Source organism: Streptomyces sp. IBSBF 3136 (assembly GCF_036815105.1).
Classification (GTDB): domain Bacteria; phylum Actinomycetota; class Actinomycetes; order Streptomycetales; family Streptomycetaceae; genus Streptomyces.
In genome coordinates, this window is sequence record NZ_JAJSZC010000013.1 from 1 (window position 1) to 55,580 (window position 55,580).

Sequence of the window (55,580 nt, forward strand, 5' to 3'; positions counted from 1 at the left end):
GGCCGGAGGCGTCGGCTGCGCCGAGGGGAGCAGCGGGGCCGGGGGAGGCGGTGTGGTCCCCGCGGACCATGCCCCGGGTGCCGTGCGCGCTGTCGGCGCGGCGGGCGTCGCCCACGCCACCGGTGCGGTCCGGGCGCGGGGTGTGCGCGGTCGTCATGCCAGGGCCTCCCGTACCTCGGCCACCGTCAGCCAGCGCTGCGGGGCCAGGATCTTGGTGACCTGCGGGGCGAACGACGGTGAGGAGACCACGATCTCCGCCGTCGGGCCGTCCGCGATCACCTCGCCGTCGGCGAGCAGCACCACCCGGTGCGCGATCTCGGCCGCAAGCTCCACGTCGTGCGTGGCCAGCACGATCGCGTGGCCCTCGGCGGCCAGCGCGCGCAACACCGCGACCAGGCGGGCCTTGGCCGCGTAGTCCAGACCGCGCGTCGGCTCGTCGAGCAGCAGCAGGGGCGGCCGGGCGGTCAGCACGACCGCCAGCGCGAGCGCCAGGCGCTGCCCCTCCGACAGGTCGCGCGGATGGGTGTCGTCGGTGATGTCCGGCAGCAGCCCGGACACCAGGGCCCGGCAGGTGCCGGGCTCGGCCCCCGCGTCCCGGTCGGCGGCCGCGCACTCGGCGGCCACCGTGTCCGCGTACAGCAGGTCGCGCGGCTCCTGCGGCACGAGACCGACCCGGCGCACCAGGTCGGGCGGCGCGGTGCGGTGCGGTACGGCACCGCCGACGTGGACCGTGCCCGCGCTCGGCTCCACCAGCCCGACCAGCGAGCCGAGCAGGGTGGACTTCCCCGCGCCGTTACGGCCCATCAGCGCGACCGTCTCGCCGGGCGCCACCGTCAGGTCGACCTCCCGCAGGGCGGTGATCCGGCTCCGCCGCACCGACAGCGAGCGGACCTCGGCGACCCGCGGGGAGGCGCCGGGACCCGCGGCCGGCCGCCGGAACAGCCGGCGGCGGGGCGCCGGCACGGACGCGCGGGGCCCGGCCGGTGCGGAGGCGGCCGGGACGGCGCTCCCGGGGGCAGGGGCGGCCGGCGGGGTGCTCCCGGTCAGCCGCTCGCGCAGGCCGGCGGCCCGGCGGCGGGCATCCCGTACCGTCAGCGGCAGCGGGGCCCAGCCGGCCAGCCGGCCCAGGTCCACCACCGGCGGGTACACCGGCGAGACGGCCATCAGCTCGGCCGGGTCGCCGTGCAGCGGGGCCGCGCCCGGTGCGGGCAGCAGCACGACCCGGTCGGCGTACTGGATCACCCGCTCCAGCCGGTGCTCGGCCATCAGCACCGTCGTACCGAGGTCGTGGACCAGCCGCTGCAGGACGGCCAGCACCTCCTCCGCCGCCGCGGGGTCGAGCGCCGAGGTCGGCTCGTCCAGCACCAGCACCCGCGGGTGCGGCGTGAGGACCGAGCCGATCGCCACCCGCTGGCGCTGCCCGCCGGAGAGCGTGGCGATCGGGCGGTCCCGCAGACCGGCCAGGCCCAGCAGGTCCAGGGTCTCCTCGACCCGGCGCCGCATCACCGCCGGGGCGATCCCCAACGACTCCATGCCGTAGGCGAGTTCCTCCTCCACCGTGTCCGTCACGAAGTGTGCGAGCGGGTCCTGGCCCACCGTGCCCACCACGTCGGCGAGTTCGCGCGGCCGGTGGGTACGGGTGTCCCGGCCGGCCACCGTGACCCGGCCGCGCAGGGTGCCGCCGGTGAAGTGCGGGACCAGCCCGCTGACCGCGCCCAGTACGGTCGACTTGCCGACCCCGGACGGGCCGACCAGCAGCGCCAGTTCGCCCTCGGGCACCTCGAAGTCCACGTCCCGCACGGCCGGTCGGGCCGCTCCCTCGTACGAGACGGCGACCTCCTCGAAGCGGATCACGACGGCTCCTCGGGGTCCGGGGTTTCCTTGGGTACGACGAAGGCCGGCAGCAGGGCCGGCAGGACGGCGGCGGCCGGCCACAGCGGCAGGGTGGGGGCGGCCAGCGGGACGACGCCGGGGTTCAGCGCGCCCGGATCGCGCACGGAGGCGAGCGTGAGCAGCGCCGCGACGGCGGCGCCGGAGCCCGCGACCAGCCAGGCGTGCGCACCCCACGGCTCCGGCCGGTACCGGGTGCGCGGGGCGCGGCGGCCGCCCAGGCGCAGGCCCGCGAGCGCGGCGGCGACCCCGGCGAGCAGCACCGGCAGCCCGTAGCTGCCGCCCTCCGCGGTGAGCAGGCCGTACGTGCCGGCGCACACGCCGAGCAGTCCGCCGAGGGTGAGCGCGGTCGTGGTGCGGCGCACGGGGGCGGGGACGTCGGCGGTGCGGCCGTAGCCGCGGGCGTCCATCGCGGCGGCCAGGGCGACCGAGCGTTCCAGCGCGCCCTCCAGGACCGGCAGTCCGACCTGGAGCAGCCCCCGTACGCCGCGGTCCGGGCGGCCGCGCAGCCGGCGGGCGGCGCGCAGCCGCTGGACGTCGGCGACGAGGTGCGGCGCGAAGGTGAGCGCGACGACCACGGCCACCCCCGTCTCGTACAGGGCCCCGGGCAGCGACTTGAGCAGCCGGGCCGGGGCGGCCAGGGCGTTGGCGGCACCGACGCAGACGAGGAGCGCGGCGAGCTTGAGACCGTTGTACCCGGCGAAGAGCAGGGCCTCCGCGCTGACCGCGCCGCCGAGCCTGATGCCCCGGGCCCAGTGCGGGAGGGGGATTTCGGGCAGGGTGAACAGGATGTGCGAGCCGGGGATCGGGGAGCCGAGCACGACCGTGAAGGCGAGACGGACGACGAGCACGGCGACCGCGAGCTTGGCGAACGCGGTGTAGGAGCGGGCCCAGGGGGCCGTCGAGCGGTGGGTGGCCACCACATAGCCGGCCGCGGCCATGAGGAGCGCGAGGAGCAGGGGGTTGGTGGTGCGGGTGGCCGCCGTGCCCAGAGCGAGCGACCAGAGCCACCAGGCACCGGGGTGCAGGGGCGCCGGGCGCCGCCCCCGGGCGGCGGCCGGGGCGGCAGCGGCGGCCGCCCCGGTGGAGCCGCGGACCGCGCGACCGGCCGTGGGCCGCGCGCGGTCACGGGCGCCGCTACGCATTCCCGCGCCGCCGCGCCTGCCAGACGGCCGCGCCGGCGAGCAGCGCGACCACCGCCGCGCCGATCGGCAGGCCCAGCGAGGGACCGCCGTCGGAACCGGACTTGTGGTCCGCGTCCGAGCCGGACTTCCCGCCGGCGCCGGCGGCCGGCTCCTTCCCGGCCGACACCTGCTCCCCGCAGCCCTCGTGCGGGTAGCCGGCGATCGCGCAGAGCAGGGCGTTGGTGTCGTAGCGCAGCGGCTTGGCGACCGCCGCCAGGGCGTCCGCCGCCGTGGCGTCGGCGGCCACCCGGGCGCACGCCGTGCGGCGGGCCGGGGGCGTCTCACCGGACGGCGCGTCCGCCGGGGTGCCGAAGTCGAGGACCAGCGCGACGCGTTTGTGGCCCGGCCGGGCCGGGGTGCCCGCGCAGATGGTGCCGAAGTCCGCCGCGCCGCGCGGCCGGCTCGCGTCCGCGGAGTCCTCGCTCACCGCGAACCGGAAGCCCTGCACGCTGCCGTCGTCGGGGCGCGCGGTCGCCGGGCCCTGGGTGGCGTACGTCCACCGGGCCCCGTCCCGCTCCCAGAACGACCAGTAGCGGTACCCGGCGGCATGCGCCTGGGCCGCGCCCGCCGGCACGAGGAGCACGGCGGCCAGCAGGGCGGCGGCACGGCGGACGGCGGTCACGACCGCGCCTTCTTCTTCCGGCCGCTGAGCAGGAACCCGATGCCGATGCCCGCGACCAGGCCGACGCCGACGATCCACCAGACGCCCTTGTTCGAGTCGTCCTCGGCCGACTTCGCCTCGGAGTGCTCCGCGTTCGCGGCCTTCGGCGCCGGGCCCGTCGCGTTGAGCGCCCGCACCAGGTCCGTACCGCCGAAGTCGCGCGGGTCGCCGCCCATCGCGTGGGCGGCGAAGACCAGTTCGGCGTAGGCGGCCGGGCCGCTCTGCTCCGCCCACTTCGCCGCGTTCTTCTCCAGCCAGGCGTACGGCTTCTTCGCCGAACGGGTCCAGCCGTCCGCGGCGAGCGCGACGACCGCGTCCGCCGTGTTGCCGTAGTCGGGCTGGTCCTCGGCGCCGGGCAGCGCCGACTTCAGGTGGCCGTCGTCGTGCAGGGCGTCCGCCAGGTAGGCGGAGGCGTTGTTCGCCACCTTCGCGGGGGTGAGCGGCTTGTCGGAGTCGGCGCAGACGTACCCGTGCGCGGGTGCCTTGCCGGCCCCGGCCGCGAGGCTCTTGCCGAGGGCGCCGAGCACGGCGGCCGCCGTCGCGTCCGCGTTGGCGGTCAGCTTGCCCTTCTTGTCCGGCTGGTAGGGGAGCGCTCCGGCCGCGTCGCCGTCGCACGGCAGCGACCACTTGGCCAGCAGGTCGTAGGGGATCTTGCCGCCGAGGTGCAGCTTCGCGGGGTCCTGACCGGCCCCGGCGAAGGCACCGGCGACGACGCCGGTGGAGTTGGCGTCGCTCGGGGAGCCGGGGGTGTAGCCCCAGCCGCCGTCCTTGTTCTGCTTGGCCGAGAGCCAGACCAGGGCCTTGCGTATCTCGGTGTCGTGACCGCCGAGCGCCTGCAGCGCCTGGACGGCGGCGGCCGTGCTGTTGGTGTCGGGCTGGGCGCCGCCCTTGCCGCCGCAGGGCTTGGTGGTGTCGGCCCGGAACGCGGCGAAGCCGCCCTCCGCGCACTGCTGCCCGGTCAGCCAGTCGACGGCCGAGGCGGCCGGGCGGTAGCCGACGGTCCGCTGCGCGAGCAGCGCCAGCGACTGGCGCCAGACGCCGTCGTACGTCGGGTCCGCCTTGCCGTACAACCCGGCCGGCACGGTCACCTTCGGGGTGGCGGACGGGGACGAATCGGCGGCCGTGGCGGGCGCGGCTGCGGCCAGCACACCCAGGGCGGCGAGAGCCGCGGCGCTGCGGCGGACGTTCATGGTCGGCGACTGCCTCTCTGCGGGAACCGGCAGCGCGCGGGACCACCCCGGGCGGCTCGGCTCCGTGAACCTCGACGGTGCCGTGCGCGACGGGCCGTCGCGCACGCGAGCCGGTCAACGTCCCGCCCGGGGCAGTCCGGCTCACCGCCCGGGGGACGGTTCACGGTTGCGGGTCAGCGCCGGAATTGCACCGGCTTCCCCCCGTACGGGTGTGATGACGACTCCGCCACTTTACCGGCCGCCGAACCCGGCCCGAGAGGTGGCTGTGGGCACACGGCGACCGTGACCGGGGTCACCCGGTGAGGACGGGCGGTGGCCGGCGGTGTGCGGGTGCGTCAGGCCGCAGCGTGCGGGCGGCTCGTCGGGGTGACGGTCGCGCTCAGGTAGTGGGCCATCTCGCGCAGCGCGTGTTCGCACTGCGCCGGCTCGTCGCCCTGTGCCACCCAGTGCGCGAGGCGGTCGGCCGGGCCCGCGTGCGCGGCCGCCGTGACCGCGTCCCCCGGCCGTCGGGTGAGCACCATCCGCTCGGCACACGGCTCGTACCGGGCGGCCGGGTCCAGGTGGAGGTGGGTCAGCAGGCCGGTCGTCGCCGGGTAGGCGAACTGGATCGCGGCCGCCCGCTGCCGGGTCGGCGTCACGTCCGGCGGTCGCCCCGTGGCCAGGGCCGCGGCGGCCCGCGCGAGATCGACGCCGGTGGCCCGTTCCACCAGCAGCGGGATCAGGTCACCGGGCAGGTGCGGGACGACGTCCGTGACGCGGGGCCCGCGCTCGGTGAGCCGCAGACCGACGTGGACCACGGTGTGGGCGAGGCCGAGCGCGCGCACGGTCCGCTCCACCGTCTGCCGCAGGAACGGGTTGTGCAGCAGGGCGTCGTGGGCGTGCACGGAGTGCCGCAGCGGCTGCCGGGCGGGCGGCGGACCCGGGGTCGTACGGGTGAGCGCGGCGATGCGGACCTCGTCGTCCAGGACCACGGCCTCGGCGGAGACCAGCAGCCCCTCCGTGTCCTCCGGGCCGGCCGGCGGCACCTTGTGACGGGCGAGCAGCGCCGCCAGGGCGGCACGGTCGGCACAGGCCACGGCCGTCTCGTACGGGACGCCCGGCAGCGCCAGCCGGGCGGCGATGCGGGCGGCGCCGGGCAGGTGCTCCGCCGACCAGGTCAGCACCCCGCGGAACCGGTGCCGGGCCGCGTACCGCGCCACCGCCGCGGCTGCGGCCTCCTGGCGGGGGTCGGCCGCCAGATGACCCGCCAGGTACCGGCGGGCCCAGCCGGGCGGGTCGGTGCCCACCAGCACCACGGGGTGGGCGGCCGCGATCCGTGCCAGCGGGTACGCGTCGTACGCGGCCCGGCGGCCGGTCCCGAGCAGGAGGACGGACTGCGGCATCGGAGCCTCACCTTCGTGGGGAGAAGGCGGACAGAGGAACGCCCCGGATGCTGCTCCCCCATAGGCAGCACCCGGGGCGGGTCGATCTTGCTCTCCGTGTCCCGATCCTCACCCAACGCACCCTCAACTGTCAACGATTGCTGCCTGTTTCGGCAGTCGGCCCTGCCACGTCTGGTCGCCACCCGGGTGACCGGGTAGCCTCGCGTCAGCTCAGCCACGGAACGGACGACGCGCCCAGGGGGGACCTCGGTGAGTGACGCCTACGCCCCGCTGGCCGACGTGCTGGACCGGCTCGGGGAACTGACCGGTCGGCCAGGCCGGCTGCCGGAGGCGCTGGACGTGGCCGGCCTCTCGCACCGCACCGGCATCCCCGTCGGCGTCGTCGTCGAACTGCTCTCGGGCGGCCGGGCCCCGGAGGCGTGCCTGTCCCAACGGGTGCGTCAGCGACTGGACTTCATCCGGGAGACCCGGCGCAGGGCGGACGGCAAGCGGTACTCCCTGGACGAGCTGGCCCGGATCGCCGGCACCAGCAGGCAGTGGCTGAGCGAGTGGCGCAAGAGCGGCATGCCGGGCCTCGAACACACCGACCGGCTGCGCAGGTTCTTCGGTCTGCCGGCCGGCTTCTTCACCGCGGACGAACAGGAAGCGCTGTACGAGGCGTTGCAGCCGGTGCTGAAGGGGCTGGAGGCGGAGGCCGACCCGCTGCTGCGGCTGCGGGAAAGCGGACTGGTCCGGCTGGCCGCCCGCGCCCCGCAGATGAACGCCCGCCAGCTCGCCACACTCGCCGACCTGGCCGAAATGATCATCGCTTCGGAGCGGTCCGGGAAGCCGGGGGCGGCGCGGGAGCCCGCCGACCTGCGAGGCGCCGCGCGGGCGTGACGCCCGCCCGAGGACGCCGGACGGGTGCGACGCCTGCCCGAGAGCGCCGGTGCGTGCCCGGTCCGGCACTGGCCGTAAACGATCGTTCTCTCCCGGGGAACATGCCATTCCCGTCGTCCTGGTCCTATGGTTCGCCCGCACGCCCGCCGACCTCGACCGCAAGGACGACGACCGCAAGGACGACGCATGAGCCCCGACAGATCGCCGAGATCCCGCAGACCCACGCGGTCGCCGAAGCGGTTCCTCGACCGGCTCGTCCGCGACACCGCCCGGACCCTGACCCCGCCCACCCGGCCGGAAGCGTTCCTGCACGCGGTCTGCGCCACGCTCGGCCCGCAGCTCGACCGCCCGGTCCGCCTGAAGTTCGTCGGGTTCCCGCCGGGTCTCGACGTCTCCGGGATCACCCTCGCCCTGGACGAGGAGTACATCGTGGTGGTCGAGGAACGCGCCCCGGCGGAGCACAAGTTCGTCATCGCGGGGCACGAGATCGGCCACATCCACTACCAGACGCTGGACGTCCACCACCCGGCCGGGACGCCCGCGGCGGCGCGCCGGCTGCTGGCACGCGCCGACGAGGACGTCCCCTGGGACCAGGTGGTCGCCATGGCCACCCGGTCACCCGCGACGGCGGCGGCCCGGGCGGAGTGGGAGGCCGAGGAGTGCGGGCTGCGGCTCGCGGCCAAGTTCCGCCGGGTCGTCGGCCCGGGCGCGGCCGCCGGACGCACCACCCAGGACACCCTCACCGGCCGGCTGTCGTCCTCGCTGGGCAACATCGGCGGGCCGTGATGCGCTGGGACCCGTGCGGCTCGTTCACCGCCTACGCCGTCCCGGCCGCGCTGCTCGCGGTGGCCTTCCTGATCAAGCTGCCGCTGCTGCGGCGCGCCTGGCAGGACCCGATCCTGCGGACCACCGCCCTGCTGCTCGGGATCGGCGCGGTCGTCTTCGCCTCGCTGCCGCCGGCCAACCTGCACCGCATCAACCGGATCACCGGGGTCCCCAACTTCGCCGGTCTCTGGGTGTACTCACTGCTCACCGCCTACTGCGGGGCCTGTCTGTGGCTGATCATCACCTTGCGCGAGCCGCCGTCCGCGGTCCGCCGCCGGCGCACCCGTACGGTCTGGACGGTCTACTCCGCCATCATCCTCGGCCTGTGGACGAGCTTCCTGCTCGGTGACCACCACGTCGAGCGGCTGCGGGACCTCGACACCTTCTACGCCAACACGCCCTGGATGCGCGAGTTCGTGCTGCTGTACCTGGTCGCGCACCTGGTCTCCACGCTGGTCGCGGCGGGCATCCTGTGGGCGTGGTTCAAGGAGGTCGAGGACGCGTGGCTGCGCCGGGCCGTGGTCCTCCTCCAGGTCGCGTACGCGCTCGGGCTCATCTTCGACATCGCCAAACTCGCCGCGATCGGCGCCCGCTTCAGCGGCCGGGACCGGGACTGGCTGTCGACGTACGCCGCCCCGCCGTTCGCCATCGCCGAGGCGGGACTGGTCGCCGTCGGCTTCGTCGTCGGGCAGGCCGGCCCGGTCCTCCAGGAGCGCCGGCGCCTGGTCCGCACCCACCGGCGGCTCAAGCCCCTGTGGCAGGCCATGCTGACCGTCGCGGCCCCCGCCGCCCCGGCGACCGGCCGGGTCAGCGGTGCCGCCCTCCGCCTGGAGCTGCGCCGGGCCGCCATCAACGACGGTCTGCTCAGACTCAGCCCCCACCTCAATCCGTCCCGCCGCGATCGCACCCGGCGCGCGGCGGCGGCGGCCGGCTACCCCGACTCCACCGCACGCGGCATCGCGGGCGCGGTGGACATCCTGACGGCAGCGGCCACCCTACGCTCCCCGGTCCCCGAACGGGTCGCTGCCCCGGCGACCCCGGACGGGGAAGCCGAGCCCGCCCCGCCGCCCGGCCCCGCCTCACCTTCCACGTGCGCCGATCGCGTGGCGTCCGTGCGAGGCGGGCGGCTCGCCGACGCGTCCGACGGTGAGCTGGAGTGCATCGCGCACGCCCTGCGGTTCCACTCGTCGGCCGTCGCCGCGTTTCGCCGGGAGGCGGTCGTCGCGGAAGGTCTCACCTCCCGGGCCGCCGACTCGGAGAACCTGCTCGGCTGACCCCGCCTCACACCGCCACGTACGCCACCGGCTCGCTCCCCGGCACGGGTTCGGCCCGTCCCAGCTTGACCAGGCGGCGCAGATGGGCCTCGGCCTCGGAGACCGCGATGTTCCTCGAACCGTAGGGGATCTCGGACCAGGGCCGGTTCCACTCCATGCGCTCGGCCAGCCGCCAGGGGGTGAGCGGTTCGCGGAGCAGCGCGAGCAGGCCGGTGAGGCGTTCCTCGTGGTGGGCGAGCAACTCCCGTACCCGGCCGGACGCGTCGGCGAAGGCGTGCTGGTGGGCGGGGAGCACCTCGGCCGGGGTGAGCCGCCCCACCCGCTCCAGGGAGTCCAGATAGTCACCGAGCGGATCGGTGACGGTGGCGTCGTCCGGGTCCTCGTACAGGCCGATGTGCGGGGTGATCTGCGGCAACAGGTGGTCGCCGCTGAACAGCCGTCCCCGGCCGGGGAGACGAGCGGGGTGCTCCTCCTCCAGGTGCAGGCAGACATGGCCGGGCGTGTGGCCCGGGGTCCAGATCGCACGCAGCCTACGGCCCGGCAGGTCGAGGAGTTCGCCGGGGACGATCTCGCGGTCGGGCAGCGCGGGGGAGAGGCCGGGCAGCGCACGGCGGCCCCGGGCCGCGCGCAGCGGGGCGACGTGCTCCTCGGGCGCCCCGGCGGCCGTCAGCTTGGCCGCCATGTACGCGTACCAACGCTCCGGCCGGGTCTCCCTGGCCCTGCGCACGATCGCCGCATCCGCCGCGTGCATCGCCACCCACGCCCCGGAGACCTCGCGGACCTGCCCCGACAGGCCGTGGTGGTCCGGGTGATGATGGGTGACGACGACCCCGGCGACCTCGCCGACGGACGTCCCGCAGGCCGCCAGCCCGGCTGCGAGCGCCTCCCAGCCGGCCGGATCGTCCCAGCCGGTGTCCACCAGGACCGGCCCCCGGTCGGTGTCCACGACGTACACCAGCGTGTGCCCGAGCGGATTGTCGGGGATCGGCACCCGGACGGACCGCACACCCCCACCGTGATCGAACGCCTCCGCCATCCCCCGGACCTCCGCCCCACCGCCCGCAGTCCATGACCATTGCCCACTATAACTAGAACTGGTTTCAATAGGTGCTCAAGTCGACTGATGCGGGTCAGCTCGCCCCTCGATGCCTGTGGTCGGTCGTATTACTCGTTCGGATGCGTATCTCGTGCAGGTTCTAGCGCATATGTCCAGACTTGATCTCGCCATATGTCTCCTGGTGAAGGTGAAAGAACATGCCGACGTACGTCACCTTGCTGAGCTGGACCGATCAAGGGGTCCGAAACTACAAGGACACCGCGAAGCGCGCCGAGGCCTTCGGCTCAGCGGTACAGAACCTCGGGGCGAAGCTCCTGAGCATCTACTGGACCGTCGGTCCGTACGACCTCGTGGCCATCGTCGAGGCGCCCGACGACGAAACTGCCACTGCAGCACTCCTGCAGGTCGGTGGGGTGGGCAACGTCCGTTCCACGACTCTGCGGGCTTTCGATCGAGAGGAGATGGAGCGCATCATCGCCAAGGCGGCTGGCTGACGATCTCTGACCACGTCGCACAGTGGGCTCTGGGCGGCCATGGCGCGGTGACCTCTTCGTCCCGAAGCAACTTGTGTGAGTGTTCGGTCTTGCGCTGGTGTGCCGCCTACCTGCGCTGACGGTCCAATGGAGTTCGCGTCCGTCCGTCGCTGTCTGCTGGCGTTGTCACGCAGTCAGACACTCACCCGAGGCTGGCGCGCGCTCTGGCAGGGCCTGCCGTCAGGGACCGAGCACACGCAGCGCCCCAAGTACAAGGCACGTGGTACCGAAGAGGAAGAACCCACCCATGGCTGTCGCGGCCGCTCCGAGCTTCATGGCGCCGGCACTCTTCCCCTCTTCGCGGCACAAGCGAGCCCGACGCCTGCTGTCTGAAGTCGAGATACGCAGGCAGCCGTCCGGTTCGCCGTAGCGTCCGCCCGACACTGATGAGTGCTATGCAAAGATCAGCGTGAGCAAGCTCGTCTGGAGCTGGTAGGCCGGGTCATGCCCGTCCGAGACAGCAATGATCACGAAAGTCCCCCCAGGACGTGCCGGACAGCGCTGCTGTCCGGCGGAAAGAAGCGCCTCATCTTGCCTGACGTCCACCTGTGGATGGAAACCCGTCCGCGTGGTGAGCCCTGACCTGGGGCTTCGTTAATGGCGGGGGCGGCTCGTCTGTCACCCATCCCATGCGGCACGGCCGTGATCTCGCCAGGTGAGCGTCAGCTGGAGTCGGTGGCGTCGACGCCTTCCAGCAGCGCTTTCAATGCGGCCAGGTCTTTGACGTTCGCCCGCCGCACAGCCGCAGCCATCATCGGAGCGCTCACTTTGGCAAAGCCGGACGGCTCGCCGCGGTTGCGCAGCGTCATCCGGGTATGGGCAGCGTTCACTGGCTGCCAGGTGTAGGTCGTCTCCATGGGAAACGGCCCCTGGGCGGTGCGCATCACGAGTCGTTCGGGGGAGCACTCGACGATTTCGTACGTGTAGGTCAGGGTGCGTCCGAGAAACCGGGCGACGAAGTCGAGCTTCGAGCCCGCGGCGAGCGGCGGCGAGGTCCGCCAACGCACCGAGACGATGTTGGCGTACCAGTGCGGCGCATTGGTCGGATCCCCGGCATAGGCGGCGACCTCCGCGCAGGGGCGGGCGATCACGGTCTCGGTGAGGACGTCGACAGCCATAACGTCAACGCTATCCCTGCCGCTCATGCTCCGGCGCTCGACGCACGTGCCGTCCGGTCGCCCCTCCCCAGCACTTCTAGCGGCTGATCGGGATCTCGTACACGATCTCGCAGTGCGCGGCGGGCACCACGATGTCGGCCGTCTCCACAGGCCGCCCCTGGTCGCTGTAGTACGTCCGCCGGATGTGCGTGACGAGCCTGGCCTTCTGGACGCCGAGTATCGACGCCTCCTCGGCGGTCGCCTGCCTCGGCTCGGGCTGCTCCACGGCATGGCTGACCGTGACGCCGATCGCGGCCATGCGGTTCACGACGCCCGCCCCGGCGTGCGGCCCTCCCTCGGGGAGGACGACGAGGGTGCCGGCGGTGAGGTCGTACGGCTCCCAGCTCGTGGACAGCTGCACGGGCCTGCCGTCGGCCAGGAACTCGTACGTGGTCCGGACGCACAGGTCACCCTCGGCGATGCCGAGCCGCGCAGCGATGTCCGCCGACGCCGGGACCTTGGCATCGGTCCGGCTCTCCCAATCACCTTGCTTGCCCACGCCTTCATATCCGCACGGAACGGCGATCCGCTGGGCTGTTCCCGGGCCGATGACCGGACGACCCGCACCCCGCTTCCGGGGCTAGGCGACGTACGTGCCCGACCCGGCACGGCCTTCCAGCACACCTTGGGCGATCAGCAGCTCCTGCGCACGGCGGACGACGTTCTCGCCCACGCCGCACTCCTGGCCGATCCGCCACAAAGTCAGCACGGTGACACTGCGGCGCGCCCTCGCGGTCCTCCAGGGCGAAGGCTCGAGAAGATCTACGGCAAGGGGAACTTTGTTCGCCGCCCACCACGCAAGATCGTGCACGTCGGCGGATGGGGGACGCTGGACCCAGGGACCGCTGCTGAAGCGGCCCTGCGTGTCACCGTGCCGGGCCTCCGCTGCGCGGGTCGGGCCCGATCCCAGAAAATGCGGGCACACTCCCCGGACTGGGCTTGGGCGGCTGTGAGTGATTCCGCTGGCGGTCGCACGGGTTCGCCGTCGTTGCCGTCAGCCTGGTCCATCAATCTCCTGAAGACCGGTGGTGATCTCGATGGCGACGGCGTCGCGAAGTTTGAGGGCGCCGAAGAAGCCCGAGTACGGCTTGATGCCCCATTGGGACTGCACCACGCTACCGGCACCCTCGACGCTGCCGTCGTCTCGCTGTCGTACCTCCAAGCGGAGCGGACGGGTCTGCCCAACCAGAGTCAGATCTCCCTCAACGCTTGCGCTGTCGTCGTGGATCTCCACGCCTGTGGAAGCGAAGGTCGCATATCGATGCCGATCGACACGCAGCAGCTTGTGCATCGTCTGCTGGATCTGTTGCATGTCGCCGTCGCTGAGCGGCTTGACCCCGCCGGTGCCTTCCAGGACCTTCAGCGCGCCCAGGTCCACGCGTACGGACACCGCCGTCGGCTGGGTTGCGGGGTCCGCCGGTACCGTGACGTGACCTTCCCACTCGGTGGCCTCGATGAGCAGGTCATGTCCGACCCTTGCGGCCACGCCCTGGCGAGCGGTGCGCACCAGCAACCGACCGACCTGCTTGCCAATCATGTACTCGCCTGCTGCCGTGGCCATGATTCCAGCCTACGCTCGGCCAACCGGCCAACCGGCCAACCGGCCACAACATCAACCGTCAACGTTCCGGCGCGTGCGCCTCTGTTGCCGTCATCTTCTGCCGTGAGGTGGCGCAGAGCACCCAGAGCGACCTGGATACGGGTCTTCGAGACGCACTGGGGCTTGATTGACCGGGTGACGGAAACCTGAGCCGGGCTCGTCGGACGTGTCCGGGCATTGTTCGCATGTGCCCTGGGCAGCAAGCGGCCCCTCCGCGAGGGAGGGGGCACCTCTTGCATGGGCCTGCGGCCAGGCGCTTGGAAGATGCGGGCACTTCTGCGCCGCGCGTGCGGTGTGGCTGATGCCTCAGCGATGACCGACTGCTGACGGCTACCGCCGTCCGTCTTCGTTGGCGTCAGCACTGCCGTCACTGCCGTCGCCCCCGTGGGCTCCGGTTTCTGCCGTCTGTGCCGCAGCGGGCTTCACTGCAGATACTTGTGGCTCGTTTGCGGCCTCGGGCACCCCACAGACGACCTCAGGGTGTGCTGCCTGTCGAGGTATCGCAAGCCATGCGGCGTCTTGGCCGCAAGCCGTGGTGATGCGGAGCAGAGTGTTTGTAAGGGAGCGGGGAAGGAGCCAGAGCGGGAGGGAGAACAGGAGGGCAGTTGTGACCGTCCTCGCGATCTTTCTCTTCATCATCGGGACGCTCCTAGTCCTTATCGGTGCACTCCTAATTCTGATTGGAACGTTTCTGATCAGCCTGGGGGCGATCTTGATCTTTACAGGGCTGGCCCTGATCGCCGTAGGTGTGTTCTTGCTAATCCGGAGACACTTCGGACGTGATCGGGAGCCGTGAATTGCGGCCGCATAATCGATCAACGCTGGCATCAAGGCCCTGAGCGCCGACCTCGGTCACGTCGGCGCCGGGTTCACGCTCCGTACCTACACCCACCCCATGCCGAGCAGAGAGAGGCGGACGCGGAAGGTCGTCGACGAGATGTACCGCACGGCCCGCAGGCCTCCGACGGCCCCCTGACGGCCCACGCGTTCCGCACCCGCCCCTGATCACCGGGAAACCGCTGGTCAGGGGCATTCTCGTCCCGTCCGTGGACTCCTTGAACCAGAACTGATATCAGTCCTGATACAGCGTCAGAAACTGTAGGTGCGGTGGGAGGCGGGCGGGCATGGCCGAGCTTGTGGAGCACGGGCAGCTGTTCATCGGCGGGGAGTTGACCGACCCGGTGGGCAAGGACGTCATCGAGGTGGTCTCGCCGCACACCGAGGAGGTCATCGGGCGGGTGCCGCACGCCTCGCGGGAGGACGTCGACCGGGCCGTGAGCGCCGCGCGCCGTGCCTTCGACGAGGGCGGCTGGCCGCGTGCCTCGACGGCGGAGCGGATCGAGGTCGTCACCCGGATCAAGGACGGGATCGCCGCCCGGCACGAGGAGATCGCCCGGGTGATCTCCGCCGAGAACGGCTCCCCGTACTCCTGGAGCGTCCTCGCCCAGGCGCTCGGCGCGATGATGGTGTGGGACGCGGCGATCCGGGTCGCGCGCGGCTTCACCCACGAGGAGCGCCGCGACGGCGTGCTCGGTCCGATCCTCGTGCGGCGCGAGCCGGTCGGTGTGGTCGCCGCCGTCGTCCCGTGGAACGTCCCCCAGTTCGTCGCGGCCGCCAAGCTCGCCCCCGCGCTGCTGGCCGGCTGCACGGTCGTGCTCAAGCCGTCCCCGGAGTCCCCGCTGGACGCTTACCTCCTCGGTGAGATCGCGCGCGAGGCCGGGCTGCCGGACGGCGTCCTGTCGATCCTGCCCGCCGACCGCGAGGTCAGCGAGTACCTGGTCGGCCACCCCGGCATCGACAAGGTGTCCTTCACCGGCTCGGTCGCGGCGGGGCGGCGGGTGATGGAGGTGGCCGCCCGCAACCTCACCCGGGTCACGCTGGAGCTGGGCGGCAAGTCGGCGGCGGTCGTGCTGCCGGACGCCGACCTCCAGGCGGCCGTCTCGGGGATCGTCCCCGCGGCCTGGATGAACAACGGGCAGGCGTGCGTCGCCCAGACCCGCATCCTCGTACCCCGCGCCCGCTACGACGAGTTCGCGGACGCCTTCGCGCAGGCCGCGGGCGCCCTGAAGGTCGGCGACCCGCTGGATCCGGCCACCCAGGTCGGTCCGCTGGTGGCCCGGCGGCAGCAGCGCCGCAACCTCGACTACATCCGCATCGGCCAGGAGGAGGGCGCCAAGATCCTCACCGGTGGCGGCCGCCCGCCGGGCCTGGACAGGGGCTGGTACGTCGAGCCCACCCTCTTCGGCGACGTCCACAACTCCATGCGGATCGCCCGCGAGGAGATCTTCGGCCCGGTCATCTGCCTGCTCCCGTACGGCGACGAGGCCGAGGCCGTGAAGATCGCCAACGACTCCGACTACGGCCTGTCCGGCAGTGTCTGGACGGCCGACGTCGAGCACGGCGTCGAGATCGCCCGCCAGGTGCGCACCGGAACCTACTCCGTCAACACCTTCAGCCTCGACATGCTGGGCCCGTTCGGCGGCTACAAGAACTCGGGCCTGGGCCGGGAGTTCGGCCCCGAGGGGTACGGCGAGTACCTGGAGCACAAGATGATCCACCTGCCGGCGGGGGCGTAGCGATGGGGGACCGCTGGCACATCGAGGTCGACCGGTCGCTGTGCATCGGCTCGGCGCAGTGCCTTCACCACGCCCCGGACGGCTTCCGCCTCGACACGGCCCGGCAGTCCCACCCGGTCGAGGCGGACGCCGACGCGGGCGAGCAGTTGCTGGCGGCGGCCGAGAGCTGCCCGGTGGAGGCGATCACGCTCACCCTGGCGGCCGGTGGGGAGCCGGTGTTCCCGCCCGAGGAGTAGCACCCTCGTGCTGGAAAACGGTCCCATTTGGGCGGTTCTGTCACGCCCCTGCGGGTCTATCCTGAAAGCAGCCTACGAGGCGAGTGAGGGAGCCCGACCGCAGCGGCCGACTTCGGCGCGACGCATCACGCATCCGCCGGTGCCGACTGTCTCGGTAGGGCTGAGAGGCCGGAAGGCAGCAGTCGGGCCGAACGGCGACCCCTATCACCTGATCCGGACCATACCGGCGAAGGGAACCCGTCTCGTAGGTCCCGTCGTGTCCGGGGCCCCTCTCCGTCGCCGGCTGCCGCGAGCCATTCCGCCGCGGGCGCTTCCTGGGCGAGGCCGCGCGCGAGGCGCCCAGGGTGCCGGCTCCCGAGGAAGCCGGATCGCCGGGAGCGGTTTTCCGAATCCTCATCGGAACAGCAAGCGGTCGCGTACGGAGAAGCTCGGAGCCACCTGGATCTCCAGTGCGCCGGCGCTTTCGCCCATGTGGAAGTCGACCGAGACGTTCATGGCCGACGAATCAGAAGTGAATGCCAGCCGCGTCGCACTCTCGCGGAAGATGTCCAGCAGCAGCTCACCGCCATTCGTCCAGCGGACTCTCACTGATCTGCCGAGCACGTCATAGGAGAGGACGAGGGAGGCGCCGTCGTCGCTGTGCCAGCCAAGCACTCGCGCACCGCTTTCATCGGTGTCCGGCCACTGGCCGATCGCATCGAGGACCTCCTCGTCGCGGGGGGCGAGGAACTCCCGGTGCATGCTATTTGCCTCGCTTCTCGCTGTACGTCCCGCTGCTTCCGCCGTCACGCCCGTGTCACAGCCGCCCCTCAGCGCTCCGCCCACGCCCCAGGCCCTGTCCCCGGCCCCGGCTCCGTCAGGTCGATCAGGCGGCACACCGTCTCTATGTCGATCTTCACCTGGGCGATCGAGGCGCGGCCCGAGAGCCACGTGATCAGCGCCGAGTGCCAGGTGTGCTCGATCACCCGGACGGCGGACAGCTGGTCGGGGGAGGGGTGTTCCAGGCCCATCGCGTCCAGGATGATCACCGTCGTCTGCCGGGAGACCTGGTCGACCTCGGGGGAGACGCTGCGGTCGGCGAAGGTCAGGGCGCGGACCATCGCGTCGGCCAGGTGCGGCTCGCGCTGCAGCGCGCGGAAGGCCCGCATCAGGGTCTCCGCCACCCGCTCGGCCGCCGTGTCACCCGCCGGCGGCTTCTTGCGCAGCGTGCCGTGCATGTGCTCCAACTGGTCCTGCATGGTGGCGACCAGCAGGTGCACCTTGGACGGGAAGTAGCGGTACAGCGTGCCGAGGGCCACCTGCGAGGACTCGGCGACCTCGCGCATCTGCACCGCGTCGAAACCGCCCCGGCTGGCAAGCTGCGCGCTCGCGTGCAGGATCCGCCGGCGACGGGCCGCCTGGCGCTCGGTCAGCGGCGCCGAAGGGGGCCGGGCGCTACTCGCTTCCAGCTTGGATTCCGCAGGCATGGGTCCCGCTCCGTGACAGTCGGTGAGGGCTTCGGTAGGGCATGTGATCATCTTGCACGGCGGGGGCCCGTGCCGTGGCGTGAATCACCTGATCCACTGCTCACAGGGCCCCTACCTGCCGGTAGATTCAGAGCCTCTTGAACGATCAAGTCTGGAACTTGTTCTAGATTAGCGTCCCGACGTAGTCTCGCGGGACAGTGCAGGGAGAAGGGGGCCCAGAGTGACCGCTGAGGCCAGTCAGGCGAGTCCCCGACCGGACCTCGCGGCAGACGGCGAGCGACCGCTCAAGATCGCGCTTCTCACCTATAAAGGGAACCCGTTCTGCGGCGGCCAGGGCGTCTACGTACGGCACCTCTCCCGCGAGCTGGCCCGCCTCGGCCACCGCGTCGAGGTCATCGGCTCCCAGCCCTACCCCGTCCTCGACGAGGGCTACGACGGGCTCAGCCTGACCGAGCTGCCCAGCCTCGACCTGTACCGCCAGCCCGACCCCTTCCGCACCCCCGGGCGGGACGAGTACCGGGACTGGATCGACGCCCTCGAGGTCGCCACCATGTGGACCGGCGGCTTCCCCGAACCGCTGACGTTCTCCCTGCGCGCCCGCCGTCATCTGCGCGCCCGCGCGGGCGAGTTCGACGTCGTCCACGACAACCAGACGCTCGGCTACGGCCTGCTCGGCGACATCGGCGCCCCCCTGGTCACCACCATCCACCACCCCATCACCGTCGACCGGCAGTTGGAGCTGGACGCCGCCGAGGGCCGGCAGCGCAAGCTGTCCGTGCGCCGCTGGTACGCCTTCACCCGCATGCAGAAGCGCGTCGCCCGCCGCCTGCCCTCGGTGCTCACCGTCTCCGGCAGCTCCCGCCAGGAGATCGTGGACCACCTCGGCGTCCGCGACGACCGCATCCACGTCGTCCACATCGGCGCCGACACCGACCTGTTCGCGCCGAATGCGGCCGTCCCCGAGGTCCCCGGCCGTATCGTCACCACCTCCAGCGCCGACGTGCCCCTCAAGGGCCTGGTCTTCCTCGTCGAGGCCCTCGCCAAGGTGCGCACCGAACACCCCGCCGCCCACCTCGTCGTCGTCGGCAAGCGCCCCACCGAGGGCCCGGTCGCCCAGGCCGTCGAGCGCTACGGCCTCGAAGACGCCGTCGAGTTCGTCAAGGGCATCTCCGACGCCGAACTGGTCGACCTGATCCGCTCGGCCGAGGTCGCCTGCGTGCCCTCGCTCTACGAGGGCTTCTCGCTGCCCGCCGCCGAGGCCATGGCCACCGGCACCCCGCTGGTCGCCACCACCGGCGGGGCCATCCCCGAGGTCGCCGGCCGCGACGGCGAGACCTGCCTGGCCGTACCGCCCGGCGACCCGGGCGCGCTCGCCGCCGGACTCGGCCGGCTGCTCGGCGACCCGCAACTGCGCACCAGGCTCGGAACGGCCGGCCGGGCCCGGGTCCTTGAGCGGTTCACCTGGGCCCGTGCCGCCGAGGGCACCGTGGCCCGCTACCGTGACGCCATCGCCCGTCACCCGGGCACGCCGTCCGCTCCCGCGCGCCCGCCCGTCGCGCAGGCGGTCGTACCCGAAGAACCACCCGCCTCCGACCGCGACACCTCCGACCGCGAAAGCAGGGCCACGTGCTGACCGTCGACTTCTCCCGGTTCCCGCTCGCCCCGGGAGACCGCGTCCTGGACCTCGGCTGCGGCGCCGGCCGGCACGCCTTCGAGTGCTACCGGCGCGGCGCGCAGGTCGTGGCGCTCGACCAGAACGCCGAGGAGATCCGTGAGGTCGCCAAGTGGTTCGCGGCCATGGCGGAGGCGGGCGAGGCCCCGGCCGGAGCGACCGCCACCGCGATGGAGGGCGACGCCCTCGCTCTGCCGTTCCCCGACGAGTCCTTCGACGTCGTCATCATCTCCGAGGTCATGGAGCACATCCCCGACGACAAGGGCGTGCTCGCCGAGATGGTGCGCGTCCTCAGGCCGGGTGGCCGTATCGCCGTCACCGTGCCCCGCTACGGCCCCGAGAAGGTCTGCTGGAGCCTGTCCGACGCCTACCACGAGGTCGAGGGCGGTCACATCCGCATCTACAAGGCCGACGAACTGGTCGGCAAGATCCGCGAGGCCGGCCTCAAGCCGTACGGCAGCCACCACGCGCACGCCCTGCACTCGCCGTACTGGTGGCTGAAGTGCGCGTTCGGCGTCGACAACGACAAGGCGCTGCCCGTGCGCGCCTACCACAAGCTGCTGGTCTGGGACATCATGAAGAAGCCGCTGGCCACCCGGGTCGCCGAACAGGCGCTCAACCCGCTCATCGGCAAGAGCTTCGTGGTCTACGCGACCAAGCCCCACCTGCCCCGTCTCGCCGACACCGACGGGGCGGCCGCCAAGTGACGACGCCCCGGACAGAGCACCTGGTCCTGCCCGGGGTCCTCACCGCCGAGCAGGCCGCCGCGACCGTCCGCGGCATCCTCGCCGTGCAGCGGGAGGACGGCGCCATCCCCTGGTTCCGCGGCCACCACCTCGACCCGTGGGACCACACCGAGGCCGCCATGGCCCTGGACGCGGCCGGCGAGCACGAGGCGGCCGAGCGGGCCTACACCTGGCTCGCCACCCACCAGAACCCCGACGGCTCCTGGTACGCCGCCTACGCCGACGGCGCCCACGACGACGTCACCGACCGCGCGCGCGAATCCAACTTCGTCGCCTACATAGCGGTGGGCGTCTGGCACCACTACCTGTCCACCGGCGACGACACCTTCCTGGACCGCATGTGGCCCACCGTCCAGGCGGCCATGGAATGGGTGCTGCGGCTGCAGCAGCCCGGCGGCCAGATCGGCTGGCGCCGCGACGACGACGGCACACCCACCGCGGACGCGCTGCTGACGGGCAGTTCCTCCGTCCACCACGCGCTGCGCTGCGCCCTCGCCATCGCCGATGAACGCGAAGAACCGCAGCCGGACTGGGAGTTGGCGGTCGGCGCACTGCGCCACGCCATCCGCCGCCACCCCGAGCGCTTCCTGGACAAGGACCGCTACTCGATGGACTGGTACTACCCGGTCCTCGGCGGCGCGCTGACCGGAGCGGAGGCCAAGTCCCGCATCGAGGCGGACTGGGACCGTTTCGTCGTGCCCGGCCTGGGTGTGCGCTGCGTCGTCCCCAACCCGTGGGTGACCGGCGGCGAGTCCAGCGAACTCGCCCTGGCCCTGTGGGCGATGGGCGAGTCCGACCGCTCCCTGGAGATCCTCCAGTCCATCCAGCACCTGCGCGACCCGGCGACGGGCCTGTACTGGACGGGGTACGTCTTCGACGACGGTGCCGTCTGGCCGCAGGAACTCACGACCTGGACGGCGGGCTCCCTGCTGCTCGCGGTCGCCGCCCTCGGCGGCCACGACGCCACCTGCGCGGTGTTCGGCGGCGAGCACCTGCCGTCCGGCCTGGACCCCGACTGCTGCCGCTAGGGCAGCGCCGGGGTCCGGGTACCGGACGTCAGTGCCGGTGCATGCGGTTGGCGATGGCGTGCCCCACGAACAGGTACACCACGGCGGCGAGGCCGTATCCGGCGACCACCCGGGCCCAGGCCTCGTCGAACGTGAAGAGGTCGTGGGACCAGCCGGCCAGCCAGGCGGCGGCGTCATGGACGAACTGCACCAGGCTGTTGGCCCGGTTGGCGTCCAGCAGGTACATCAGAATCCACAGGCCGAGGATGAAAGCCATGATGTCGGCGACGACGGCGACGACCGTCCCGGCCTGATTCGCTCCGTTGCGATATCCAGACATGCCCTTCGGATTGCCGCTTCCGGGGCCGTGAAACAAGGCCGGCCACCCCGACGGCGTCGTCCGGGTGGCGCATACCTGCCCGTCGGGGGAGGCTTCCGGAGGAAACACCCGCTCGGGGAGACACGTCCGGAGGACCCCGTGCCCGTACCGATTCGGCGCCTGTGCGTGGCGCTCACCCTGTGCTGCGCACTGCTGGCCGGCTCAACCGCCTGCGGAAGCAGCGAGAAGACCAGGACGAAGGACACCGCGGATGTCGCGGCCGTCGACGCGGCCACGCCCAGCCCGACCACGTCGGCCGAGCGGCAGAAGTTCGCCAAGACCCGTTTCGTGGCCAACGCGGGCCTCGCGGCGGGCGCGACCTACCAGTGGATCGTGAAGCCCTGGAAGGCCGGCAAGTTCAAGAAGGGCGCCAAGGGGCGCAAGGTGTCCCTGGTGAAGGCCGGTCTGGCCGGCGCCTTCGTCTACAGCCGGCTCAAGGCCGCCCAGCGCAACGCCCAGGGCGACCCGGCGCTGACCAAGGCCCTCGCCCCGCTCACCGCCGGCATCGAGGGGCTCAAGAGCCTCCCGGCCAAGCTGCGCGGCGGCGACGCGGACGCGGCCGGCACCTTCGACGACATCATCAACAAGGTCAAGGACGCGGGCAAGAGCGCCGGGGCCCCGGTGAAGGACCAGGTGCCGTCCTCGTCCCAGCTGTCCGCCGGCTAGGAGTTCAGCTCCGCCAGCACCCTCAGGGTGTGCGGGTCCGGTGACAGGGCCAGCAGGTCCGTCACCGGGCCCTTGCGCCACAACTCAAGGCGTTCGGCGATCCGTTGCCGCGGACCGACCAGTGAGATCTCGTCGGCGAACGCGTCCGGCACGGCCAGCACGGCCTCCTCCCGCCGCCCGGCCAGGAACAGCTCCTGGATCCGCCGGGCCTGCTCCTCGTACCCCATGCGGGCCATGAGGTCGGCGTGGAAGTTGCGGGACGCGTGCCCCATCCCGCCGATGTAGAAGCCGAGCATGGCCTTCACCGGCAGCAGGCCCTCGGCCACGTCGTCGCACACCTTCACCCGGGCCATCGGTGCCACCATGAAGCCCTCGGGCAGCTCCCCGACCGCCGCCCCGTACACCTCGGGCCGGCTCGGCGACCAGTACAACGGCAGCCAGCCGTCGGCGATCCGGACCGTCTGCGCGACGTTCTTCGGGCCCTCCGCGCCGAGCAGCACGGGCAGGTCGCCGCGCAGCGGGTGGGTGATCGGCTTCAGCGGCCTGCCCAGACCGGTGCCGTCCGGGCCCCGGTACGGCAGCGGGTGGAACCGGCCGCCGGACACCACCGGCGCCTCGCGCCGCAGCACCTGCCGCACCACGTCCACGTACTCCCGGGTCGCGGTCAGCGGGGACTTCGGGAACGGGCGGCCGTACCAGCCCTCCACCACCTGTGGCCCGGAGAGGCCGAGCCCGAGCAGCACCCGCCCGCCGGAGAGGTGGTCCAGGGTGAGCGCGTGCATGGCGGTCGCGGTCGGCGTGCGGGCCGCCATCTGGGCAACTGCCGTGCCCAGCCGGATCGTCGAGGTCCGCGCGGCGATCCAGGTCAGCGCGGTGAAGCAGTCCGAACCCCAGGACTCGGCCGTCCACACCGAGTGGTAGCCGAGCCGTTCCGCCTCGCGGGCCAGCGGTACATGACCGGCGTCCGGGCCGCGGCCCCAGTAGCCGAGAGCGAGACCGAGCCGCATGCGTCTGCCTCCTGACGGACCGTCAGTGGTGTGCCGGGAGGCGACTGTACGACAACGGCCCCCCGCCCGGAAGGGCGAGGGGCCGTGCGCGCGAGTACCGGCGCGGGGCGCGCGACGTCAGCCGCGCTGGATCCCGGAGGTGTCCTGGAGCACGCCGCGGCGGCCGTCCTGCGTCTGCGCCACCAGCGAGCCACCCCGCTGCTCGACCGCCAGGTACCAGGTGCCCGGCGCCAGTTCGGCGATCGGGTTCGGCGAGCCGTCCTCGGCGAACAGCGGCCGGGCGACCGGCACGGCGAACCAGAACGGCGAGAAGTCCCCGCCGCCGTGCTGCGGCGCCGGGGCGGCGGCCTGCTGGGGCGCCGGCTGCTGCCCGAACGGCTGGCCCGGCTGCGGCTGCGCGCCGTACGGCTGACCCGGCTGCGGCTGGGCGCCCGGGTAACCGTAACCACCGGGCGGCTGGGCGCCGTAGGGCTGCGGGGCGGCCGGCTTGGGAGCCGGGACCAGACCGGCCTGCAGGGCCGGCACGAGGGGCGTCGCGATGGCGGCACCGGCCATGACGAGGGTGGCGATGAGCGCGATGATCAGGCCCGTGCCCGCGCTCGGGCCGTTGCCGGAGTTGCCGGAGAAGTTGTTGGCGCCGCCCGCCGGGTCGATGACGTTGCCCAGCGCGCTCCACGCGGCGAACACCGCGAAGGCGACACCGAACTGCCCGAGGTCGAGACCCACGACCTTGCGCGGCTCGGGCAGGGCACGGGAGACGACGATCAGCGCCGCGCCGATGATCCCCGCGAGGACGACGCTGAGCAGGACGGGTCCGCTCGCCCACAGGTTCGGCAGGTCGAGGCCGTTCAGCGGCCCGTCGTACGAGTAGTTGTCGAGGAACGACGCGATGAACAGCAACACCGCTGCTCCGATCACCACGCCGTCGCCTCTAGTGAGGGAGCGGATATTCACTTCAGGTCCTTCGTAGGTCGTCTCGACGTCGGTAGACACTATCGTCCGCAAGATCGGCCTGTCCGCCCGGTTGCGCCCGTCGTCACGACTCGCGCAGGAAACTCACGATTCCCTCGGAGATCCCCTGCGCCGCCTTCTGCCGCCAGGTGCCACTGGTGAGGAGTGCCGCGTCCTTGCTATCGCGCATGTTGCCGCACTCGATGAAGACCTTGGGAACCGTTGACAGATTGAGACCGCCCAGGTCCTGACGTGTGACGAGACCGGTACCGTCGCCCACGTAGTTGGAGGGGGGTTCGCCCGTGACGCGGACGAACTTGCCCGCCACCCGCTCGCCCAGGTCGCGCGAGGCGGCGGCGATGGGCCGGGTGTCGGCGGCGCCCGCGTGCACGGCCGCCGGGAGGATGACGTGGAAGCCGCGGTCGCCCTCGGCCGCGCCGTCGGCGTGGATGGAGATGGCGGCGTCCGCGTGCGCCGTGTTGCCGATCCGGGCGCGCTCGTCGACGCAGGGACCCCAGGGCGGGGAGTCCCCGTCGTGCGTCAACTTCACGGTGGCGCCCTGCCGTTCCAGGATCGTGCGCAGGCGGTGGGCGACGTCCAGGGTGAACCGGGCCTCGGAGTAGCCCGCGTCGGTGGACGTGCCGGTGGTGTCGCACTCCTTCTTGTTCGTGCCGATGTCCACCTGGCGGCCGATCTCGGCCGTGTGCCGGAAGTTGCCGGGGTTGTGGCCGGGGTCGATGACGACCACCTTGCCGCGCAGGGCGCCGGACGCGGCCGGGGCGGTGGTGGTGCGCTTCGGGCTCGGCCGCTTGGCGTCGGCGGTGGGCGTACCCGGGCCGGACGACACGGCCGGCGGTGCCGACGAACCGGCGGGCGAGCCGGCGGAGGTGGACGCGGAGGCGGTGCTCACGGCGCCCGAGGAGCCGCCCGAGCCGCCCACCGCCTCGTACACCAGCCAGCCGAGCAGCGCGCCGGGCACCAGCGCGGCGAGCGCGACGGTCAGCGGTCCGCGCCTGGGCCGGCGCGGCTGCGGGGGATCGAAGTCCGGGCCTACGTACGACACGCCTGCCACCCTAGCGGCCGTCCAGGGCCTTCACATGACCGAGAGGTCCCAATGGGTGGCGCGGCCGGGGACGGCGGCCGTCCGGACGCCGCCTCGGAAACCGCGGACGATCAGCCACCCGGCGACCCCGAGCACCGCCAGGTGGGGCCCGACACCGACGGCCCGGCGCGGGGCTTCGCGGCCGGTGCCCGCGAGCGCGGCGAGCGCGTTGCCGAGGAGGCCGACCAGTGGCGCCCCGAAGACGAGCAGAAGCAGCCCGATCTGGAAGTCCGCAGCCCCGCCCCCGTCCTTGACCGTCCCCCGGCGATCACGGCGGGGCTCAGGTCAGACGCCCGTGCCGGTCCGCCGCAGCACCCGCAACGAGCCGGTCACGGAGGTCTCCGTGAACGCGCCCGATTCCAGGGCCCGGAGGTAGACGTGGTACGGGGCCTGGCCGGTGAACTCGTCCTCGGGGTGCGGGAACACGTCGTGGATGACGAGCAGTCCGCCGTCGGCGACATGCGGGGCCCAGCCCTCGTAGTCGGCGTTCGCGTGCTCGTCGGTGTGGCCGCCGTCGACGAAGACGAGGCCGAGCGGGGAGTTCCAGATGGCGGCGATCTGCGGGGAGCGGCCGACGAGGGCTACCACGTGGTCCTCCAGGCCCGCCCGGTGCAGGGTCCGGCGGAAGGCGGGCAGCGTGTCCATCAGACCGATCTCCGGGTCGACCGTGTCGGGGTCGTGGTAGTCCCAGCCCGGCTGCTGCTCCTCGCTGCCCCGGTGGTGGTCGACGGTGAGCGCGGTGACGCCGGCCCCGCGGGCCGCGTCGGCGAGCAGGACCGTCGAGCGTCCGCAGTAGGTGCCGACCTCCAGGAGGGGGAGGCCGAGACGGCCGGCCTCCACGGCGGCCGCGTACAGCGCCAGGCCCTCGTCCACGGGCATGAAGCCCTTCGCCGCCTCGAACGCGGCCAGGATCTCGGGCTTGGGTGCGGCGGGCATGGGGCGCCTTTCGGTCGGACGGCTTTCCGGGCGCCTATGCTGCCGCACCCCCTGCCGCCGGGACGACAGGGGGTGCGTGCGAGGCGCTTGCCGGGCGGCGCGAGCGCGCTACACGGTCACCGTCTCGCCCGGCAGGGAGAGGTCGAGCTCGACGGCCCGCTCCTCGCCGTGGTGGCTGGCGGCGGAGGCCAGCGGACCGTGCCCGGCCGCCTTCGCGGCGAGCACGTACGCGCCCCCGGCCGGCACGGCGAGGGTGTAGCCGCCGTCGGCGCCGGAGAGGGCCGCCCCCGCCTGGCGTCCCCGGCGGTCGATCAGGGTGACCTTGGCGCGGGCGACCGGAGTGCCCCCGGCGTCCAGCACCCGGCCCCTGAAGCCCCGAAGCGCCTGCTCCGCGCGCTCCAGCGCCGCGTCCTCCTCGCTGCTGGCGCGCAGCTGGGTGTGCGCGGCGGGGCGGGGCGCCCTGGGCAGCAGGAGCGCGAACAGCAGGCCGACCGCGACGGCGGCGGTGGCGATCAGGAAGGAGACGCGGAAGCCGTGCATGGTCGGGACGGCGATCCCGCCGGTGTGGTGTGCGGTGTTGGCCAGCACCATGCCGATGACGGCGCTGGAGACGGAGGTGCCGATCGACCGCATCAGGGTGTTGAGGCCGTTGGCCGCGCCGGTCTCGGAGGCCGGGACGGCGCCGATGATCAGGGCGGGCAGGGAGGAGTAGGCGAGGCCGATGCCGGCGCCGAGCACGACGGAGGTGACGATGGTCTGCCAGGCCGCGTCCATCAGGCCGAGGCCGCCGCCGTAGCCGAGGCCGATGACCAGCAGGCCGATGATCAGGGTGACCTTGGGGCCGTAGCGGGCCGACAGACGGGCGTAGACCGGTGCCGTGAACATCATCGTCAGGCCCAGCGGCGCGACGCACAGGCCGGCGACGACCATGGACCGGCCGAGGCCGTACCCGGTGGCGGCCGGCAGCTGGAGCAGCTGGGGGAGGACCAGCGAGACGACATAGAAGCTGACGCCGACCATGATCGAGGCGAGGTTGGTGAACAGCACGGCCGGGCGGGCGGTGGTGCGCAGGTCGACCAGGGGAGCCTGGACGCGCAGCTCGTACACGCCCCACAGGAGGAACACGGCGACGGAGGCGGCGAACAGGCCGAGCGTGGTGCCGGCGGACCAGCCCCAGTCGCTGCCCTTGGTGATCGGCAGCAGGAGCAGGACCAGCCCGGCGGACAGGCCGAGGGCGCCGGGCAGGTCGAAGGTGCCCCGGGCGCGCATCGGGGACTCGGGCACCACGAGGAGGGTCAGGGCGATGGCGATGGCGCCGAGTGCGGCGGCGCCGTAGAAGAGGGAGTGCCAGTCGCTGTGCTGGGCGACGAGGGCCGCCGCGGGCAGCGCGAGGCCGCCGCCGACGCCGATCGAGGAGCTCATCAGGGCCATGGCGGAGCCGAGTCGCTCGCGCGGCAGCATGTCGCGCATCAGGCCGATGCCCAGCGGGATGGCGCCCATGGCGAAGCCCTGGAGGGTGCGGCCCACGATCATGGTGAGGAGCTGGCTGGTGAGGGCGCTGACCAGGGCGCCGACCACCATCACGGCGAGGCTCAGGATCAGCAGCCGGCGCTTTCCGTAGAGGTCGCCGAGGCGGCCCATGATGGGGGTGGCCACGGCGCCGGACAGCAGGGTCGAGGTGAGGACCCAGGTGGCGTTGCTGGGGGCGGTGTCCAGGAGCTGCGGCAGGTCCTTGATGACCGGCACGAGCAGGGTCTGCATCACCGCGACCACGATGCCCGCGAAGGCGAGCACCGGGACCAGGGCTCCGCCGGCCCTCCGGTCGGGCTGGTCGGTCGTCGTGTGCGTCATTGAGTGAGGCCTCCCGTGGACATAAGTGCCCGGTAAACCTCGTATGCACAGGCAACTATTCCGTTGCTTCGGGCCTCTAATGAATCCTTGACCCGCTCATGGGTTTCTGACTTCCCGTCACGGTCTGGCCTGTTGGTGGAACACGTTCTAATCTGACCCGTCATGAAGGCCTATGTAGCCGGGGTCGGGATGACCCGCTTCGAGAAGCCCGAGACCAGGGAATGGCAGTACTGGGACATGGCCCGGGAGGCGGGCGGCACCGCGCTCGCCGACGCCGGGATCTCCTACGCCGACGTAGAACAGGTTCCTGTCGGCTACTGTTTCCAGCCCTCGACCGCCGGCCAGCGCGCCGTCTACGAACTCGGCCTGACCGGCGTTCCCGTCTACAACGTCAACAACAACTGCGCGACCGGCGCCACCGCGCTGATGCTGGCCCGCCGGCTCGTCGAGGGCGGCTGCGACTGCGTCCTGGCGCTGGGCTTCGAGAAGATGCGCAAGGGCGCGCTCGGCGCGGGTGCCGACGGAGGCGACTTCGCCACCTCACCGGTGGCCCGCCACTACGGGATCATGGCCGCCCGGCACGGCTTCGAGGCCACCCCGCCGACCGCGCAGCTCTTCGGCGGCGCGGCCCGCGAGCACATGGACCGGTACGGCACCACCGAGGCACAGCTAGCCGCGGTCGCCGCCAAGAACCACCGCCACTCCGTCCACAACCCCTACGCCCAGTTCCGGGACGCTTACGACGTCGACGAGATCCTCGCCGCGCGCACCGTGCACCGGCCGCTGACCAAGCTCCAGTGCTCACCGACCTCGGACGGCGCGGCCGCGGCCGTGGTGGTCTCGGAGCGGTTCGCCGAGGAGCGGGGCCTGAGCGGCCTGACCGAGATCGTCGCGCAGGCCATGGCCACGGACACACCGGAGTCCTTCGCCTCCGGTTCGTGCATCGACGTCGTCGGGCAGCCGATGTCCCGCGAGGCGGCCCGGCAGGTGTACGAGCGGGCCGGGCTCGGCATCGACGACGTGGACGTCGTGGAGCTGCACGACTGCTTCTCCGTCAACGAACTGCTCACCTACGAGGCGCTCGGCATGTGCCCGGCCGGCGAGTCCGGAGCGCTGGTGGAGTCCGGGGCGACCACCTACGGGGGCCGCTGGGTGGTGAACCCGTCGGGCGGGCTGATCTCCAAGGGCCATCCGCTGGGTGCCACCGGTCTCGCGCAGGCCGCCGAACTGGTCTGGCAGCTGCGCGGCGAGGCGGGGCGGCGGCAGGTGCCCGGCGCCCGGGTGGGACTCGCGCACAACATCGGGCTGGGCGGGGCGGCGGTCGTCACGCTGCTGCGGGCGGCGTAGGTCGCACGGACCAGGACCCGCTGGTCCGAAAAGCCGATGCAGGGGGCGCGGCCGGGTTGAGAGCATGACACCCATGCTCGATGCCGCCGATGTCTCCCGCCGCGCGTCCCGCCGCCCGGTGACGCCCCCGACCTGGCTGGTGGTGGCGCTGGCCTGCGCGGGCCAGTTCCTGGTGGTGCTCGACGTGTCCGTGGTCAACGTCGCCCTGCCGTCGATGCGGACGGACCTCGCACTGAGCGCCCCGGGCCTGCAGTGGGTGGTGAACGCGTACGCCATCGCCTTCGCCGGCTTCATGCTGCTCGGCGGCCGGGCCGGCGACCTCTACGGCCGCAAGCGGATGTTCCTCGTCGGGCTCGGCCTGTTCACCGTCGCCTCGCTGGGCGGCGGACTCGCCGAGGACGGCTGGCAGTTGCTGCTGGCGCGGGCCGTGCAGGGGCTGGGCGCGGCCGTGCTCGCCCCCTCGACGCTGACCCTGCTGACGGCCGCCGTCCCCGAAGGGGCCGCCCGGGCCCGCGCGATAGCGACCTGGACCGCGGTCGGCGCCGGCGGCGGGGCGGCGGGCGGACTGGTCGGCGGGGTGCTGGTGGACGTGCTCTCCTGGCGGTGGGTGCTGCTGATCAACGTGCCGGTGGGCGCCGTGGTGCTCGCCGGCTCCGCGCTCTGGCTGGCCGAGAGCCGTGCCGGGGCGCGGCGGCGCCTCGACCTGCCGGGCGCCCTGCTGGTGACGGCGGGCCTCGCGATCCTCGCCTACGGCATCGTGCAGACCGAGGAGCGGGGCTGGACGGCCGCGGCCACGCTGCTGCCGCTGTCCGCCGGACTGGCCCTCATCGGCTGCTTCCTGCTGGTCGAGGCCCGCACCGCGGCGCCGCTGATGCCGCTCGGACTGCTCAGGCTGCGCTCGGTGGCCTCGGCGAACGCGGCCATGTTCGTCTCCGGCTCCGCCATGTTCTGCATGTGGTACTTCATGACGCTGTACGCGCAGAACGTGCTCGGCTACTCGCCGCTGGAGGCCGGTCTCGCCCTCGTGCCCAGCTCCCTGTCGGTGGTCGTCGGCTCCAAGGTGGCCCCCCGGCTGATGCGCTCGGCCGGGGCCCGCACGGTGGCGACGCTGGGCACCCTGGTGGCCGCGGCGGGCTTCGCCTGGCAGTCGACGATGAGCGCGCACGGGGCGTACGTCACCGGGATCATGATCCCCGGCATGCTGATGATGCTGGGCGCGGGCCTGGCCGGGACCCCGCTGGCCGCCCTGGCCACGTCGGGCGCGGCCCCGGGCGAGGCCGGACTGGTGTCGGGCCTGATCAACACCTCGCGCACCATGGGCGGTTCGCTGGGGCTCGCCGTCATGTCGACCGTCGCCGCGGCCGGCACCGGCAGCGGGCACGGGCCCGGTGCCCTGACCGACGGCTACGCGCTCGCCTTCCGCACCAGCGCGGCCCTGCTGCTGGGCGGGGCGCTGCTGATGCTGGTGTGGCTGCCGCGAAGGACTTCGGCGAATTCCGCGGGATGAGGCAACGGTCCGGGCGGCCCGTGGACTCCTTCTGATGTCTAGGAGGTGCCCATGGGGGATCGGAAGTCGGCTCGGGACGAGGAGTTCCAGAGCTTCATGACCGGCCGCTGGCCGCGGCTGATGCGCACGGCGTTCCTGCTCACGGGGGAGCAGCACGCCGCCGAGGACCTGGTCCAGTCGACGCTCGAACAGGTCTACGTGGCCTGGCGACGGGTCGGCTCGGCCGACGATCCGGAGGCCTACGTACGCCGCGTGATGATCAACGCACACGCGCGCAGGCACCGGAGACGGCTCAAGGAGTTCCTGGCCCCGAAGGACGACTCGGGGCTGGTGCGCGAGGTGGCCGACACGGGCGACCGGATGGCGCAGGCCGACGACCGGGGCGCGCTGCTGGGCGCGCTCGCCCGGCTCCCCGCGCGACAGCGGGAGGCGGTGGTCCTGCGCTACTGGGAGGACCTGACGGAGACCCAGACGGCCGAGGCGATGGGCTGCTCGGTCGGCACGGTGAAGAGCAACGCGGCCAAGGGCATCGCGAAACTCCGCGCCCTGCCGGGACTGGCCGAGACGGTGACGCACGGAGGGCGGAAGTGATGAGCGCGGACCGGGAGAACCACGAGATGACACCGTCGGACATCGCCCTGCTCCTCGCGGACACCGCGGACCGGGTCGAGATCGGCACGGCTCCGGTGCAGGCGGTGCTGCGCGGCGGCTGGCGGCGCAGAGCCAGGCGCTGGGCGGTGACGGCGGCCACGGCGCTGGTGCTTGCCGGGTCCACGGGTGCCCTGGCCGTGACCGGGATGCCGGGCGGCGGCCGTGCCGACCGGATGCCGGACGTGGCGAAGCCGCCCGCCTCGGCCGAGGCGCGGCACGTGTACGACCCGCAGCGGACCGAGATCGCTCGGGGCACCTACCGGGGCAAGCGGTGGACCGTCTTCGTCGACGTGTGGGGAGCGCCGCGTGACGCGCGCGAGGCGGACCGCCAGTTCGGCGCCATGGCCGAGCGGGGCGTCGAGCCGGCCGAGGCCCGCAAGCCCGCCGACCTGATCGGCATGACCTCGTACTTCGCGATGCGCGGCTGGGGCGGCTCGGACCGTCCGCGGCAGGTGATGTTCAACTCGGTCGAGAAGTTCGAGCGGTTCAGGGGCACGGACATGGAGGCCGGCGCGACCCGTCTGGGCACCGGCGGCGAGAGCTCCGGCCAGCTGGTGATCGGCATGGTCGCGAAGACCGCCCGGCAGGTCACCTGCCGCTGGAAGGACGGCAGGACGGCCGTGGCCGAGCCGGCCGAGGGCTTCTCCGCCCGGGACACGGGCACGGCGATCCGCACGGTGGCCGGCTTCGAGGGGGCGAATTGGTTCACCTGCGTCGCACCCGAAGGCACGTCCTACGCGTCGGCGGAGGTGACGAGGTAGCGGAGGCGCCGGGAGGTCACAGCCGAGGTCACAGCCACCCCTGCTGACGGGCCTCCCGGACCGCCTCCGCCCGGTTGCGGGTGCCCGTCTTGCCGATGGCGGAGGACAGGTAGTTGCGGACCGTCGACTCCGACAGGTGCAGCCGGCCGGCGACGTCCGCGACCGTCGCCCCGTCCGCCGACGCCTGCAGCACCTCGCGTTCCCGCGCCGTCAGCGGGTTCGGACCGGCACTGAGCGCGGCGGCGGCCAGCGCCGGGTCGACCACGGTCTCCCCGGTCAGCACGCGCCGGACGGCCTGGGCGAGTTCCTCCACCGGCCCGTCCTTGACCAGGAAACCGGCCGCCCCGGCCTCCATGGCCCGGCGCAGATAGCCGGGCCGGCCGAAGGTGGTCAGGATCAGCACCCGGCAGTCCGGCGCCTGCTCGCGCAGCAGGGCCGCCGCGTCCAGGCCGCTGACGCCCGGCAGTTCGATGTCCAGCAGGGCCACGTCCGGCCGGTGCAGCAGCGCCGCGTCCACGATCGCGTCGCCGGACGACACCTGGGCGACCACCTCGATGTCGTCCTCCATGCCGAGCAGCAGCGCGAGGGCGCCGCGCAGCATGCCCTGGTCCTCGGCGAGCAGGACTCGGATGTTCTTCACGGCCCCAGCGTAGCCGCGGAAGTGAATCGAAGACCCGTCACGGCTTCGGTCCGCGGGGGTTGACGATTCCCGGTGACGCGCAAACAATCGCCTCTGCATTTCCGGTATTTGTTCGGTATTTCGGCGCGGAAAAGGTTCGGTATTTCGATCGAACGACGTTCGGTATACCGACCGGACCCGCTCCGACCCCCACGAGAGACCGAAGAGGTGCACGTGTTCCCCACCCACCCGCGCTCCGTCCCGCGGCGGATCAGAAGCGCCGTCCTGTCCGTGCTCGCGGTGCTCGCCACGGCCGCCGCGCTCGTCCTCGGCACCGGCGCCCCGCAGGCCGCCGCCGCGAGCTCGCTGCCCTGCGACGTCTACGCGGCCGCCGGCACGCCCTGCGTCGCCGCGCACAGCCTCGTCCGCGCCCTGTACTCCGCCTACGGCGGCTCCCTCTACCAGGTGAAGCGGGCCTCCGACGGCACGACCAGGAACATCGGCGTGCTGGCCACCGGCGGATACGCGAACGCGGCCGCCCAGGACTCCTTCTGCGCCGGTACGACCTGCGTCATCACCGAGATCTACGACCAGTCCGCACGCCACAACCACCTCACCGTCGAGGGCGCGGGCGGGGCCGGCGCGGCCGACGTCGCGGCGCCCGCCGACGCCCTGCCGGTGACCGTCGGCGGGCACCAGGTCTACGGCCTGGAGATCTCCGCCGGCATGGGCTACCGGGACGACTCCACCTCGGGCGTGGCCGTGAACGGGCAGGCCGAGGGGATGTACATGGTGACCTCGGGCACCCATGTCAACGGCGCCTGCTGCTTCGACTACGGCAACGCCGAGACGAACAACAAGGACACCGGCAACGGGCACATGGACGCCATCAACTTCGGCACCGAGTGCTGGTTCGCCCCCTGCTACGGGCAGGGGCCCTGGGTCCAGGCCGACCTGGAGAACGGCCTGTTCCAGTCCGACGCCGGGTACAGCAGGAACACCTCCGACACCGGTACCGGACCGATGCCGTTCGTGACCGCGCTGCTGAAGAACAACGGGCAGAACCATTTCGCGCTGAAATACGGCAATGCGCAATCCGGCGGGCTGACGACCACTTATTCCGGCGGCGAGCCGACCGCCGGCGGCTACTCGCCCATGCACCAGGAGGGCGCGATCGTCCTCGGCACCGGAGGCGACAACAGCAACGGCTCCATCGGCTCCTTCTTCGAGGGCGTGATGACCTCCGGGATACCGACGGACGCGGCCGACGACGCCGTCCAGGCCGACATCGTCTCCGCCGGGTACGGCGGCCCGACCGGCAGCACCGGCACCCTGAGCCCCAGCTCGGAGGTCTCGCTGCGCGCGACCACCGCCTGCTGCACCACCGACTACCTCCGCCACCAGGCCGACGCCGGTGTCATCTCCCCCGTGGCGTCGGGCAGTTCCGCGCTCGACAAGAGCGACGCGACCTGGATCGTGCGCCGTGGGCTCGCCGACGGCTCCTGCGTCTCCTTCGAGTCGCGGAACTACCCCGGTGACTTCCTGCGCCACTACAACTACCGGATCTACCGGCAGCCCATGAACGGCACGAGCCAGTTCCGCGCCGACGCCACCTTCTGCCCCGGTACCGGCAAGAGCGGCACGGGCACCTCGTTCGCGTCGTACAACTACCCGACGCGCTACCTGCGCCACTACGACCTGGGCGTGTACGCGGCGAGCGACGGTGGCGCCAACGCCTTCGACAGCGCCACCTCGTGGAGCGACGACGTGAGCTGGGTGGTCAGCCCGCCCTGGGCGCCGTAACCGCCGTACCCGCCCCCACGGCCGCGAGTGCCGCCGGCTCCACCGGGAGTTCGGCGGTGACCGTGAAGCCGCCGCGCGGCGACGGGCCGGCCCGCAGGGAGCCGCCCGCCGCCGCCAGGCGCTCGGTCAGGCCCGTCAGACCGGTGCCGCCGATGCCCTCCGCGGAGCGCGCGGCGGCCCGGCCGGCTGCGGCACCCGTGCCGTCGTCCGTGACGGTGAGCCGGGCCTGCTCGGCCGTGCTCTCCACGGTGATCTCGCAGCGGCCGGCGGCGCTGTGCCGGACGACGTTGGTGACCGCCTCCCGCACCACCCAGCTGAGCAGTGCCTCGGCCTGCGGCTCCAGCGGCGCGCCGGACTGCCGCACCACCGGCTGGATGCTCGCCGCGGACAGCGCCGAGCGGGCCCGGGTCAGCTCGGTGGCCAGACTGCCCTCGCGGTAGCCGGTCACCGCCTCGCGGATCTCGGTGAGCGCCTGCCGGCCCACCGACTCGATGTCACCGATCTGCGCGAGGGCCGCGTCCATGTCCCGCGGGGCCAGCCGCCGGGCCGCCTCCGACTTCACCACGATCACCGACAGGGTGTGCCCGAGCAGGTCGTGCAGATCGCGGGAGAAGCGCAGCCGCTCCTTCTCCACCGCCCGCCGGGCCAGCTCCTCACGGGCGGACCGCAGTTCCCGCACGGCCTCGGAGAGCCCGAGGATCGCCGCGGTCACCATGCTCGACAGGAAGGTCGCGTACCCGATGTTCGTGGCGTCCCCCCAGCCGTCCCGGGCGGCGGAGACGGCGGCCGCGTACAGCGCCAGCAGCAGACCCGTGCGGCCCAGCCACGGGCCGCGCAGGGTGGCGCCGGCCGCCAGGCCCAGCAGCGGGAAGAACATCAGCCAGTTGCCGCCGTACCCGAGCGCCAGCCCCGTGGTCAGCAGGCCCATCAGCCCCAGCGCCACCCGGGTGGACACCGCCTGGCGCCTGTCCCGGTCGAAGGAACGGAAGGTGACGTAGATGTACAGCGAGTTGAAGGCGAGCAGGCCGAGGCCGCCGATCCAGGGGTTCGGGGTGCGGCCCTGCAGCAGGTTGGAGAAGGACCCCATGCCCATCAGCAGCCACGGCAGCAGGGCGAAACCGGTGGGCGGCGGCCCCGGGTGGTCGACCTCGGGGACCCGGCCCGTCTTACGGGCCGCCCGATGCACCGCCCTGAAGCGCTCGTGGTCCGCCCTCCACTGCGCCTGCGCCGCCTGCCAGGCCGTCACCTGGCACTTCACTCCACGCCACCACGTCATGTCCCCGTCCCCCGATCAGTTGGTCAGCATGATGATCGCACCGGGAGCAGGTCCGCGCCCTGTGCCGCGTCATGCCTACGACGGTAGGAATCCGGGCCGCCTCCCGGGAAGACGCGGATGTACGGACCCGGGCGGTACAAATGTCACAGCCGCCCATCTGACACAGCGTCAGGAGACTTCACAAGTACCGGGCGCTGGGCTATACAGAGGGCGCCGGACTGGAACGCGTTCTAGATCCGCCCGTGGACGACCTCGGCGCGGCCGACGGTGCGGACGTCCGCGCCGAGGTCTTGAGACCCGTCAGGAGCCCCATGCCCATCGACGCCGCCAAGGCCCTCGCCGCCGAACCCCGGACCGACGGGATCAGCTGGACCACCAAGGACGTCCAGCTCTACCACCTCGGCATCGGCGCCGGCGCCGACCCGGACCGCGACAGCCCCGCCACCGACCCCGACGAGCTGCGCTACCTCCTGGAGTCCCGGCTGCACGTCCTGCCGAGCTTCGCCACCGTCGCCGGAGCCGGCGCACCGGGCGTCATCAGCGGACTGTCCATGCCCGGGGTGGAGGTCGAGCTGGCCAAGGTCCTGCACGGCGGGCAGACACTGGAGATCCACCGCCCCGTCCCGGCCCAGGGCACGGCCACCGCCACCCACCGGCTCGCCGCCGTGTACGACAAGGGCACGGCCGCCATCCTCGTCCTGCGCACCGAGGTCGCCGACGCCGACGGACCGCTGTGGACCAACGACTCGCAGATCTTCGTACGCGGCGAGGGCGGCTGGGGCGGCGACCGCGGCCCCTCCACCCGCCTCGACCCGCCCGCCGGCGAACCCGACCGGACCGTCGAACGCCCGGTGCGCGCCGACCAGGCGCTGCTCTACCGCCTCTCCGGAGACTGGAACCCGCTGCACGCCGACCCCGAGTTCGCGAGGCTCGCCGGGTTCGACCGGCCCATCCTGCACGGTCTGTGCACCTACGGCATCACCCTCAAGGCGGTCGTCGACACGCTGCTCGGCGGCGACGTGACCCGGGTCCGCGGCTACACGACCCGCTTCGCCGGCGTGATGTACCCGGGCGAGACCCTGCGCATCCGCATGTGGCGGCAGCAGGGGAGCGTCCGGGTGGCCGTGAGCGCCGTGGAGCGGGACGACGCGCCCGTCCTCGCCGACACCATCGTCCGACACTCCTGACACCGCCCGCCTCCGAGGGGAGCCGCACCATGCGCGCAGCCGTACTGCACGAGATCGGCCAGGACAAGCTGGAGGTGCTCGACGACGTCGAGGCGGTCGGATCCGGCCCCGGCAGGGTGCGGGTCCGGGTGCGGGCCACCGGGCTGTGCCACTCGGACCTGTCCGCGATGAGCGGGGTGCTGCCGCAGCCGGCCCCGTTCGTGCCCGGCCACGAGGGCGCCGGCGAGATCCTCGAGGTCGGCGAGAACGTACGCCACCTGAAGGCGGGCGACCGGGTCGTCCTGTGCTGGCTCCCCGCCTGCGGCGGCTGCCCGGCCTGCCGGCGCGGCCAGACCGAACTGTGCCTGGCCGGCTTCATGAACGCCGGCACCCCCAACTTCAGGCGCCCCGGCGGCGACGTCTTCGGCTTCGCCGGCACCGGCACCTTCGCCGAGGAGGTCGTGGTCGACGCCGGCTGCGCGGTGCCGATCCCGGACGACGTGCCCTTCGACATCGCCGCGCTCATCGGCTGCGGGGTGACCACCGGACTCGGCGCCGCCCTCAACACCGCGGACGTGCAGGCCGGTTCGTCGGTCGCCGTCATCGGCTGCGGTGGCGTCGGCATCTCCGCGGTGCAGGGGGCGCGGCTGAAGGGCGCCGCCGAGATCGTCGCCGTCGACCCGGTCGCCTCCCGGCGCGAGGCCGCCCTGAGGTTCGGCGCGACCAGGGCCGTCTCCCCGGACGAACTGCCCGGCGCTCGGCAGGAGGTCACCGCCGGCGAGGGCTTCGACTACGTCTTCGAGGTCGTCGGCAGGTCCGCCACCGCCCGCACCGCCTACGAGAACACCCGGCGCGGCGGCACCCTGGTCGTCGTCGGCGCGGGCGCCACGGACGACTTCCTGCAGCTCAACATGTTCGAGCTGTTCTTCGACGAGAAGCGCATCCTGCCGTCCCTGTACGGCGGCGGTGACGTGCTGCGCTCCTACGAGCGCGCCATCGCCCTGTGGCGGGCGGGCCGCATCGACCTGGCCGGCCTGATCACCCACCGGGTGCCGCTGGCCGAGATCAACGAGGCACTGGACCAGATGCGCACCGGAACGGCCCTGCGCACCTGCATCGAGATCTGAGGCCGGCCATGTCACTGCCACTGGACGGACGGTCCGCCGTGGTCACCGGGGCCGGGCGCGGGCTCGGCCGGGCCGAGGCGCTGGAACTCGCCCGGCTCGGCGCGGCCGTCGTCGTCAACGACTACGGGCAGCCCGGCCGCGACGGTTCCGGCGAGGCCTCCGCCGCGCCCGCCGAGCAGACCGCCGCCGAGATACGCGAGGCGGGCGGCCGGGCGGTCGCGCACACCGGCGACGTCTCCGACTTCCGGCAGGCGGGCGAACTCGTCGGCCGGGCGATCGCCGAGTTCGGCGGCCTGGACATCCTCGTCAACAACGCGGGCATCCTGCGCGACCGCATGGTCTTCTCCATGACCGAGGACGAGTGGGACTCGGTGATCCGCGTCCACCTCAAGGGCCACTTCAACACCACCCACTTCGCCGCAGCGCACTGGCGGGAGCGGTCCAAGGCGGCCGGGGGACCGGTCTACGGGCGGATCGTGAACACCTCGTCGGAGGCGTTCCTGGCCGGCTCCGCCGGACAGCCCAACTACGCGGCGGCCAAGGGCGGGATCGTCGGCCTCACCACCTCCACCGCGCTCGCCCTGGCCAAGTACGGCGTCACCACCAACGTCATCTGCCCACGCGCCCGCACCCGGATGACCGAGGACGTCTTCGCCGGCACACGGCCGCCCGACGAGGGCCTCGACCCGCTCGCCCCCGAGCACGTCGCCCCGCTCGTCGGCTACCTGGCCTCGCCCGCCGCCGCCCGGGTCAACGGCCAGCTGCTCGTCGTCCACGGCGGCATGGTCGCCGTCGTGGAACGCCCGCGCGTGCGGGCTCAGTTCGACAGCAAGCAGGAGACGTTCACGTACGACGAACTGGACGCGCTGCTCACCCCGCACTACGCGGACCGGCCGCCGGGGGAGACCTTCGCGGCGGCGGAGGTGCTGGGCCTCGGCCGCCGCTGACCGAGCGACGAGAGACCACGAGAAACCACGAGAAACCACGAGGAAACGACGAGAAACGACACGAGGCGACGCGACGCGGCGGGACGGCGGCGCAAAGGGAGAGGGGCTCCCCGTCGGTGACGGGGAGCCCCTCTCGTTCTCCTGGTTTCCGTCAGGCGGCCGCCTCGGCGGTCTCCTGGGCCGGCTTGCGGTGCCGGCCGTGCGGAGCCGTCTCATGGTCCTGGGCCGCGTTCGGGCCCCGGTGCCGGCCGTGCCCGGCCGTGTCCTGAGAGTCGGCAGACAGCCGTTCCGTCGTGCTGGTGTCGCTCATAGGAAGAATTCACCCCGTCAACATGATCTTTCGTACAGCCGGGCGAGTTTAACCGGCCCGCCACGGCCCGAATCCAGCCGCACACGCCAACCGGCACTACTTCGTTACAAGACGTCCCAGAGGGGCCTGCTGCAAGGGCACGGGGCGGGCCACCGCCGGTTCCGGAGGCTCCGATTCCGCCGTCCGCCGGAACACCGCGGGCGTCCCGGCGGCCGTGCCGTCCCGCACCGGACCCTCCGGCGCGGCGTCCCCGTGCGCGGCGGCGACGGGCACCGCGTCCCGGGGCTCGGCCCGCGGCACCGCGAACTCCGCCACGCCGCACGGGACCTCCGCAGTGGCGTACGGCAGCCGCAGCACCCCGTCGCGCGTCCACAGCCCGGAACCGGCCAGCCAGCCCTCGGGCGCGGCCAGCGGGCGCAGCCGCCGCTCGGCGGGCCGCCAGCTGCCGACCCAGGTCCCGAGCGGACCGTCGACGCGCAGCGCCACCGCGCAGTTCTCCGGCGTCAGCACCTGCTCCGGCTGGACGGCGAACGGCGTCACCGAGCAGTCCGCCACCCGCAGGCACTCGGGGAAGCGCACCGGCAGCGTGCTGCCCATGACCCCCCAGCCCAATCGTTCCTGCCCCGGGGAGGGCGCGTCCGAGGAGATCAGCAGCAGCCCGCTGTCCGGGTCGGCGAGCAGCAGCCGGTCGTCGCTGGCCTCCGTGATCTGCAGCAGCGGCGAGATCTCGCCGCCCCGCCCGAGGTCGACCGCCACCGTCTTGGTGCGCCCGCCGAGCTCCCGGTCCAGTGCCAGCAGCCGCCCGGAGCGGTCCAGCCAGACCCCGCCGGAACAGCGCCCCGGCACCTCGGCCAGCCGCTCGGGCCCGAAGGCGCCGCCCGCCACCAGCCACACCACCGTCGAACGCGGGCCGACGGCGAGCGCGTACGCAAGGGCGCCGCCGGGGGCCGGCGGCAGCAGGGTGAGCCGGGTGCCGGGCTCCGGGCACTCCACCGCGCCCAGTGGCAGCTCGCCGGTGCCGGGGCCGGTCGGGTACAGCAGCGAGAAGGTGTGCCGCCGCTCCACCGGACGGTGGATCAGCACCCGCCCGTCCGCCATCGGCTGCACCTGGGTGCCGGGCTCCTCAGGCTGGTTGCCGGGCAGCGGCACCGCGTAGGGCTCGGGGCCGTCCAGGGTCCAGCGCTCCGGGAACCAGCAGTCGCCGTCCAGCGCGAGACGGGCGGCGTACGCGCCGTCCGCCGTGATGGCGCACCCCGTCCCCGGCGCACCGCCTTCCTCGCCGGTGGAGGGGGGTTCGATCGCACAGGCCGTCATCGTTCGGTCACCTCCGGCGACGAAGCTAGTTTTCGTACGCGCGGGCGGGGGAGCGGCCGACCCCGGCTTCACACATACGGGTGGCGCAGAAGCGATTCTGCTGAGGGAACCGGTGCCTCTGTGCTGACCGGGGTCCGGACGAGGCGATGCGGTACGTCAGGGCAGAACGGCCAGGTAGCCTTGCCCCCGTGCCCCGTCTGTCTGAAGTCATCGCCGCGCTGGAGACCCTGTGGCCCGCCGAGCGCGCCGAGTCCTGGGACGCGGTCGGCACGGTCGTGGGCGACCCGGACCAAGAGGTCACCCGGGTCCTGTTCGCCGTCGATCCCGTCCAGGAGATCGTCGACGAGGCGGTGAAGCTCGGCGCCGACCTGCTGGTCACCCACCACCCGCTCTACCTGCGCGGGACGACCACGGTCGCGGCGACGCACTTCAAGGGCCGGGTCGTGCACACGCTGATCAAGAACGACATCGCGCTGCACGTCGCCCACACCAACGCCGACACCGCCGACCCGGGCGTCTCGGACGCCCTCGCCGGCGCGCTCGACCTGCGGGTCGTGGCACCGCTCGTGCCGGACCCGACCGACCCGGCGGGCCGCCGGGGCCTCGGCCGGGTCTGCGAACTCGACCATCCGATCACCGTGCGCGAGCTGGCCGCCCGCGCCGCCGAGCGGCTGCCCGCCACCGCGCAGGGCATCCGGGTGGCCGGCGACCCCGAGGCCGTCGTCCGCACGGTCGCCGTCAGCGGCGGCTCGGGCGACAGCCTCTTCGACCAGGTCCGCGCGGCCGGCGTCGACGCCTTCCTCACCGCCGACCTGCGCCACCACCCGGCGAGCGAGGCCGTCGCCCACAGTCCCCTCGCGCTGCTCGACGCGGCGCACTGGGCCACCGAGTGGCCCTGGTGCGAGCTGGCCGCAGCCCAGCTCGACGAGATCTCCGACCGCCACGGCTGGGACCTGCGGGTCCACGTCTCCAAGACGGTCACCGACCCCTGGACCGCCCACGCGGCGTCCACCGCCACCACGAACTAACGGGAGCCCCCAACTGAACGCCGCGCCCGCCGACCAGATCCGACTCCTCGACGTCCAGGCACTCGACGTCCGCCTGCAGCAGCTCGCGCACCGGCGCAGGTCGCTTCCCGAGCACGCCGAGATCGACTCGCTGAACAAGGACCTCACGCAGCTGCGCGACCTGCTGGTGGCCGCGCAGACCGAGGAGAGCGACACCGCTCGCGAGCAGACCAAGGCCGAGCAGGACGTGGACCAGGTGCGCCAGCGTGCCGTCCGCGACCAGCAGCGCCTCGACTCCGGCGCCGTCACCTCGCCCAAGGACCTGTCCAACCTCCAGCACGAGATCGCCTCCCTCGCCAAGCGGCAGGGCGACCTGGAGGACGTCGTCCTGGAGGTCATGGAGCGCCGCGAGGCCGCGCAGGAGCGGGTCGCGGAGCTGACCGAGCGGGTCGCCTCCGTCCAGGCCAAGATCGACGACGCCACCGGCCGCCGGGGCGCCGCGTTCGGGGAGATCGACGGTGAGGTCGCCTCGGTGACCAAGGAGCGCGAGGTCATCGCCGCCTCCGTGCCCGCCGACCTGCTCAAGCTGTACGACAAGCTGCGCGAGCAGCAGGGCGGCATCGGCGCGGCCAAGCTGTACGCCCGCACCTGCCAGGGCTGCCGCCAGGAGCTGGCGATCACCGAGCTGAACGAGGTCCGCTCGGCGGCCCCGGACACGGTGGTCCGCTGCGAGAACTGCCGCCGCATCCTGGTGCGTACGTCCGAGTCGGGGCTGTAAGGAGCCGGCGCGGTGCGGGAGTTCATCGTCGAGGCCGACGGCGGGTCGCGGGGCAACCCCGGGCCCGCGGGCTACGGCGCGCTGGTGGCCGACGCGGCGACGGGGGAGACGCTGGCGGAGGCGGCCGAGTACATCGGCGTCGCCACCAACAACGTGGCCGAGTACCGGGGGCTGCTGGCCGGGCTGCGCGCCGCGCACGCCCTGGACCCCGGCGCGCGGGTGCACGTCCGCATGGACTCCAAGCTGGTCGTCGAGCAGATGTCGGGCCGCTGGAAGATCAAGCACCCCGACATGAAGCCGCTGGCGGCCGAGGCCCGCGGTGTCTTCGCACCCGGCCAGGTCACCTACGAGTGGATCCCGCGCGAACGCAACAAGCACGCCGACCGGCTGGCCAACGAGGCGATGGACGCGGGTGCCAAGGGCGGCCAGTGGTCCCCGGCCACCTCCCGCGCCGCCCTGGACACCCCGCCGGAGCCGTCCGGCCCGCCCGGAGACGCGACAGCGGGCGCGGCCCGCGCCCGAGCGGCCCTGACGAAGACCCGTCCGACGGGCCCGACCTCGACGCCCACGGCGGCCGGTGGCGCTGCGACGCGTCCGGCCCCCGCGGACAGCGAGGCACGCTCGGCGGTCGCGCCCAGCGGGACGCGCTCGCGCTCGGCAGGCGCGGGCGGCGATGAGCGCACCGCGGCCGCGCACAGCGAGCCGCGTTCGGCGGCCGCGGACGCGGGCGGTGAGGCGCGTCTCGGCGACGCACGCACCGCCGCCGCGCGCGGCGAGGAACGCACCGCCCCCGGAGGGCAGAAGCACACCTCCGCCCCCGGCTGGGGCGCCGCTCCCGACATGGGTGCGCCCGCCACCTTCGTGCTGTTGCGGCACGGGGAGACCCCGCTCACTCCGCAGAAGCGGTTCTCCGGTAGTGGCGGCACGGATCCCTCCCTCTCGGAGGCCGGGCGTGAGCAGGCCCGGCGGGTCGCCGAGGCGCTCGCGCGGCGCGGCACGATCCAGGCGGTCGTCGCCTCCCCGCTCGCCCGGACCCGGGAGACCGCGGGCATCGTCGCCGCCCGCCTCGGCCTCGACGTGGGGATCGACGAGGGGCTGCGGGAGACGGACTTCGGCGCCTGGGAGGGCCTGACCTTCGGCGAGGTCCGCGAACGACACCCGGACGACCTGAACGCCTGGCTCGCCGACCCGGCGGCCCGCCCCACCGGCGGCGGCGAGAGCTTCACGGAGACGGCCGTCCGGATCGAGGCCACCCGGGAGAAGCTGGTCGCGGCGTACGCGGGCCGTACGGTCCTGCTGGTCACCCACGTCACCCCGATCAAGACCCTCGTCCGGCTCGCCCTCGGCGCCCCGGACCAGGCGCTGTTCCGCATGGAGCTGTCGGCCGCCTCCCTGTCGGCGGTGGCGTACTACGCGGACGGCAACGCGAGCGTCCGGCTGTTCAACGACACGTCCCACCTGCGTCCCTGAGCCCGGCGGCGGCCCGCGCCAGCCTCTCGATCCGGGCCCAGTCCCCGGCCGCCACCGCGTCCGCCGGGACCATCCAGCTCCCGCCCACGCAGCCGACGTTGGGCAGGGAGAGGTACTCCGGGGCGATCTCCGGGCCGATCCCGCCCGTCGGGCAGAAGCGGGCCTGCGGCAGCGGCCCGGCCAGCGACCTCAGATAGGCCGCGCCGCCCGCCGCCTGCGCCGGGAAGAACTTCATCTCGCGCACCCCGCGCTCCAGCAGCGCCACCACCTCCGAGGTGGTCGACACCCCCGGCAGGAACGGCAGTCCGGACGCCCGCATCGCGGCGAGCAGCGCGTCCGTCCAGCCGGGGCTGACCAGGAACCGCGCCCCGGCCGCCACGCACCCGCTCACCTGCTCCGGCGTGATGACGGTGCCCGCGCCGACCACCGCGTCCGGCACCTCCCCGGCGATCGCCCGGATCGCGTCCGCCGCTGCGGGCGTCCGCAGGGTCACCTCGACGGCGGGCAGCCCGCCGGCCACCAGCGCACGCGCCAGCGGTACGGCGTCGGCGGCGTCGGAGAGGACCACGACGGGCACGACGGGTGCCAGATCCAGCACGGAGGCAGCCGAAGAGGAGGGCAGCGGTGAGGTCATGCCCCACATCGTGCCCACGGCCAGCACCATGCGCAAAGGGCGTTGCGCATGGTGCAACGGAAGACCCCGGTCGACTGCGGCTCAGTGGCTCAACGGCTCAGTGGATCTCCTCCACCAGCACGTCCAGCGCCCAGGGCCGGCCCGCCCTGCCCGGCGCCTGCGCCTCCACCTCGTACCCGAGCTCCCGCAGCGCCTCCACCAGCGCGGCCGGGTCCTTCGGCGCGGTCCCGGCGGACAGCAGGCTGCGCACGATCCGGCCCTTCGTCGCCTTGTTGAAGTGGCTGACGACCTTCCGGGTCGGCGCGTGCAGCACCCGCACCGTCGCGGTGCGCCCGGCCACCTCGCCCTTCGGCTTCCACGCGGCCGCGTAGGCGGCGGAGCGCAGGTCGAGCACCAGGCCGTCACCGGCCACCTCGGGCAGCACCTCGTCCATCGGCGCCCGCCAGTGCCCGGGCAGCGCGCCGAGGCCCGGCAGCCGCACCCCCATCGAGCAGCGGTAGGAGGGGATCCTGTCGGTCACCCGCACCGCCCCCCACAGCCCGGAGAAGACCAGCAGCGAGCGCGCCGCGCGTCGCTTCGCGGCCGCGTCCAGCGAGGCCAGGTCAAGGGCGTCGTACAGCACACCGGTGTAGATCTCCCCGGCCGGACGGGCCCCGGCGGTGCGCAGGCCGGCGTTCTTCGCGACCTCGCCGCGCAGTCCCTCGCTCAGCCCGAGCACCTCGCGGGCCTTCTCCTCGTCGGCGGCGCACAGCTCCACCAGCTCGCCGAGCACCGCCTCCCGCGCGCCGGTCAGCCCCGGCAGGGACAGCGAGGCCGGATTGAGCGGGGCGCCGCGGCCCGAGTTCGCCTTGCCTTCCGAGGGCGGCAGCAGGACCAGCACCACGTACTCCTTCTCATCGGCTCTGCGCCAGGGTACGGGGTGCTGCCGGGGCGTCCCCGCCCTACGCTCGACACATGCCCCGCCGCAAGCTCCGTGTGACCGGCGCCCCCGAGGCCCCGCTGCGGGCGGCCCTCGCCGCACTGCGCACCGGCCTCGGTCTGCCGCGGGGCTTCCCGCCGGAGGTCCTCGAAGAGGCCGAGCGCGCGGCGGAGGCGGCGCCCCCGCCGTCGTACGACGCCACGGACATCCCCTTCTTCACCGTGGACCCGCCCGGCTCCGCCGACCTCGACCAGGCGGCGCACCTGTCCCGCCGGGGCACCGGCTACCGGGTCAGGTACGCCATCGCCGACGTGGCCGCCTTCGTCACCCCCGGCGGGGCGCTGGACGCGGAGACGCACCGGCGGGTGAACACCCTCTACTTCCCCGACGAGAAGGTCCCACTGCACCCCGCCGTGCTCGGCGAGGACGCAGCCAGCCTGCTGCCTGACCGGACCCGGCCGGCCGTGCTGTGGACGGCCGACCTGGACGCCGACGGCCGTACCGTCGCCGTCGACGTGCGCCGCGCCCTGGTCCGCAGCCGGGCCAGGCTCGACTACGCGGGCGTGCAGCGGCTGATCGACAGCGGGACCGCCGAGGAGCCGGTCGCCCTGCTCAAGGAGATCGGACAGGCGCGGCAGCGCCTGGAGGTGGAGCGCGGCGGCATCTCGCTCGGCGTGCCCGAACAGATCGTCACCGAGCAGGACCACACCTACCGGCCCGGCTTCCGCGCCCCGCTGCCCGCCGAGGACTGGAACGCCCAGCTCTCCCTGCTCACCGGCATGGCGGCGGCCGACCTGATGCTGGCCGCGGGCACCGGCATCCTGCGCACCCTGCCCGCGGCCCCCGACGGCGCCGTGGCCCGGCTGCGGCGCACCGCGGTCGCCCTGCACATCGACTGGCCGCACCACGTGTCGTACGCGGCGCTGATCCGCGGCCTCGACCCGCACCGGCCGGACCACGCCGCCTTCCTCCAGGAGTGCACGACCCTGCTGCGCGGCGCCGGGTACACGGTCTTCCGGGACGGCGACCTGCCCGCGATCACCACCCACGCGGCCGTCGCCGCCCCCTACGCCCACTGCACCGCCCCGCTGCGCCGCCTCGCCGACCGCTACGCCCTGGAGCTGTGCCTCGCGGCCGCCGCCGGCCGTGACGCGCCGGCCTGGGCGCCGGCCGCGCTCGACGCGCTGCCCCGGCGGATGGCCGAGGGCTCCCGGCTCGCGGCCACGGTGGAGCGGGAGAGCGTCGACATCGTCGAGGCCGCCCTGCTCAAGGACCGGGTCGGCGACGTCTTCGACGGCTGCGTGATCGAACTCGCCGACCACCGGCCGACCGTGGGCACCGTCCAGCTCGTCACCCCGGCCGTCATCGGCCGGATCGAGGGCGCACACCTGCCGCTCGGCGAACGGCTGCGGGTCCGACTCACCCAGGCCGACCCGGGTACCGCCAAGATCCTGTTCACGCCCGCCTGAGCGCGCCGAGTAGGCCGCCGCCGGTCCCCGGCGTCCCGTCCGCCCGGTACCATGGGCGACACGGCAGACGAGCCGGGCGGACGGCCGCGTGAGGTCCCTCAGGGGGCTTCCCGAGGAACGTCCGGGCTCCACAGGGCAGGGTGGTGGCTAACGGCCACCCGGGGTGACCCGCGGGACAGTGCCACAGAAAACAGACCGCCGGGGATCTCGGTCCTCGGTAAGGGTGAAACGGTGGTGTAAGAGACCACCAGTGCCCAGGGTGACCTGGGCAGCTAGGTAAACCCCACCCGGAGCAAGGTCAAAAGGGAGCACCCCGGTGCTCCTGCGCGGACGTTCGAGGGCTGCCCGCCCGAGTCCGCGGGTAGACCGCACGAGGCCGGTGGCAACACCGGCCCTAGATGGATGGCCGTCGCCGAGGGCCCCGCGAGGACCCCTCGGAACAGAACCCGGCGTACAGCCCGACTCGTCTGCCACCAAGGCCCTGAGCAGGGAAGACCTGTTCGGGGCCTTGGTGCGTCCGGCCGGGGCGATCAGAGTCCGAACAGGACCCCGCGCCACGTCCACCCCGCGCCGAGGACCGCCTCCCGCAGGGGCGTCTTCAGCTCCGCGGAATCGAAGAGGAACTCCTCCGTCCTTCGCAGGCGGCCGTCGGGCCCCCGCTCGACCGTCCAGCTCCGGGAGACCGTCCTCACCTGCCCGCGGGACCGCTCCGCCGACAGCACCAGCCTGGGCGCACTTCCGGCCCAGGTGACTTGCCACTCGCGGTCGAGAGCGCGGACCTCGCGGCGCTCCGGGACGAGGCGCATCTTGATCTGGATGGTCCGGCTCACCTGGGTCCGGGCGAAGAAGGTGTGCCAGGCCGGATCGCGGATACGCCACTCCGCGACCAGATCGGCCTTCTCAAGGGAACCATTGCGCACGACGTACGGCGTCTCCGGCCCGCTGATGTCGAGCAAAGCCGCCCGAACCTCCTCGACGGATCGCGGTGCGACGCCGGCGTCCGGGCGCCTGGTGCCGGTGAACATGTCGAAAAGGCCCATCCATTACCGCCCGGTGCAGTCCAGCTACTCAACGCGGGACACGTTACTCACCCCTCCGGCGTCAGGGGCCGCTCCCGAACGCGGGTCAGGTGGGAGTCGAAGACCTCGCCGGCCCGCGGGGTCAGGGTGCGCAGGGCCACCAGGGCCGTGATCGCCACGTCGCACAGTTCGGACTGGACGTCCTCCCAGCTGTGGGTGACGCCCTTGCGCGGGTTCTGGCCGGTGGCGCCGATCACCGCCTCGGCGACCTCGCCGACCTCCTCGGAGAGCTTGAGGATGCGGAGCAGGACGCCTTCCGGGCCCGCGTGCGTGCGCGTCGCCTCCAGACGGGACCAGAGTTCGTCGATCGTCGGCCAGAGGGGGGCGGGCTGCTGAGCGGTCATGCCCGCAGCCTGCCACGCCGGCGGCGAAGCGGGCGCCTACTCCTCGAACAGGGCCTCCTGTTCGCCCTCCGCCTTCCGCCGTACCCGCCGGGTCCGCGCCCCCACCACCAGCGCCGTGCCCGCGGCGGCCGCCCCCAGCGCCACCGGCACCATCCACCCGCGGTCGAACACATGGCCGAAGGCGTGGTCCAGGGACAGCCGGCCCGGCCCGGTCACCGCGAGGCCCGCCGCGGCCAGGCCCAGGCTCGCCGCGTGCTCGTAACCGCCCTCCTGGGCGAAGAAGCCGTTGGGCATGTGGACCGCCGCGGCCCCGGCCATCGCGCCGGCCGCCGCCGCGCCCGCCGCCGGGGTCGCGAGGCCCAGGGCCAGCAGGGCGCCGCCGCCCGCCTCGGCGAGGCCCGCGGCCGTCGCGCTCGCCTTGCCCGGCGTGTAACCGACGGACTCCATGAACTGACCGGTGCCCTCCAGACCGTGTCCGCCGAACCAGCCGAACAGCTTCTGCGCGCCGTGCGCCGCGAGCACCCCGCCCGTCCCCAGCCGGAGCAGCAGCAGGCCCAGATCGCGTCGGTCGTAACAGGTCACGGTGACTCCCCAGCAGGCAGGCGGACAGGTCGCTCTCGCGTTTCCACCGTCGCAGCTCTCACACCACCGGGCCCGCCCTGGATGGCGTTCGGGTGGCGGGTCCGGGGGAGCGGTGTGAGCCTGACGCCATGACGATTCAGCCAGCCAAGCTCCGCGATCCGGCCGTCCGGGCCTTCGTCAACGCCGTCAACTCCCGTGACCGGGAGGGCTTCCTGTCCCTCCTCGCGCCAGGCGCGACCATGGCCGACGACGGCTCGGACCGGGACCTCGCCGACTGGATCGACCAGGAGATCTTCTCCACCCACGGGCACCTGGAAGTCGACAACGAGTCCAACGGCGGCCGCGCCCTCGTCGCCCGCTACCGCAACGACACCTGGGGCGAGATGCGCACCCGGTGGACCTTCGTCGTCGAGGACGACGGGCGGATCTCCCGCTTCGAGACCGGACAGGCCTGACGCGCGGTCCGCCGCCACCGGCCGCGCGGCGGCGCCGTCCCGGGGGCTGTCCCCGTGTGCGCTTCAATCCGCGTCCCCGCGCCGTCTCGGCACTGGCGAACTCCGCCACGAGTGCGGAGAGTTCGTCGGTGAGAGGCTCGTCCTCGGCTACGCCCGGAGCACCGACGACCCCGAGCGCGCCGCCTGGGCGCGCGGCGCGCGCACGGTGCCCGTCCCCGGCTTCCGCACGGTCGCGCAGGCCGAACAGAACCTGCGGCGGTTCAGCTCGCGCCTGAGATGGATGCCACCCATCCCTTCCCCGGAGGTTCGCGGCGCCCGATGTGGGCGCGGTCACAAGCTGGGGAGGAACCTTTGAGGCGGACTGAGTAAAAGATGTGTCAGAGCTGGGAAAAAGAGGTGGGCGACCAAAATTTCATAAGACAGCAAATTCCCATGCCATTCCGGGCGTCCTGCCAGGAATCCCCTGTTGGGCGCGGTGTACGGTCCCGGGGTGCGTGATTGTTCCCGGCTCAGCCGACGTGCCGTCCTCGGACTGACGGCCGCCGCCCTTCCCCTGTCCGCGGCCGCCCCGGCCGCAGCCGCCGAGCCCGCCGTCATCGGCGGTGAACGGCTGGCCCGTACCGGCGTCCAGGTGCGCGGTGCCACCGGACTGCCCAAGAAGCTCGACGCCCGCTCCTGGCTGGTCGCCGACCGCGAGAGCGGCGAGGTGCTCGCCTCGTTCAACGCCCACCGGCGGCTCGCGCCCGCGTCCACCCTGAAGATGCTGTTCGCGGACACCGTGCTGGCCAAGTTCGAACGGACCGCCCGGCACCGGGTCACCGACGCGGACCTCGCCGACATCCCGGCCGGGTCCAGCCTCGTCGGCATCAAGCCCGGCATCACCTACACCGTGGAGCAGCTCTGGCAGGGCGTGTTCCTGCGCTCCGGCAACGACGCGGTGCACGTGCTCGCGCACATGAACGGCGGTGTCGCGAAGACGGTCGCCGAGATGCAGGCCAGGGCCGAGGACCTGCAGGCCCTGGACACCCATGTGGTCAGCCCCGACGGCTTCGACCACAAGGGGCAGCTCTCCTCGGCGTACGACCTCACGCTGTTCGCCCGGCACGGCCTGAAGGACCCCGACTTCCGCGAGTACTGCGGCACGCGGATCGCCGACTTCCCGGCGGGCGGCAAGAAGACCTTCCAGATCCAGAACACCGACCGCCTGCTCACGGGGGCCTGGGGACTGGGCACGTACGACGGCCTGATCGGTGTGAAGAACGGTTACACCAGTCATGCGGGCAACACCTTCACCGGTGCGGCGACCCGGGGCGGACGCACCCTGCTGGTCACCGTGATGCATCCGGTGGCGGGCAGCAACGCGGTGTACGAGCAGACCGCGGCGCTGCTCGACTGGGGGTTCGGGCACGGGCGTTCGGCCCAGGCGGTGGGCACGCTGGTGACCCCGCTCAGCGAGGGCGGCGCGAGCGCCACCCCGGCGCCCCCGGGCAAGGCGGCGCGGGCCGCGGCCGGTGCTCCCGGCTCGGCGTCGAAGGGTCCCTCGGCGTGGCGGCTGGCGGAGGGCGGCGCCGGGACGGCGGCGCTGCTGGGCGCGGGTGTCTGGGCGCTGCGCCGCAAGTTCCGGGCGAGGCCGGCCGGCGCGGTCGCGGGTGCCCGCGTGACGGACGCGGAGACCGAGCCCGAGCGGGAGCCGCGGGGCGAGTCGCAGAAGGAGTCCGGGGGGCGGCACCGGCGCTGAGCCGCCGGGGGCGCGAAACGACGGCGGCCGTTCCATCGACCGGTGCGCACCTCGCGGTCCCACGCGAGGTCCACCCCCGACTCCGGTCCGGTGGAACGGCCGCCGTCTCCCCCCTGGATATGGCTACGGAACCCCCACGCCCCAAGTGTGAAGCTCTTGTGGAGGAAAGTTGAGCATATGCGGTCGACCGGCCGCAATAGTGCGGACTTTCAAATTCCGCTTGTGTGAGGGGAGAAGCGGGGGAGGGGAAGGGGACCGGCCCCGCCCTCAGCCCCGCCCGATGTACGGCATCGCCGTCGCCAGCACCGTCGCGAACTGCACGTTCGCCTCCAGCGGCAGCTCGGCCATGTGCCGTACGGTGCGCGCCACGTCGGCCACGTCCATCACCGGTTCGGGCACGACCTGCCCGTCGGCCTGGAGCGCCCCGGTCGCCATCCGGGCCGTCATGTCGGTGGCCGCGTTGCCGATGTCGATCTGCCCGACCGCGATGCGGTACGGCCGCCCGTCCAGCGACAGCGACTTGGTCAGGCCGGTCAGCGCGTGCTTGGTGGCGGTGTAGGCCACCGACATCGGGCGGGGCGTGTGCGCGGAGATCGAGCCGTTGTTGATGATCCGGCCGCCCTGCGGGGACTGCTCCTTCATCTGCCGGTACGCCGCCTGCGCGCACAGGAACGCCCCGTTGAGGTTGGTGTCCACCACGTGCCGCCAGGCGTCGTAGGGCAGTTCCTCGACCGGCACCCCGCCCGGGCCGAACGTGCCGGCGTTGTTGAACAGCAGGTCGACGCGCCCGTACAGCTCCACCGTCGCCGCGAACAGCGCCGCGACCTCCTCGGGCCGCGCCACGTCGGTGCGCACGGCGAGCGAGGGCCCCTCGGGCACCAGCGCCGTCGTCTCCTCCAGCGTCTCCACGCGCCGGCCGGCCAGCGCCACCGACCAGCCGCCGCGCAGCAGCTCCACGGCCACGGCCCGCCCGATCCCGGAGCCGGCGCCGGTCACCACCGCGATCTTCGATTCCCTGTCAGTCATGGCACCGCAGCGTAGGCCGGAAGTCCGCCATGCGGAATCAGGTGTCCGCCATACGGCTACGGCTGCCCGCTACGGCCGCCCGGCGACCACGGCGGCGGCCACCGCGTCCTCCCCGGGGTACCGCACCCCGATCCGATCCCGGATCGTGTCCAGCGTGCGCATCACCGCGAGGGTGCCGTCCAGCGGCACCAGCGGCGACTCCCTCTCGCCCGCGCGCAGCGCCCGCATGACCTCCCGCGCCTCGTGCCGCAGGCTGGTGCGCGGGCCGTCGCCCGGCGCGGCGGTGAACTCCTCGGGCTCGCGCCCGTCGCGGTGCAGCACGAAGCGGTCGGGATGGAAGAAACCCGAGGGGACGTCGATCCGGCCGCGCGAACCGGTGACCGACGCGGTGACCGCCGTACCGCCCACGATGGAGCAGTGCACCGAGGCCAGCGCCCCGCTCTCCCAGGACAGCAGCGCACCCGTCTGGAGGTCGACGCCCTCCGCCGAGAGCACCGCCCGCGCGGACACCTCGTCCGGCTCGCCCAGCAGCAACTGCGCGAAGGACACCGGGTACACCCCGAGGTCGAGCAGCGCGCCGCCGCCGAGCCCGGGGTCCCGCAGCCGGTGCGCCGGCGGGAACGGACCGGCCAGCCCGAAATCGGCCTGCACCGAGCGCACGTCGCCGAGCGCCCCGTCCAGCACCAGCGCCTTCAGCCGCCGCACCAGCGGGTTGCAGTACATCCACATCGCCTCCATCAGGAAGCGGTCGTGCTCCTTGGCCAGTGCCACCAGTTCCTCGGCCTCGCGCAGATTCAGCGTGAACGCCTTCTCGCACAGCACGTTCCGGCCCGCCGTGAGGCACAGCCCGGCCGCCGCCCGGTGCGCCACGTGCGGCGTCGCCACGTACACGACGTCGATGTCCGCGTCGGCGGCCAGGGACTCCCAGTCGCCGTAGGCGCGCGTCACCCCGAACCGCTCGGCGAACGCCTCCGCCGACTCGCGGCTGCGCGAGCCCACCGCCACGATCTCCGCGTCCGGCAGATCCACCAGGTCCGCCGCGAAGGCCGCCGCGATGCCGCCCGTCGCCAGGATTCCCCACCGCACGCTCTGCTCCGCCATCCCGCCCCGCCCCGCCCTCGTCCGTATGTGCCTCGGCACTGTGTACGAGCTGAGAGCATAGGTGCCGGTCAGTACGAGAGGGAGGGACCCATGCCCGAGCACGGGGCGGCACCGGCACCGGAGACGGAGCAGCAGCCCACCACCGCACCGCCCCCGGCCACCGCCCGGCGCACCGGCCTGCTCGTCACCCTGGTCCTCGGCGGCCTCACCGCCACACCCCCGCTCGCCATGGACATGTACCTCCCGTCCCTGCCGGAGGTCACCCGCACGCTGCACGCCCCCGCCGCGACGGTGCAGCTCACCCTCACCGCCTGCCTGGCCGGCATGGCGCTCGGGCAGCTCGTCGTCGGGCCGATGAGCGACCGCTGGGGCCGCCGCCGTCCGCTGCTGGCCGGCCTCGCCCTCTACCTCCTCGCCACCGCCCTGTGCGCGGTGGCCCCGAACGTCGAGGCACTGGTCGCCCTCCGGCTGGCGCAGGGCCTCGCGGGCGCGGCCGGCATCGTCATCGCGCGGGCCGTCGTACGCGACCTGTACGACGGCGTCGCCATGGCCCGCTTCTTCTCCACCCTGATGCTGATATCCGGGGTCGCGCCGATCGTGGCCCCGCTCATCGGCGGGCAGATCCTCAGGGTGACGGACTGGCGGGGCGTGTTCGGCGCCCTCACCGTCGTCGGCGCCGTGCTCGCCGTCGTCGTCTGGCTGCGGCTGCCCGAGACCCTGCCGCCCGCCCGGCGGCACGGCGGGGGAGTGGGCGAGGCCCTGCGCGCCATGCGCGGCCTGCTCGCCGACCTCCCCTTCACCGGCTACCTGCTGGCCGGCGGCTTCGCCTTCGCCGCGCTGTTCGCCTACATCAGCGCCTCCCCGTTCGTGATCCAGGAGATCTACGGCGCCTCCCCGCAGACGTTCAGCCTGCTGTTCGGCCTCAACTCGGTCGGCCTGGTGATCGCGGGGCAGATCAACGGCAAGGTGCTGGTGGGCCGGGTCAGCCTGGACAAGGTGCTCGCCGCCGGGCTCGCGGTGACCGTGCTCGCCGCGACCGCCCTGCTGCTGATGGCCTGCGGCGTGTTCGGCGAGGTCGGCCTCGCCCCGGTCGCGGCCGCCCTGTTCGCCCTGATGTCCGCGATGGGCATCACCCTGCCCAACGCCCAGTCGCTCGCCCTGCTGCGCACCCGGCAGGCCGCCGGCTCCGCCTCCGCCCTGCTCGGCACCTCCTCCTTCCTCGTCGGAGCGGTGGCCTCCCCGCTCGTCGGCGTCGCCGGAGAGCACACGGCCGTGCCCATGGCGATCGTCCAACTGGCGGGCGCACTGGTCGCGGCGGCCTGCTTCGTGGGAATGTGCCGTCCTTGGAACACCCGTGCGGGGTCGGAGGGAGACCAGAACTGAGCGCACCGCGACTGCGCGCCGGCACACCCGAGCGCGCCGGGCTCGACCCCGTCCAACTCCGGCACCTGGCCGACGAGGTGCACGCCCTCACCGCCGGCGCGCGCCCCTGGGCCGCCGGTGCTGTCGCGCTGGCCGGGCGCGGCCCGGTGATCGCCGTCGCCGAGACGTCCGGCTGGGCCGTCCGCCACGCCCGCTACGACCCCGACACCGGCACCGGCGTCGAACTGCCGCCCGCCGAGCGGGTGCCGGTCACCGTCGACACCCCCTTCGACCTGGCCTCCCTCACCAAGCTGTTCACGTCCGTCGCCGCCGTGCAGCAGATCGAGCGCGGCACCCTCGGCATGGACGCCCGCGTCGGCGCCTACCTGCCCGAGTTCACCGCGGCCGCCGAACACGGCATCACCGTACGGCAGCTGCTCACCCACACCTCCGGACTGCGCCCCGAACTCCCGCTGTACGACTGCCCGGACGACGCCGCCCGGCTCGCCCTGCTGCGCACCGAGGCACCCGTCGCCGCGCCCGGCACCCACCTCTACTCGG

Annotated in this window: 54 protein-coding genes, 1 other RNA gene and 2 pseudogenes (1 of these 57 running past the window's edge); 29 read left to right on the top strand and 28 right to left on the bottom strand. The window is 73.2% G+C overall.

Annotation, left to right across the window (positions count from 1 at the left end; all coding sequences use genetic code 11):
- Positions 1-153: 153 nt before the first annotated feature.
- From V7E45_RS04645 to V7E45_RS04665, 5 genes are all read right to left on the bottom strand, one after another.
- Entirely contained in the window at positions 154-1,854 is a 1,701-nt protein-coding gene (locus tag V7E45_RS04645; protein ID WP_333772775.1) for an ABC transporter ATP-binding protein, read from the bottom strand.
- The gene (locus V7E45_RS04650) at positions 1,851-3,035 is read right to left on the bottom strand and encodes a CbiQ family ECF transporter T component (RefSeq protein ID WP_333772776.1); all 1,185 of its coding nucleotides are present in this window, start codon (positions 3,033-3,035) and stop codon (positions 1,851-1,853) included. Before V7E45_RS04650 ends, V7E45_RS04645 begins: the two co-directional genes overlap by 4 nt.
- A complete protein-coding gene (locus V7E45_RS04655) occupies positions 3,028-3,696 on the bottom strand; it encodes an SCO2322 family protein (protein ID WP_333772777.1) in 669 nt (222 codons plus the stop codon). The genes V7E45_RS04650 and V7E45_RS04655 overlap by 8 nt, the downstream gene beginning before the upstream one ends.
- Entirely contained in the window at positions 3,693-4,925 is a 1,233-nt protein-coding gene (locus V7E45_RS04660) for a prenyltransferase/squalene oxidase repeat-containing protein (RefSeq protein ID WP_333772778.1), read from the bottom strand. The genes V7E45_RS04655 and V7E45_RS04660 overlap by 4 nt, the downstream gene beginning before the upstream one ends.
- A gap of 335 nt (positions 4,926-5,260) precedes the next feature.
- Entirely contained in the window at positions 5,261-6,307 is a 1,047-nt protein-coding gene (locus V7E45_RS04665) for a hypothetical protein (RefSeq protein WP_333772779.1), read from the bottom strand.
- 249 nt (positions 6,308-6,556) lie between these two features.
- Between V7E45_RS04665 and V7E45_RS04670 the strand changes: the two genes are divergently transcribed.
- The 3 genes from V7E45_RS04670 (at position 6,557) to V7E45_RS04680 (ending at position 9,285) form a co-directional block, all read left to right on the top strand.
- Positions 6,557-7,186: an XRE family transcriptional regulator gene (locus V7E45_RS04670; RefSeq protein ID WP_333772780.1), complete on the top strand. Its 630-nt coding sequence runs from the start codon at positions 6,557-6,559 to the stop codon at positions 7,184-7,186.
- Positions 7,187-7,372: 186 nt separating this feature from the next.
- On the top strand, positions 7,373-7,972 hold the full coding sequence (locus tag V7E45_RS04675) for a hypothetical protein (RefSeq protein ID WP_333772781.1): 600 nt from the start codon (positions 7,373-7,375) through the stop codon (positions 7,970-7,972).
- Positions 7,972-9,285 carry an MAB_1171c family putative transporter gene (locus V7E45_RS04680; RefSeq protein ID WP_333772838.1) on the top strand — a complete coding sequence of 438 codons (1,314 nt, stop codon included), beginning with the start codon at positions 7,972-7,974 and terminating at the stop codon, positions 9,283-9,285. Before V7E45_RS04675 ends, V7E45_RS04680 begins: the two co-directional genes overlap by 1 nt.
- A gap of 7 nt (positions 9,286-9,292) precedes the next feature.
- On the opposite strand, the gene V7E45_RS04685 is transcribed toward V7E45_RS04680, so the two are convergent.
- A complete protein-coding gene (locus V7E45_RS04685) occupies positions 9,293-10,321 on the bottom strand; it encodes an MBL fold metallo-hydrolase (RefSeq protein WP_333772782.1) in 1,029 nt (342 codons plus the stop codon).
- A 218-nt stretch (positions 10,322-10,539) separates the two neighbouring features.
- Between V7E45_RS04685 and V7E45_RS04690 the strand changes: the two genes are divergently transcribed.
- Complete coding sequence (locus tag V7E45_RS04690) at positions 10,540-10,836, top strand: GYD domain-containing protein (RefSeq protein ID WP_333772783.1); 297 nt, start codon at positions 10,540-10,542, stop codon at positions 10,834-10,836.
- A gap of 701 nt (positions 10,837-11,537) precedes the next feature.
- Here the strand turns inward: V7E45_RS04690 and V7E45_RS04695 are convergent.
- On the bottom strand, positions 11,538-11,993 hold the full coding sequence (locus V7E45_RS04695; protein WP_333772784.1) for an SRPBCC family protein: 456 nt from the start codon (positions 11,991-11,993) through the stop codon (positions 11,538-11,540).
- 76 nt (positions 11,994-12,069) lie between these two features.
- A pseudogene (locus V7E45_RS04700) lies at positions 12,070-12,741 on the bottom strand (GntR family transcriptional regulator).
- Between V7E45_RS04700 and V7E45_RS04705 the strand changes: the two are divergent.
- Positions 12,725-12,906, top strand: a pseudogene (locus V7E45_RS04705) (GntR family transcriptional regulator); the annotation flags it as partial. The pseudogenes V7E45_RS04700 and V7E45_RS04705 overlap by 17 nt on opposite strands.
- Positions 12,907-13,026: 120 nt before the next feature.
- Here the strand turns inward: V7E45_RS04705 and V7E45_RS04710 are convergent.
- Complete coding sequence (locus V7E45_RS04710) at positions 13,027-13,593, bottom strand: YceI family protein (RefSeq protein ID WP_333772785.1); 567 nt, start codon at positions 13,591-13,593, stop codon at positions 13,027-13,029.
- A 577-nt stretch (positions 13,594-14,170) separates the two neighbouring features.
- Between V7E45_RS04710 and V7E45_RS04715 the strand changes: the two genes are divergently transcribed.
- The 3 genes from V7E45_RS04715 to V7E45_RS04725 all read left to right on the top strand — a co-directional run bounded on the left by V7E45_RS04715 (position 14,171) and on the right by V7E45_RS04725 (position 16,444).
- A complete protein-coding gene (locus tag V7E45_RS04715; RefSeq protein ID WP_333772786.1) occupies positions 14,171-14,428 on the top strand; it encodes a hypothetical protein in 258 nt (85 codons plus the stop codon).
- Between the two features lie 328 nt (positions 14,429-14,756).
- Entirely contained in the window at positions 14,757-16,208 is a 1,452-nt protein-coding gene (locus tag V7E45_RS04720) for an aldehyde dehydrogenase (RefSeq protein ID WP_333772787.1), read from the top strand.
- A gap of 2 nt (positions 16,209-16,210) precedes the next feature.
- Positions 16,211-16,444 carry a ferredoxin gene (locus V7E45_RS04725; protein WP_333772788.1) on the top strand — a complete coding sequence of 78 codons (234 nt, stop codon included), beginning with the start codon at positions 16,211-16,213 and terminating at the stop codon, positions 16,442-16,444.
- A 393-nt stretch (positions 16,445-16,837) separates the two neighbouring features.
- Here the strand turns inward: V7E45_RS04725 and V7E45_RS04730 are convergent, their stop codons facing one another.
- Positions 16,838-17,185: a hypothetical protein gene (locus tag V7E45_RS04730; RefSeq protein WP_333772789.1), complete on the bottom strand. Its 348-nt coding sequence runs from the start codon at positions 17,183-17,185 to the stop codon at positions 16,838-16,840.
- 68 nt (positions 17,186-17,253) lie between these two features.
- Positions 17,254-17,910, bottom strand: coding sequence for a TetR family transcriptional regulator (locus V7E45_RS04735; RefSeq protein WP_333772790.1), 657 nt, complete (start codon positions 17,908-17,910; stop codon positions 17,254-17,256).
- 220 nt (positions 17,911-18,130) lie between these two features.
- On the opposite strand from V7E45_RS04735, the gene V7E45_RS04740 reads away from it, so the two are divergent.
- From V7E45_RS04740 to V7E45_RS04750, 3 genes are read left to right on the top strand one after another with little or no spacing between them, the layout of a single operon-like run.
- Positions 18,131-19,543, top strand: coding sequence for a glycosyltransferase family 4 protein (locus V7E45_RS04740; RefSeq protein WP_333772791.1), 1,413 nt, complete (start codon positions 18,131-18,133; stop codon positions 19,541-19,543).
- Positions 19,537-20,289: a class I SAM-dependent methyltransferase gene (locus V7E45_RS04745; RefSeq protein ID WP_333772792.1), complete on the top strand. Its 753-nt coding sequence runs from the start codon at positions 19,537-19,539 to the stop codon at positions 20,287-20,289. Before V7E45_RS04740 ends, V7E45_RS04745 begins: the two co-directional genes overlap by 7 nt.
- Positions 20,286-21,356, top strand: coding sequence for a prenyltransferase/squalene oxidase repeat-containing protein (locus tag V7E45_RS04750; RefSeq protein ID WP_333772793.1), 1,071 nt, complete (start codon positions 20,286-20,288; stop codon positions 21,354-21,356). Before V7E45_RS04745 ends, V7E45_RS04750 begins: the two co-directional genes overlap by 4 nt.
- Before the next feature lie 28 nt (positions 21,357-21,384).
- Here V7E45_RS04750 and V7E45_RS04755 read toward each other — a convergent pair whose 3' ends face one another.
- Positions 21,385-21,675 carry a hypothetical protein gene (locus V7E45_RS04755; protein WP_333772794.1) on the bottom strand — a complete coding sequence of 97 codons (291 nt, stop codon included), beginning with the start codon at positions 21,673-21,675 and terminating at the stop codon, positions 21,385-21,387.
- A gap of 138 nt (positions 21,676-21,813) precedes the next feature.
- Here V7E45_RS04755 and V7E45_RS04760 point away from each other — a divergent pair, with 138 nt between their 5' ends.
- Entirely contained in the window at positions 21,814-22,380 is a 567-nt protein-coding gene (locus tag V7E45_RS04760; RefSeq protein WP_333772795.1) for a hypothetical protein, read from the top strand.
- Here V7E45_RS04760 and V7E45_RS04765 read toward each other — a convergent pair.
- The 5 genes from V7E45_RS04765 to V7E45_RS04785 all read right to left on the bottom strand — a co-directional run bounded on the left by V7E45_RS04765 (position 22,377) and on the right by V7E45_RS04785 (position 28,227).
- A complete protein-coding gene (locus V7E45_RS04765) occupies positions 22,377-23,387 on the bottom strand; it encodes an LLM class F420-dependent oxidoreductase (RefSeq protein WP_333772796.1) in 1,011 nt (336 codons plus the stop codon). The genes V7E45_RS04760 and V7E45_RS04765 overlap by 4 nt on opposite strands.
- A 117-nt stretch (positions 23,388-23,504) precedes the next feature.
- The gene (locus V7E45_RS04770; protein WP_333772797.1) at positions 23,505-24,341 is read right to left on the bottom strand and encodes a hypothetical protein; all 837 of its coding nucleotides are present in this window, start codon (positions 24,339-24,341) and stop codon (positions 23,505-23,507) included.
- Between the two features lie 82 nt (positions 24,342-24,423).
- The gene (locus V7E45_RS04775) at positions 24,424-25,401 is read right to left on the bottom strand and encodes an N-acetylmuramoyl-L-alanine amidase (protein ID WP_333772798.1); all 978 of its coding nucleotides are present in this window, start codon (positions 25,399-25,401) and stop codon (positions 24,424-24,426) included.
- 324 nt (positions 25,402-25,725) lie between these two features.
- The gene (locus tag V7E45_RS04780; protein ID WP_333772799.1) at positions 25,726-26,376 is read right to left on the bottom strand and encodes a class I SAM-dependent methyltransferase; all 651 of its coding nucleotides are present in this window, start codon (positions 26,374-26,376) and stop codon (positions 25,726-25,728) included.
- Between the two features lie 108 nt (positions 26,377-26,484).
- A complete protein-coding gene (locus V7E45_RS04785) occupies positions 26,485-28,227 on the bottom strand; it encodes an MFS transporter (RefSeq protein WP_333772800.1) in 1,743 nt (580 codons plus the stop codon).
- A 162-nt stretch (positions 28,228-28,389) separates the two neighbouring features.
- Here V7E45_RS04785 and V7E45_RS04790 point away from each other — a divergent pair, with 162 nt between their 5' ends.
- From V7E45_RS04790 to V7E45_RS04805, 4 genes are all read left to right on the top strand, one after another.
- Positions 28,390-29,574 (top strand): lipid-transfer protein, encoded by a 1,185-nt coding sequence (locus V7E45_RS04790; protein WP_333772801.1) that lies wholly within the window; start codon positions 28,390-28,392, stop codon positions 29,572-29,574.
- A gap of 64 nt (positions 29,575-29,638) precedes the next feature.
- Positions 29,639-31,081: an MFS transporter gene (locus tag V7E45_RS04795; protein WP_443055938.1), complete on the top strand. Its 1,443-nt coding sequence runs from the start codon at positions 29,639-29,641 to the stop codon at positions 31,079-31,081.
- Between the two features lie 51 nt (positions 31,082-31,132).
- Complete coding sequence (locus V7E45_RS04800; RefSeq protein WP_333772803.1) at positions 31,133-31,672, top strand: SigE family RNA polymerase sigma factor; 540 nt, start codon at positions 31,133-31,135, stop codon at positions 31,670-31,672.
- On the top strand, positions 31,672-32,493 hold the full coding sequence (locus tag V7E45_RS04805) for a hypothetical protein (RefSeq protein WP_333772804.1): 822 nt from the start codon (positions 31,672-31,674) through the stop codon (positions 32,491-32,493). The genes V7E45_RS04800 and V7E45_RS04805 overlap by 1 nt, the downstream gene beginning before the upstream one ends.
- A 28-nt stretch (positions 32,494-32,521) precedes the next feature.
- Here V7E45_RS04805 and V7E45_RS04810 read toward each other — a convergent pair whose 3' ends face one another.
- Positions 32,522-33,133, bottom strand: a complete 612-nt coding sequence (locus V7E45_RS04810) for a response regulator transcription factor (RefSeq protein WP_333772805.1) — start codon at positions 33,131-33,133, stop codon at positions 32,522-32,524.
- 213 nt (positions 33,134-33,346) lie between these two features.
- On the opposite strand from V7E45_RS04810, the gene V7E45_RS04815 reads away from it, so the two are divergent.
- Positions 33,347-34,915 (top strand): alpha-L-arabinofuranosidase B, encoded by a 1,569-nt coding sequence (locus tag V7E45_RS04815; protein WP_333772806.1) that lies wholly within the window; start codon positions 33,347-33,349, stop codon positions 34,913-34,915.
- On the opposite strand, the gene V7E45_RS04820 is transcribed toward V7E45_RS04815, so the two are convergent.
- On the bottom strand, positions 34,893-36,191 hold the full coding sequence (locus tag V7E45_RS04820; RefSeq protein WP_333772807.1) for a sensor histidine kinase: 1,299 nt from the start codon (positions 36,189-36,191) through the stop codon (positions 34,893-34,895). The two genes, V7E45_RS04815 and V7E45_RS04820, sit on opposite strands and share 23 nt — an antisense overlap.
- 311 nt (positions 36,192-36,502) lie before the next feature.
- Between V7E45_RS04820 and V7E45_RS04825 the strand changes: the two genes are divergently transcribed.
- From V7E45_RS04825 to V7E45_RS04835, 3 genes are read left to right on the top strand one after another with little or no spacing between them, the layout of a single operon-like run.
- Positions 36,503-37,378: a MaoC/PaaZ C-terminal domain-containing protein gene (locus V7E45_RS04825; RefSeq protein ID WP_333772808.1), complete on the top strand. Its 876-nt coding sequence runs from the start codon at positions 36,503-36,505 to the stop codon at positions 37,376-37,378.
- A 29-nt stretch (positions 37,379-37,407) separates the two neighbouring features.
- Positions 37,408-38,484, top strand: coding sequence for a Zn-dependent alcohol dehydrogenase (locus V7E45_RS04830; RefSeq protein ID WP_333772809.1), 1,077 nt, complete (start codon positions 37,408-37,410; stop codon positions 38,482-38,484).
- Positions 38,485-38,492: 8 nt separating this feature from the next.
- Complete coding sequence (locus tag V7E45_RS04835) at positions 38,493-39,431, top strand: 3-oxoacyl-ACP reductase (RefSeq protein WP_333772810.1); 939 nt, start codon at positions 38,493-38,495, stop codon at positions 39,429-39,431.
- Between the two features lie 151 nt (positions 39,432-39,582).
- Here V7E45_RS04835 and V7E45_RS04840 read toward each other — a convergent pair whose 3' ends face one another.
- Together V7E45_RS04840 and V7E45_RS04845 are read right to left on the bottom strand one after the other, a co-directional pair.
- On the bottom strand, positions 39,583-39,741 hold the full coding sequence (locus V7E45_RS04840; RefSeq protein WP_333772811.1) for a hypothetical protein: 159 nt from the start codon (positions 39,739-39,741) through the stop codon (positions 39,583-39,585).
- A 96-nt stretch (positions 39,742-39,837) separates the two neighbouring features.
- Entirely contained in the window at positions 39,838-41,055 is a 1,218-nt protein-coding gene (locus V7E45_RS04845; protein WP_333772812.1) for a hypothetical protein, read from the bottom strand.
- Positions 41,056-41,243: 188 nt separating this feature from the next.
- Between V7E45_RS04845 and V7E45_RS04850 the strand changes: the two genes are divergently transcribed.
- Genes V7E45_RS04850 through V7E45_RS04860 form a run of 3 tightly spaced genes read left to right on the top strand, consistent with a single transcriptional unit; the run spans position 41,244 to position 44,310 of the window.
- A complete protein-coding gene (locus tag V7E45_RS04850) occupies positions 41,244-42,083 on the top strand; it encodes a Nif3-like dinuclear metal center hexameric protein (RefSeq protein WP_333772813.1) in 840 nt (279 codons plus the stop codon).
- Between the two features lie 13 nt (positions 42,084-42,096).
- Positions 42,097-42,840 (top strand): zinc ribbon domain-containing protein, encoded by a 744-nt coding sequence (locus V7E45_RS04855; RefSeq protein WP_333772839.1) that lies wholly within the window; start codon positions 42,097-42,099, stop codon positions 42,838-42,840.
- A gap of 12 nt (positions 42,841-42,852) precedes the next feature.
- Complete coding sequence (locus tag V7E45_RS04860; RefSeq protein WP_333772814.1) at positions 42,853-44,310, top strand: bifunctional RNase H/acid phosphatase; 1,458 nt, start codon at positions 42,853-42,855, stop codon at positions 44,308-44,310.
- Here the strand turns inward: V7E45_RS04860 and eda are convergent.
- Both eda and yaaA read right to left on the bottom strand, forming a co-directional pair.
- Complete coding sequence (gene eda / locus V7E45_RS04865; protein WP_333772840.1) at positions 44,282-44,944, bottom strand: bifunctional 4-hydroxy-2-oxoglutarate aldolase/2-dehydro-3-deoxy-phosphogluconate aldolase; 663 nt, start codon at positions 44,942-44,944, stop codon at positions 44,282-44,284. The two genes, V7E45_RS04860 and eda, sit on opposite strands and share 29 nt — an antisense overlap.
- A gap of 97 nt (positions 44,945-45,041) precedes the next feature.
- Entirely contained in the window at positions 45,042-45,824 is a 783-nt protein-coding gene (yaaA, locus tag V7E45_RS04870) for a peroxide stress protein YaaA (RefSeq protein ID WP_333772815.1), read from the bottom strand.
- A gap of 74 nt (positions 45,825-45,898) precedes the next feature.
- Between yaaA and V7E45_RS04875 the strand changes: the two genes are divergently transcribed.
- The gene (locus V7E45_RS04875; RefSeq protein ID WP_333772816.1) at positions 45,899-47,332 is read left to right on the top strand and encodes an RNB domain-containing ribonuclease; all 1,434 of its coding nucleotides are present in this window, start codon (positions 45,899-45,901) and stop codon (positions 47,330-47,332) included.
- Between the two features lie 68 nt (positions 47,333-47,400).
- Positions 47,401-47,802, top strand: an RNA gene (rnpB, locus tag V7E45_RS04880) — RNase P RNA component class A.
- Positions 47,803-47,862: 60 nt separating this feature from the next.
- Here the strand turns inward: rnpB and V7E45_RS04885 are convergent.
- From V7E45_RS04885 to V7E45_RS04895, 3 genes are all read right to left on the bottom strand, one after another.
- Entirely contained in the window at positions 47,863-48,288 is a 426-nt protein-coding gene (locus V7E45_RS04885; protein WP_443055939.1) for a hypothetical protein, read from the bottom strand.
- Between the two features lie 131 nt (positions 48,289-48,419).
- On the bottom strand, positions 48,420-48,755 hold the full coding sequence (locus V7E45_RS04890) for a MazG-like family protein (protein WP_333772818.1): 336 nt from the start codon (positions 48,753-48,755) through the stop codon (positions 48,420-48,422).
- A gap of 36 nt (positions 48,756-48,791) precedes the next feature.
- On the bottom strand, positions 48,792-49,337 hold the full coding sequence (locus tag V7E45_RS04895; RefSeq protein WP_333772819.1) for a DoxX family membrane protein: 546 nt from the start codon (positions 49,335-49,337) through the stop codon (positions 48,792-48,794).
- A 128-nt stretch (positions 49,338-49,465) separates the two neighbouring features.
- Between V7E45_RS04895 and V7E45_RS04900 the strand changes: the two genes are divergently transcribed.
- Together V7E45_RS04900 and V7E45_RS04905 are read left to right on the top strand one after the other, a co-directional pair.
- Positions 49,466-49,792 carry a nuclear transport factor 2 family protein gene (locus V7E45_RS04900; protein ID WP_333772820.1) on the top strand — a complete coding sequence of 109 codons (327 nt, stop codon included), beginning with the start codon at positions 49,466-49,468 and terminating at the stop codon, positions 49,790-49,792.
- Positions 49,793-50,282: 490 nt separating this feature from the next.
- On the top strand, positions 50,283-51,530 hold the full coding sequence (locus V7E45_RS04905; protein WP_333772821.1) for a D-alanyl-D-alanine carboxypeptidase family protein: 1,248 nt from the start codon (positions 50,283-50,285) through the stop codon (positions 51,528-51,530).
- Between the two features lie 267 nt (positions 51,531-51,797).
- On the opposite strand, the gene V7E45_RS04910 is transcribed toward V7E45_RS04905, so the two are convergent.
- Complete coding sequence (locus V7E45_RS04910; protein WP_333772822.1) at positions 51,798-52,556, bottom strand: SDR family oxidoreductase; 759 nt, start codon at positions 52,554-52,556, stop codon at positions 51,798-51,800.
- A 69-nt stretch (positions 52,557-52,625) separates the two neighbouring features.
- The gene (locus V7E45_RS04915; protein WP_333772823.1) at positions 52,626-53,657 is read right to left on the bottom strand and encodes a Gfo/Idh/MocA family protein; all 1,032 of its coding nucleotides are present in this window, start codon (positions 53,655-53,657) and stop codon (positions 52,626-52,628) included.
- A 90-nt stretch (positions 53,658-53,747) separates the two neighbouring features.
- On the opposite strand from V7E45_RS04915, the gene V7E45_RS04920 reads away from it, so the two are divergent.
- Together V7E45_RS04920 and V7E45_RS04925 are read left to right on the top strand one after the other, a co-directional pair.
- Positions 53,748-55,040, top strand: a complete 1,293-nt coding sequence (locus tag V7E45_RS04920; protein WP_333772824.1) for a multidrug effflux MFS transporter — start codon at positions 53,748-53,750, stop codon at positions 55,038-55,040.
- A protein-coding gene (locus V7E45_RS04925; protein ID WP_333772825.1) for a serine hydrolase domain-containing protein crosses the window boundary here: on the top strand, positions 54,992-55,580 show its 5' portion. The gene runs 581 nt beyond the window's last position; the window shows 589 of its 1,170 coding nt (coding positions 1-589); the start codon lies at positions 54,992-54,994; its stop codon lies beyond the right edge, outside the window. The genes V7E45_RS04920 and V7E45_RS04925 overlap by 49 nt, the downstream gene beginning before the upstream one ends.

Coding starts and splice junctions, on each gene's coding strand:
- V7E45_RS04650 (WP_333772776.1), bottom strand. CDS start 3,035: ATGCGTAGCGGCGCCCGTGACCGCGCGCGGCCCACGGCCGGTCGCGCG.
- V7E45_RS04660 (WP_333772778.1), bottom strand. CDS start 4,925: ATGAACGTCCGCCGCAGCGCCGCGGCTCTCGCCGCCCTGGGTGTGCTG.
- V7E45_RS04665 (WP_333772779.1), bottom strand. CDS start 6,307: ATGCCGCAGTCCGTCCTCCTGCTCGGGACCGGCCGCCGGGCCGCGTAC.
- V7E45_RS04675 (WP_333772781.1), top strand. CDS start 7,373: ATGAGCCCCGACAGATCGCCGAGATCCCGCAGACCCACGCGGTCGCCG.
- V7E45_RS04680 (WP_333772838.1), top strand. CDS start 7,972: ATGCGCTGGGACCCGTGCGGCTCGTTCACCGCCTACGCCGTCCCGGCC.
- V7E45_RS04685 (WP_333772782.1), bottom strand. CDS start 10,321: ATGGCGGAGGCGTTCGATCACGGTGGGGGTGTGCGGTCCGTCCGGGTG.
- V7E45_RS04690 (WP_333772783.1), top strand. CDS start 10,540: ATGCCGACGTACGTCACCTTGCTGAGCTGGACCGATCAAGGGGTCCGA.
- V7E45_RS04695 (WP_333772784.1), bottom strand. CDS start 11,993: ATGGCTGTCGACGTCCTCACCGAGACCGTGATCGCCCGCCCCTGCGCG.
- V7E45_RS04710 (WP_333772785.1), bottom strand. CDS start 13,593: ATGGCCACGGCAGCAGGCGAGTACATGATTGGCAAGCAGGTCGGTCGG.
- V7E45_RS04715 (WP_333772786.1), top strand. CDS start 14,171: ATGCGGAGCAGAGTGTTTGTAAGGGAGCGGGGAAGGAGCCAGAGCGGG.
- V7E45_RS04720 (WP_333772787.1), top strand. CDS start 14,757: ATGGCCGAGCTTGTGGAGCACGGGCAGCTGTTCATCGGCGGGGAGTTG.
- V7E45_RS04725 (WP_333772788.1), top strand. CDS start 16,211: ATGGGGGACCGCTGGCACATCGAGGTCGACCGGTCGCTGTGCATCGGC.
- V7E45_RS04730 (WP_333772789.1), bottom strand. CDS start 17,185: ATGCACCGGGAGTTCCTCGCCCCCCGCGACGAGGAGGTCCTCGATGCG.
- V7E45_RS04735 (WP_333772790.1), bottom strand. CDS start 17,910: ATGCCTGCGGAATCCAAGCTGGAAGCGAGTAGCGCCCGGCCCCCTTCG.
- V7E45_RS04755 (WP_333772794.1), bottom strand. CDS start 21,675: ATGTCTGGATATCGCAACGGAGCGAATCAGGCCGGGACGGTCGTCGCC.
- V7E45_RS04765 (WP_333772796.1), bottom strand. CDS start 23,387: ATGCGGCTCGGTCTCGCTCTCGGCTACTGGGGCCGCGGCCCGGACGCC.
- V7E45_RS04780 (WP_333772799.1), bottom strand. CDS start 26,376: ATGCCCGCCGCACCCAAGCCCGAGATCCTGGCCGCGTTCGAGGCGGCG.
- V7E45_RS04785 (WP_333772800.1), bottom strand. CDS start 28,227: ATGACGCACACGACGACCGACCAGCCCGACCGGAGGGCCGGCGGAGCC.
- V7E45_RS04790 (WP_333772801.1), top strand. CDS start 28,390: ATGAAGGCCTATGTAGCCGGGGTCGGGATGACCCGCTTCGAGAAGCCC.
- V7E45_RS04795 (WP_443055938.1), top strand. CDS start 29,639: ATGACACCCATGCTCGATGCCGCCGATGTCTCCCGCCGCGCGTCCCGC.
- V7E45_RS04800 (WP_333772803.1), top strand. CDS start 31,133: ATGGGGGATCGGAAGTCGGCTCGGGACGAGGAGTTCCAGAGCTTCATG.
- V7E45_RS04805 (WP_333772804.1), top strand. CDS start 31,672: ATGAGCGCGGACCGGGAGAACCACGAGATGACACCGTCGGACATCGCC.
- V7E45_RS04820 (WP_333772807.1), bottom strand. CDS start 36,191: ATGACGTGGTGGCGTGGAGTGAAGTGCCAGGTGACGGCCTGGCAGGCG.
- V7E45_RS04825 (WP_333772808.1), top strand. CDS start 36,503: ATGCCCATCGACGCCGCCAAGGCCCTCGCCGCCGAACCCCGGACCGAC.
- V7E45_RS04830 (WP_333772809.1), top strand. CDS start 37,408: ATGCGCGCAGCCGTACTGCACGAGATCGGCCAGGACAAGCTGGAGGTG.
- V7E45_RS04835 (WP_333772810.1), top strand. CDS start 38,493: ATGTCACTGCCACTGGACGGACGGTCCGCCGTGGTCACCGGGGCCGGG.
- V7E45_RS04840 (WP_333772811.1), bottom strand. CDS start 39,741: ATGAGCGACACCAGCACGACGGAACGGCTGTCTGCCGACTCTCAGGAC.
- V7E45_RS04845 (WP_333772812.1), bottom strand. CDS start 41,055: ATGACGGCCTGTGCGATCGAACCCCCCTCCACCGGCGAGGAAGGCGGT.
- eda (WP_333772840.1), bottom strand. CDS start 44,944: ATGACCTCACCGCTGCCCTCCTCTTCGGCTGCCTCCGTGCTGGATCTG.
- V7E45_RS04875 (WP_333772816.1), top strand. CDS start 45,899: ATGCCCCGCCGCAAGCTCCGTGTGACCGGCGCCCCCGAGGCCCCGCTG.
- V7E45_RS04890 (WP_333772818.1), bottom strand. CDS start 48,755: ATGACCGCTCAGCAGCCCGCCCCCCTCTGGCCGACGATCGACGAACTC.
- V7E45_RS04900 (WP_333772820.1), top strand. CDS start 49,466: ATGACGATTCAGCCAGCCAAGCTCCGCGATCCGGCCGTCCGGGCCTTC.
- V7E45_RS04910 (WP_333772822.1), bottom strand. CDS start 52,556: ATGACTGACAGGGAATCGAAGATCGCGGTGGTGACCGGCGCCGGCTCC.
- V7E45_RS04915 (WP_333772823.1), bottom strand. CDS start 53,657: ATGGCGGAGCAGAGCGTGCGGTGGGGAATCCTGGCGACGGGCGGCATC.
- V7E45_RS04920 (WP_333772824.1), top strand. CDS start 53,748: ATGCCCGAGCACGGGGCGGCACCGGCACCGGAGACGGAGCAGCAGCCC.